This is a genomic window from Natronobiforma cellulositropha (assembly GCF_025629245.1).
In the GTDB taxonomy this organism is placed as follows: Archaea; Halobacteriota; Halobacteria; order Halobacteriales; family Natrialbaceae; genus Natronobiforma; species Natronobiforma cellulositropha.
Genome location: NZ_JANZXN010000019.1, coordinates 1 through 55,611 on the forward strand (window position 1 = coordinate 1; position 55,611 = coordinate 55,611).

Below are 55,611 nucleotides of genomic sequence, written 5' to 3' on the forward strand. Positions count from 1 at the left end.
CCCAGTGAAGCGGGAAATCTTGGACATAGACATCCGCCGTTTCCCGCTTCAACTCCCTAGTTCTGACGGATCAAGTCGGCGCAGTCTGGCGATTCACCAGAGCCACTATTTTATAATATGTGTGATAGTGTTGAGTGTTCTCGCAGTGATGTTCGAGACTGTAGATGGTTTGTACGTTCGATACCGGTTTGAATTTTTGATTGTTGAAATAATATCCGTCTCTCTGTTCACCATTGAGTATCTCTGTCGCCTCTGGAGTGCAGTTGAACACCCCCAGTATCAACGGAAGGTGGTCGGCAGACTCCGATTCGCGAAACGACCATATATGCTCGTTGACCTTCTGGCGATTCTCCCATTTTTCGTCGGACTCTTCGTTGACCTCCGGTTCCTCAGAACGCTGCGGTTAATTCGGTTCCTCCGGTTATTGAAACTGACTCGTTATTCCACGTCACTCCAATTATTCGTCACAGCGATCCGGTTAAAGGTTGAGGAGTTGTCAATTACGTCGATAATTGGAGTTATCCTGCTGTTAGTCGCCTCGAGTGTTATGTACTTCGCCGAGCGAGGGGCTCAGCCAGAAGAGTTCTCGTCGATTCCTGCGACTCTGTGGTGGGGAGCAATCACGCTGACGACGGTTGGATATGGAGACGTCACACCAGAAACCACACTCGGAAAAGCAATCGGAATTTGTATCGCGATCATCGGAATCGGCATTGTCGCTCTTCCGGCCTCCATTCTCGCCTCTGGCTTCATCGAGGCTGCTCGAGACCGAGCCGTGAAGTGCCCTCACTGTAATGAGAAAATCCTGGAAGAGAACCTCAAAGAGATGATCGATCAATAGAGGAGACAAGCATCTCGAAATTACTCGTCGGATATAACAATTCAAAATTGTATTAGGAAACTAGAGGCGTGGTGAATCGCCATACTGCGTCGGGATGGCGTGTCTGGCTGTCTATCTAAGGTCGGTCACTCCGTTCGTCGCTATCGAGGTCCTCGAGTGTGCAGCCACAACAGATCCAGCGTGACGCGCCATCTTGCTCGAGCTCCGCCACACGGTCGAACGGCACCCGTCAGTCGAGCACGCACAGGGAGGAGCTGCCCGGGAAATTCACGTGCGTGCGAGCTGGCCTCGATCCGCACGTCCTCGGGGCAGGTGCGGATGACGGCAGGCTCACGATTCGATGGGACGCCGGTGAGACGGCGGAGACCCATCCGAGTTCTCGATTTACTATCGCGATCGCACCGGATTCGACTGTGGGTGGCACCACGAGCCGAATCCCTACGTCGACGGCTGGGCCTACTACCAGGAGCGTGAAGCCGCTGACGAAGCGTACTCGGACGAGCGCCTCACGTTGGCCGGTGACCATCCCGTGCGGATACTGTGGGAGGTCCTCGAGCGGATGCAGAACCGATTCGAGACGGAGGGGACGAGGCGAGCATCGACCACTGGTCCTCTCGTCGAGAGCATCGTACCACCGGTGGAGGAGTGGACACCACTCTCGAGCACCTGATTTGTCAATACGTGATGCCACTGGTCGTAGCCAGCAGACATCGCATCCGTCAGCCCTATATATTGTGATTCCGCCCGTGTAATATAATGACGGACATGGCTGATGGACGGGGACTCGTCTCGTTCGACCTCGAGTCGGGATCGATCTGCGTCAGCGACGAACTCGAGGGACAGGGACTCGAGATCGGCGTCTCCGGCGACTCGGAGGTGCAGTCGGCGTTGACGGAGTTGTTCGTCTTTCCCGTCGACGACGCGGTGACGATTCAGACGAGCATGCTGCGTATCGAGAGCCACGCGGATACGTGCCTGCGCGACGAGACCGGGACACACATCGCGGAGTTCTCGACGGTCGAGCAGTCGTTCCCGCCGGGAACGTACTTCCTCGAGGTGACGGGACCGCTGAAGGTATACGTCAGAATCGTAGACACGGGGATCCGTGCGCGCTATCCACACCACGAGACGCCGGGCCGGCCGCTCGAGGTGGAGTTCGACGGACAGGCGCAGGTGACGATCGGTGGGCGGTCGTTTCACACCCGGCCCCGGACGACGATGACGGTTCCAGACGAGCCAGCGGCGCTCGCCGAGGCGCTGCCGTATCTCGCCTCCTCGATCAAGGAGTTCTCGTGTGAGCGGTCCTGGCCGTCGTTGCGCGGCCACCCACCACTACTCGAGCGTGGTGAGCGTCTCGAGATTCCGGCCGAACTCGAGCGACCCGAGACGGGCGTCGAACTCGCGGTGCCGACGACGTACGCGGACCTCTACCGGATTGCCCCGCTGGCGTTCTACCTCGGGGCGAGCGTCGTCGACGGCGAAGCGCCCGAACTGCGTCTGGAGAACGGGTATACGGAACCGCTGGGGACGGGGCGAGCGCTCGAAGAGCGCGTCGCCAGACTGCTCGGGCGGTGTCTCGTCCTCGACTCACTCACGCGCGTCGGCGGCTACTACACCTACCGGCGACACGAGTACGAAACGACCGCCAGCCGGCTGCCGTTCTACCCGCCGAACCTCTACGGGCGGTCGCTCTCGGAACAGTTACTCGAGTACCTCGAGGTGCCGTTCGACGAACTCAGACCGTCGCTGCCACGCTGGCCGTCGACGGTCGTCGTCCGGCCGGGAGCCGACGACTGCACGGTGCTGCCGTACGCGCTGAACAGCCTCTCGCGGATCTGCGTCAGCACGGCGGCGACACAGGCCGGTGAGGTCGAGACGCCGCGAGCGTCGCCGTCCGCGTTCGTCGCCTACACGGGAACGCCGCCGGAAGGGGCGAACACCGTCACTCGCGCCTCGTTCGCGAACGGTCTCGAGCGCTGTGCGACGCCGGAGACCGAGGCGCGAGTGAGTTACGTGATGGAGACTGGAGAACGCACAGCGACACTCACTGAGACGCTCGAGCGCCAGGTGCTGACGGCGCGAGAGTACCCCGAGATCACCCGCTGTGAGGCGCCGACGCGGGCGGAGCTACGAGCGGCGTTGCGAGCGGAGACAGTATTGTGCTGGTGTGATCTCGGGACCACCGCACGCGGCATCGTGTGTCGAGACGGCGTCCTCGAGTTGGAGGCGCTCGACGACGTCGGGGCGGCGATGGTACACCTCCGGGCGGGTGAGGACCTCGACGTGGCGCGTGCGGTCGTCGACGGGGGCGCGCTCGCCTGCGTCGTGACCGAGCGACAGGTTCCAGTCGAGCACGCGGCGTTTCTCGGCGGGTACGTCTCGAGCGGGCGCTCGCTCGTCGACAGCGTCGAGTTGGCCGACCTGTCGGCGGCGACACCGCTGCGCTTCGTCGGCGACGCCACGCAGGTCGCCGTCCGGTGCGATGGCGGCATCAACCCGGTCTGGATGGAAGTCGACTCGGTCGGTCCCGACAGTCACCGCCTGACCGTCAGGTCGCAGTTGACCGACATCCACCGCCTCGGCAGCACCTCGAAAGTGTTCGACGAGAACGTCGACGGGGCGTTTCAGCTGACCGGCGTGACCGCCGACCAGCCACTCGAGTGTTCGACCGAGACCGTCGTCGAGTACCTCGAAGACGACCACTTCGTGGTGCGGTTGAACGGGGAGACCTACCACGGGGGGCGCGAGGCGACACCGTCGTTCGTCCGGGAGTCGGCCCGTCGGGCGCGAGAGCGCCTCCAGTGAGCGACGACGGATAGCTTTTTGCGTGCGCGTAGACCAACCGCCATTGTGAACGAACAAGTAGACTTTCACTGCGGGCGAGTGCAGACGGACGGTCTCACGCGGACGGAGGGGCACGCGTCGTGAGCGAGCGAGGGGACACCGGCGTCGACGACCCGGCACGCTTCGCGAGCGCACGCCCGGAACCCGAGTTCGAGGGCGAGGCGGTCACGCTCGTCGGAGTGGGACCCGGCAACATCGAGTTTCTCACGCCGCGCGGCGAACGTCACCTCCGTGAGGCAGACGTCGTCGTCGGTTTCGAGACCGTCGTCTCGCTCGTCGAACCGGTGCTCGAGTCGGAGACGGCCGTCCTCACCTGTGGCTACCGCGACGAGACCGAGACGCTCGAGCGCTTCGCAGAGCGGGTCGAGGCGGGCGAACACGGCGTCGCCGTCGCGATGGGCGACCCGAACCACTCCGGCTACCAGTTCGTCGGAAAGGTCGAGGCGGCGCTGGCGGCGGCGGGCGTCGGGCGGCCGGTTCGAATCGTCCCCGGCATCTCCTCGCTGCAGGTCGCGGCGAGTCGCGCCCGGACCCCGATGGAGGAGACGACGTTCGTCACGCTCCACAAACGCGGTCCGATCGACGGCGACCTCGAGCGCCTGGCCCGTGACGCCGGTGAGCGCCACCTGCTCGTCCTGCCGCGGCCGTTCGACTGGATGCCCGAATCGATCGCAGCCTTCCTCCGTGAGCGCGGGACCGATCCGGATCTCGAGGCGCTCGTCCTCGAGCGCCTGACGCACGAAGACGAGGCGGTTCACCGCTTCTCGCTGGAGGAACTCGCCGGACTCGAGCGCGAAGGGACGAGCCGAGAGGACACGCCGTTCTCGGATCTGTCGGTGCTCGCAGTTCGGACGACGGAAGCGAGTGACGAACCCAGATCCGGGGGCGAGCGATGAAGGGGTTCGTCCTCGGCGGCGTCAGCTCCGGCGTCGGCAAGACGGTGGCGACGCTCGCAATCGCGCACGCACTCGGCGAGGCGGGCTATACGGTCCAGCCAGCGAAGGCCGGACCGGACTTCATCGACCCCAGCCACCACGAAGCCGTCACCGGCCGTCCCTCGAGAACGCTCGACTGCTGGCTGTGTGGCGAGGCGGGCGTCCGGCGGAACTACTACCGCGGTGAGGGCGACATCTGCGTCGTCGAGGGCGTGATGGGGCTGTACGACGGCGACGGGTCGAGTACGGCGATGGTCGCCGACGCGCTCTCGGTGCCGGTCGTGCTGGTGGTCGACGCGAGCGCGGGCATGGAGAGCGTCGCCGCGACGGCGCTCGGCTTCCGGGAGTACGCGAGTCGGATCGGCCGCGACGTCGAGGTGGCAGGCATCGTCGCCCAGCGGGCCCACGGCGGGCGTCACGAGGCAGGTATTCGAGACGCGCTCCCCGACGAGCTGACCTACTTCGGGCGCATCCCGCCGCTTCCCGACCTCGAGATTCCGTCTCGACACCTCGGTCTCCACCTCGGCGAGGAGGCACCGCTCTCGAGTGAGGCGCTCGCAGCGGCGAGCGAACACCTCGACGCCGAGCGTCTCGCCGCGGTTGCCAGCGCGCCACCCGCCCCACCTGCGGAGCCGAGTGTCTCGCGGGCGACTCCGGCGACACCCCGGGTCGCCGTCGCGAGCGACGCCGCCTTCTGTTTCGTCTATCCGGCCACGCTCGAGCGACTGCGCGACGGGGGCAGACTCGAGACGTTCTCGCCGCTCGCGGGCGACCCCGTCCCCGACTGTGGCGGCGTCTACCTCCCCGGCGGCTACCCGGAGCTACACGCCGAGACGCTGGCTGCGAGCGGAACGCTCGACGAACTCGAGCGACGCGCGAGCGAGGGACTCCCGGTGCTCGGCGAGTGTGGCGGCCTGATGGCGATGGCCGAATCGCTGACGACCGCCGACGGCGAGACCCACGCGATGGCTGGGATTCTCCCCGCAACGGTCGAGATGTGCGAGCGCTACCAGGCACTGAACCACGTCGAACTCGAGGCGCGCAGCGACGGGCCGACCGCCACCGCCGGGAGCCGTCTGCGCGGCCACGAGTTCCACTACTCGACGGCGACGCTCACCGCCGGGGCGGACGCGCGCTTCGCCTTCGAGACAGTCCGCGGTGAGGGTATCGACGGCGGACACGACGGTCTCTGCGAGTACGACTCGCTCGCGACCTACGCGCACGTCCACGCCGAGAGCGGCGCGTTCGACCGGTTCCTCGAGTGGCTCGCGTGACCGGTGTGAGTCGCCCTACAGGTCGGGCAGCGGCGCGACGACGACGGGGATCGGTGTGCGAGCGAGGATGGCGCTCGCCGTCGAGCCAACCTCGGCCGTCGCGTCCGGGTGGCCGCTTCGCACACAGATGACGAGTTCGTCTGCCTCGCGTTCTGCGGCGGCGTCGAGAACCGCGTCGGCTGGGTCACCCTCGAGTACGGCCGTCTCGAGCGTGTCGACGCCGGCGAGGCGCACCGGGGCGACGTTGAGCGCGTCCTGGCAGTCCCGGCGTGCGTCGGGGTCGGGATCGTCGGCGACGGCGACCACGGTGACGGTGTCGTCGCTCGTCAGCCGGCCGTCGAGGTAGTCACAGAGCGCTGCCGTGGTGTGGACGGAGTCCGTGGGGGCGAGGTAGTGCACGCTCGAGTGGAGGGTGTGCGGTGAGAAAGAAGGTGCGGTGGTCGCCCGTCCGTGCGGTCGGCGCGACGGAAGTGGTCTCAGTACTCGAGCGACGCTCGCTCGCGAACGTCTCGGGAGGAACGCCCCACGAGGACCTCGAACGCGCCATCTTCGACGACCCACTCACCATCGTCTTCGTCGAAGAAGGCGAAGGCCCGTTCCGTGAGCGACAGCGAGAGGGTTCGCGACTCGCCAGCCTCGAGCGAGAGCGCCTCGAACGCGGCGAGTTCCTTCGGCGGCCGGGGGACGCTCGACTCGACGTCGCGCAGGTAGACCTGGACGACCTCCCGGCCGGGGCGCTCGCCGACGTTCTCGACGGTCACCTCGACGGTGGCGAGCGCAGTGGGTTCGTCGCCGTCGCTCGAGTCGCCCGTCTCCTCGAGTGAGACCGAGAGGTCGCGGTAGGCGAACTCGGTGTAGCTGAGACCGTGGCCGAAGGGGAACAGCGGTTCGATCTCCGCCTCGTCGAAGTGGCGGTAGCCGACGAAGACGCCCTCAGAGTACTCGGCGCGCCCGCCGATGCCCGGGTACTGTGCCTCGCTCGAGGCAGGGTAGTCCGCGGCGCGAGCGCCCACCGTCACCGGCAGCCGTCCCGACGGGTCGGCGTCGCCGAAGAGGACCGAGGCGAGCGCGTGGCCGTCCTCCTGGCCGGGGTACCAGGTCTCGAGGACGGCGTCGACGGACTCGAACCAGGGCATCTCGACGGCACCCGCGGTGTTGAGCACGACGACGGTGCGCTCGGCGACGGCGGAAACGGCGGCGATCAGTTCGTCCTGTGCGCCCGGCAGGGCGAGGTCGCGGTCGTCGCCTTCGGTCGCGAGGTCGCGGACGACGACCACGGCGACGTCGGCGTCTCGAGCGGCCGCCATCGCCTCTTCGATCCGTGGCTCCTCGACCCAGGGAGTGGGAATCTCGGGGAGGAGCGAATCGTGCATCGAGGCGTCGCCGACCGGCGGGAGACCGTGGGCGAGCGTGATCGATCCCCCGGCGTCGAGGCGGTCGCTGAGACCGTCGAACGGCGAGGTCGCGCGCGTCGGGTCGACCTCGGAACTGCCGCCACCGCCGACTTTGGGTTCGTCGGCGTGGGGTCCGATGAGAGCGATTCGTTCGTCGCCCGCGAGCGGCAGCGTCTCGTTCTCGTTTCGCAGGAGGACCGTCCCACGCTCGGCGATTCGGCGGGCGAGGTCGTGGTGGGCGGGCGTGTCGAGTTCGCCCGCTGGCTGATCGCCGTCGAACAGGCCGAAGCGCGCCATCTCGCGGAGCAGCCGACGGATCTTCTCCTCGAGCAGCGACTCCTCGAGTCGCCCCTCGTCGATCGCCTCACGGAGTGGCTCGCCGAAGAAACTGTCTTTCAGGACGTTCGGGTTCGGGTTCGGTGGCTGCCACGGCCGGGTGACGACCTCGGCGAGTTCGCGTTTCGGCATCCACGGCGCGTCCGGGAGGGCGTCGATGGCGTCGAAGAGGGCGCTGCCGTGTTCTTGCCACTCGTAGAGGGGCATGCCGGGCATGTCGAGGTCGAGTCCGGCTTCGGCGGGACCCGCACACTCGTTGGTCGCCCACCAGTCGGAGACGACGAAGCCCTCGAAGCCCCACTCCTCGCGGAGGACCTCGGTGAGCAGCCAGCGGTGGGCGGTGGCGTAGGTGCCGTTGATGCGGTTGTAGGAGGCCATCACGGAACTCACCTCGGTCTCGCGAACGGCGGCCTCGAACGCGGGGAGGTAGATCTCGCGCAGCGCCCGTTCGCTCACTTCGGCGCTGACGTGGTGGCGGTCCGCCTCCTGGTTGTTCGCCAGGTAGTGTTTCGCCGTCGCCATGACGCCGCCTGCCTGGATGCCCTCGACGGCGGCGACCGCCAGCCGACTCGTCAGGTATGGGTCCTCGCTGTAGTACTCGAAGGCGCGTCCACACTGGGGTACGCGGACGATGTTGAACCCCGGCGCGAGCAGCGCGTCCTGGTCGGCCGCGCGCGCTTCGGCGGCGATGGTCTCGCCGAACTCGGCTGCGAGGTCGGTGTCCCAGCTCGCCGCGAGCGAGATCGACGCCGGAAACGCCGTCGACGGCACGGCCCGAATCCCCATCGGACCGTCGACCAGCGAGAGCGAGGGAATGTCGAGGCGCTCGACCGGCGGCACGTAGCCGGTCGCGTTTCCGGCCGGGTCGTACGCCCCGCGGACGAGCGAGAGTTTCTCCTCGAGCGTGAGTTCCTCGAGCAGCGTCTCGATGCGGGCGGGAGTCGAGCCCTCGTCGTGCGAGTCGTCGGCGACGTCAGTATCGTCGGTATCGTCGGGTGTGGATGTGGGAGTCATCGGTGGAGTCGCCACCCGCGTTCGAACGGCGACGCGGGTGCGTAATCGTCTGGACGGTCGACGCCCCCGGTAAGGACTCTTGCGCTCTCGGTCGATGCTCCGGCGGACGGATCGCCGAACCTTTACAGTGCAGGTCGTCGCAGGACTCTACATGACAGTCCTCGTGCCGTTCGACGGCTCGCCGCTTTCGAGTGCCGCCCTCGAGAAGGCCCGTTCGTTCGCCTCGCTGACCGACGCTGCGCTCGTCGCGATCACCGTCATCCCCGACGACGACGAGTACGCCCGCGAACGCGGCTGGATCACGAGAGGTGAGCCGTTCGACACGGAAGCCATCGACGCGGGAATGCGCGAGCGCGTCGACGCCATCGCCCCCGAGGCGGAGTTTTACTCGCAGGTGGTCGACTCCGACGAGCCGACGGCGACGGCGACGACGAACGTCGTCCGGACGATCCGACAGGCCGCGAGCGACGTCGACGCGAGCGTGATCGTCGTCGGCACCGAGAACGCAGGCTCCGTGACGACGCCGCTCTCGAGCGTCGGCGGCCCGCTCTCGAGCGACCAGCACTACGACGTCTACCTGGTTCGCCACGCCGAGGGTGGTGGGTTCGAGACGAACTGACTCAGGAGAGACGGAGGAAGCGCCGGTCGTCGACGCGTTCCTCGCCTGCGGGGTAGACGATCACGAAGTTCCCCGCGGTCAGCCTCGAGACGTGCTTCGGCAGTCTCTGTAGCTCGGGGTGCCAGCCGGGGTCGTCCCGGCGGGCGCTCGTACAGACGACGAAGTCGCCCGTCCGTACCGTGCGTCGCAGCTTCGAACGGAGCGCGTCCCAGTCGGGGACCGACTCGAACGAACTCGGTACTTCGGGTTCGACCAGGTCGAACGAGCGGTCGAACGCCTCCGGGTCGCCACCCACGACGACGCCGTGGATGGACGCACCGGTCTGCTCGGAGAGGTGTTTGACGGTGTGGACGGTCTCGTAGATTCCCGGATTGTGCTCGATCCCCGGCGGGAGTATGAGAACGATCCGCGTCGTCGTGTTGATCGGTTCGCGGACGCGCCCGACGAGCGTCAGCTGCGAGGTGCGGTTGAGTACCTGGTCGATGGTGTGGCCGAAGACGTGCTGGGCGCGCGAGCGCGCGCCGTCCCAGCCGATGACGATGGTCGAGATGCGGTTCTCGACGCTCGAGCGGACGATTCCCGAGGCGACGTTGTGGTTGACGCGGGTGTGACCGACGATGGGGACCTCCGCGCCCGCGGCGTAGGTTTCCATCTCCTCGAGCAGCGCCTCGGCGTCGGCGACGTCGGCCTCGGTCTGGATGCCGCCTCTCGGTCTGACGACTGAGAGGGCGTGAATCGGCTCGCTCGAGCGCTCGTCGCGGACCGCGAGCGCGAGGTCGAGCAGCGACTCGCGGTAGCGTGACTCGCGTGAGGTCGGAACCAGGATACGCTGGGGGGAGTCGCTCGGGTCGTAGGTCTCGTGGGCACGGGCGCGAACGATCGCACTACCAGCGCGTTCGACGACGGCAGGACTGAGGAGGCTGACGACGAGGATCATCAGGACGACGCCGTTGATCATGTGCTGGTTGCCGGCGAAGCCGGGGAGGGACGATTCGAAGGCGATGAGGACGATGGCGAGCGCGGCGGCAGCCTGGCCGACCGAGAGACCGAACATGCCGAGCACCTCGTCGCTCGAGTAGTCGTAGAGCCAGCCGGTGACCCAGGCGGCGGCGAGTTTGGTCACGATCACGAGGACGATCAGTGTGAGCGCGACGACGAGCGTCTCGGTGCCGTCGGCGAGCACCCAGACGTCGACGAGCATGCCGACCGAGAGCAGGAAAAAGGGGATGAACAGCGCGTTGCCGACGAACTGGATGCGGTTCATCAGCGGGCCGCTCTCGGGGATCAGACGGTTGAGTGCGAGACCGGCGAGGAACGCACCGATGATGTGTTCGACGCCGGCCATCTCGGCGGCGAAGGCGGCGATGAAGAGGATGGCCATCACGAACAGGAACTCGAAGTAGCTCTCCTCGCTGTGAACGCGGAAGAACCACCGGCCCAGACGTGGGACGACGAGCCAGACGCCGACGAAGAAGACGGCGAGACCGAGACTCAGCTGGAACCAGAACGCGCCGTCTAAGTCGCCCTCCGTCGAGGCGATGACGACCGCGAGGACGAGCAGTGCGAGCGTATCCGTGAGGATCGTGCCGCCGATGGTCGTCGTCATCGCCTCGTTCTTCGCGATGCCGAGACGGCTCACCACCGGGTAGGCCAGCAGGGTGTGGGAGGCGAAGATGGAGGCGAACAGCAGTGCCGCCGGGAACGTCAGCCCGAGGACGGCCACGCCGACGGCCGTCCCGACCGCTTGCGGGATGAGAAACGTGAGGAGACCGAAGACGATGCTCCGGTTCCGGTACTCGACGAACTGGTTGAGATTGATCTCGAGCCCGGCGATGAACAGCAGGTAGATCAGGCCGACCTCGCCGAGTAGCTGGATGGTCTCGCCACGCTCGAGCAGGCCGAGACCGTTCGGACCGACCGCCGCCCCGACGAGGATGATGCCGACGATGCCCGGCAGCCGGTAGCGCTGTAAGACGAGCGGGGCGACGAGGAAGACAACCATCGCGAGTCCGAAGATCAGCACCGGGTCGTCGAACGGCGGCGTGAGCGAGGGACGGGTCGCGAGCGGTGGGCCGTGGCCACCGACACCGAACACGAGTACCTCGAGCGGGTCGAGCGTCTCGAGCGCGGCGTTGGTGCTCGCGTCTAGCGGTCGTAGCGAAATCATCGGAATCGGCGACGGTGTCTGCAGTTCGACGCTGGGTCCGGCCCTGTTCGCGTCTACTGGTTGTATCACCGGACGGAAGCAAATAGCCACCGGAGTCACACGCACGGTACGACCAGGACCGGACGAAACACATATACGCGGTCCAGCAGGTGTGGGCGCATGGTCGTCGTCGTCCTCGGACACCGCCTGGTCGGGGAGACGATTCACCCACACCTCGAGCGACGCGTCGAGCGGGGACTGTCGGTGCTCGAGGAGCGTCCGGAGCGAGGCCCGCTCGTCTTCACGGGTGGGGCGGCGAGTCCCGGCGTCTCGAGCCGGGAGTGTGACGTGATGGCTGCCTACGCGCTCGAGCGGGGGATCGACCGGGATCGGATCCGACTCGAGGGGCGCGCGCTCGACACCATCGGCAACGGCTACTTCTCGAGGCGAGTCGTCGACGGTCTCTCAGAGCCCGGCGACCGCGTGGTCGTCGTCACCGCCGACTACCACGCAGCGCGTGCGGCGGTCGTCTTCGAGCGCTGTTTCGGCGACGCTTACGAGGTCGACGCGAGCGCCGTCGTCGAGACGGCGATGGCCGAGCGCCAGCCAGCAGAAGAGCGCCGACTCGCAGCGAGCCGGGAGTTCTTCGAGGGAGTCGCCCCCGGCGACCTCGAGACGGTCGGACGACGGCTGCTCGAGCGCCACGAGCTGTACGACGGGACGGTCCTGGCCGACGTGGCGAGCGACGGTTCGAAGACGGCGTGAGCGCGGTCGGTCGGAGAGTCCGCGTACCGATTCGGAGTGCCGACAGCGAAGTGCCTAAACGCGCGCCAGCCTAACGCGCGAGTATGCAAGCGCTCGTCATCGTCGCACACGGGTCGCACTTGAATCCTGGCGCGTCGGAGCCGACACACGCGCACGCGGACACCATCCGCGACGCGGGTGCGTTCGACGAGGTCCGCGAGGCGTTCTGGAAGGAAGAGCCACACTTCAGAGAGGTGATTCGGACGGTCGAGGCCGACGAGGTGTTCGTCGTCCCGCTGTTCATCAGCGAGGGCTACTTCACCGAGGAGGTGATCCCGCGCGAACTCAGACTCGAGGACTGGGACCCCGAGCGGTGGGACTCCGACGGGACGAGCGCCTCCGAGGCGACGCTCGAGGCGACGGACGTCGGGAAGACGGTCCACTACTGTGGGCCGGTCGGCACCCACGACGCGATGGCGGATGTGATCGTCAGGCGCGCCGAGAGCGTCACCGGCGACCCCGACGTCGGCGAGGGGTTCGCCCTGGCGGTCGTCGGCCACGGGACCGAGCGCAACGAGAACAGCGCGAAGGCCATCGAGTACCACGCCACGAGGATTCGCGAGCGCGGGCGGTTCGACGAGGTCGTCTCGCTGTTCATGGACGAACAGCCGGAGGTCGACGACGTGACCGACCACGTCGAGACCGAGGACGTCGTCGTCGTGCCACTGTTCGTCGCCGACGGCTACCACACCCAGGAGGACATCCCCGAGGACGTGGGGCTGACCGACGACTTCCGGACCGGATGGGACGTTCCCGGCGAGGTCGACGGCAAGCGCATCTGGTACACCGGCGCGGTCGGCACCGAACCCCTGACCGCCGAAGTCGTCTTAGAGCGCGCGGCGGACGCCGGGGCGGACGTCGGCGACGCCATCGAACGGGTGCGCCTCGAGACGGGTCAGCAGACCACCGCGGTGACGAGCGACTGATACCGTGAGCGAAGAGACACCCGCGACGGCAGTCGAGGCGCTCTGCGAGCGAGTCGAGCGCGCCGGCCACGTCGCACTCGACGGACTCAGAGTCGAGAAACGCGCGGACGGCTACGCGCTCGAGACACCGGCGGAGGGCGCCGACGGACTCGACGAGGAGGGACTGTCGGCGGCGCTCGCCGAGGTGCCCGCGTACGTCACCAACTGGCACTACTGGCACCGCGTCGGCGGTGTGGGGACCGCCCGCCGTGCGTTCCTCCGGTGGTGTGAACACGCGCCACTCGAGGGTGACGCGGACAACCCTGGGGAGACGCTCGCGCCCCCGTCACGGTACGAGGCGCTCACTGACGGTCTCGAGCGCGAGTGGGGACAGCTCGCGATCACCAGCCGTCTCGCCGGCGAGACCGGCGAGCGCGTCTACGAGGTCCGCCACGTCGACGACGCCGAGACGGCGGTCGGTGACCTCGAGCGCCTCGACGGCCCTCGAGCGGCGCGCGACCTGACGACCGAGGACGACCGCGGGCGCTACCGGCCGCTGAAGACCGCGCCGACGCTAGTCTCGGGCTGGGTACTCCCTCATCTCTCGGGGTCGGACCTGCTCGAGACGGTCGAGTTCGTCTACCCGGCGACGGTCGCCAACTGGCACCGCGAGCGCGGGGGCGACCTCGACGTCGACCACTGGCTCGAGACGGCCCACCGCCAGAGCGGCATCTACGACGTGGTCGACGAGTTGCCCCGCGAGGCCGTCGAGTGGATGGCCGACGCCTGCTGTGTCGACTCGCAGTGTCTGCGCCGACGCGAGTGGCACTACGAGGAAGACGACCACCTCTCGGTCCCCGGCGGCGACGGCGTCTTCCCCTGTCGTGAGCCGTGTTCGCTCGTGATCGCCGCCGCGCGCAAGTGGGCCATCCTCGAGAGCGAGCGCGAACAGACCTGGACGGTCGAGCTCACCCTGAGTGAGAAGAACCAGCTCGAGGCGCTGCTCGAGGCGGTCGCCGACGGCCGGGTCGACGAGATCAGGGAGGCCGACCTCAACGACGGGGCGAACCGCTACCGGGCGCGCTACCTGCGGGCGAAGCGCGCGGCCGAGGGCTCGCTGTTCGACGAGACGGGCGACGAAGACGGAGCGTGAGGTTCACTCGAGGAGCAGCCAGAGCGCGACGAGCACGCCAGCGCCGACGATGAGGACGCCGAGGACGGCGACCTCGCTGCCGACGACGGCGGCCGTCGAGACGGCGACGGCGACCGCGAGGAGACCGAGTCCGAGGACGGCGAGCGTCGCGGGGTCGAGACCGACCGAGGCGGCGACCGACTCGAGCGCGGATGGCTCCGGCTCTCGGGTCCGGGGTGTGGCGAGCGTCTCGTCGACGGCGGTCTGTGAACCGGTGGTGGCGGCGACGCCGATGGTGACCGCGTTCGCTCCGTAGCCGGTCGAGACCTCGAGCGTTCCCCCGAGTTCGTGGCCGACGTCCGGGACGTGCACGGGGACGACGACGGTCTCGTCGGCGTCGACGTAGTGATTTCCTACCTCGAGCGAGGCGACCCTCGCGATGTCGCCCGCCAGGTGACAGTGGACGTGGATCGGCGTGCCGTGGTTCTCGAGGACGAGGTCGAAGGAGCCGCCGCCGCGCGTCTCGAGAAGCGATGCGGTCGCTTCGAGCGTCTGTGGGCCGTCACGACCGACGTGGACCGTCACCTCTTGGGACACGGCGGATCAGGCGGGTGTGCCCTCACGCATGTCCGGCGGCAGGAGGTTCGGGATGCCGTCTTCGATCGGGTAGCGCTCGCCACACTCGGTGCAGACGAGCGTTCCGGAGACGATCTCGTCGCCGTCGTACTCGGCGTCCTCGAGTGTCAGCTCAGCTTTGTCCAGCGGGCAACGGAGAATCTCGAGCAACGACTCGTTCATACTACTGCCAGCGCCCGCATCTGGCAAAAGGTTTCGGGAACGCGTCTCTTCAGGGGATCGTTCGGTCGACGATCGGGACGTCGTCGAAGTCGGTATCGTAGGAGACGATCGTCGGCTCCTCGAGTTTCAGTGCAGCCTGTACTGCGAGTGCATCGTCGAAATCGAGTGCGTCGTAGCGCTCGAAGAGACGACACGCCATCGCCTTCTCGACGACAGACTGGGTGACGACAGAGAGTCCGTCGTATCCGAGGAGCGAAAGCAAAAACGTCTCGACCGCGCCATCGTCGCCTCGTCGCTCGAGGATGTATGCGACTGCATCGACGTGAAAATGTGTCACGGTCGCGTCGATGTCGCCAGCTGCGACCCGTTCGAGGAATCGGCTGGACGCTGCACCACGGTGCTGGTCGAGTTGGACTTCCAGAAAGACGTTCGCGTCGATCAACACGCTCCGTCACGCTCGTCTCCGTCGCTGTCGCGGCCGTCGACGTACGCGTCGGCCAGCTGTGAGCCGATCGATTCCTGGAGTTCGACACTGCTCTCTTGGACGTGTTCGAGCTGCCCGCTGATCGCGGCGACTGGTGAATCGGGGACCGAGAGCGCGCCCATCGACTCTTGCATTTCGGCCCACTCGCGCAGGGCTTGCGCACCCGCTTTCGTGAGACTGCCGCGCTCGTAACCGAATCGCTCCATCGCCGCCCGTCGAAAGTCTTCCTCGATATCGTCGGGAACGTCGAACTTTATTTGTCCCATCGTACGTTCGTGAGTACGTACGTTTGTGACCTAAAGCTTGTGCCGAGGGCCGCCCACTGTGCCAGTGCTACGAGACCAGTGAGAGTTCCCACTCGTGAGTCGAGACAGCCGTCAAAATACGTCGCTGAACGGCCGATCCGAGAAGCGGTTCCTCGAGCGCGCCCTACGCGTCGAACGGGTTCTCGAGGACGATGGTCTCCTCGCGGGCGGGACCGACGCCGATGGCGTAGATCGGGGTATCGAGTTCGTCGGCGATGTACTCGAGGTAAGTTTGGGCGTTGTCGGGGATGGCGTCGTAGCCCTCCTCGGCGACGGCGCGCCAGTCGACCTCGTCCCAGCCCTCGAACGTCCGGTAGATCGCCTCACAGCGGCCCCACTTCTCGGTCGTCGGCGGGACGGTGAAGATCTCTTCGCCGTCGAACTCGTAGGCGTGGCCGACCTCGACCTCCTCGAGTCCGGCGAGGACGTCGATGTGGTTGATCGCGAGACCGGTGAAGCCGCTGGCTCGCGCGGCGTGGCGCAGCATCGGCATGTCGAGCCAGCCGACGCGGCGCGGGCGGCCGGTGACGGTGCCGTACTCGCCGCCCTCGTTGCGGATGTAGGTCGCGAGTTCCTCTTCGGGCGAGTCGTCGCCGCCCTCGTAGGCCGGTGTCTGGCCCTCGACGCCGCCGAGTTCGGTTGGGAGCGGGCCGGTGCCGACGCGCGAGAGGTAGGCTTTCACGATACCGATGACGTCGCCGCTGCCGACGACTGTCGGCCCGAGACCGGTGCCCACACAGGCCCCGCCGGCGGTCGGGTTCGAGGAGGTGACGTAGGGGTAGACGCCGTGGTCGATGTCGATCGAGGTTCCCTGTGCGCCCTCGAGCATGACGTTCTCGCCCGCGTCGATCCGCTCCTGGAGGAAGGTGCCCGCGTCGACGGTCATCTCCTCCTCGGCGAGACGCTCGCCGTACTCGAGACAGGTGTCGTAGAGGTACTCGACGTCGAACTCCTCGCCGGTCTCGATACCGAAGACCTCCTCGGCGAGCGCCTGCTTCTGGGGGACGACGTACTCGAGTCGCGTCCGGAGCGTCTCGGGGTCTAAGAGGTCGCCGATGCGAACGCCGCGCCGTCCAGCCTTGTCCTCGTAGGTCGGGCCGATGCCGCGTTTGGTCGTTCCGGCAGCGAGACCGTCTTTGGCGTCCTCCTCGATGCCGTCGAGTACGCAGTGGTAGGGGAGAATCGCGTGAGCGCGCTCGGCGACGCGAACGTCCGGCTCGAGACCGCGCTCGCGGAGACCATCGATCTCGGAGAAGAGTGTCTCGGGGTTGACGACGCAGCCGTTTCCTAACACCCCAACCTTCCCACGAACGGCACCACTGGGAACGAGCGATAACTTGTACTTCTCGCCGTCGTAGACGACGGTGTGTCCGGCGTTGTCGCCGCCCTGATACCGGGCGACGACGTCGGCAGCGTCGCCATAGAGATCGACGACGCCACCCTTGCCTTCGTCGCCGAGTTGAGACCCGACGATTGTGACGGTCATAACAGCGGCGGATTCTTGCCGGGCCGATAAACAGATTACGGTCTGCCCGCCACGATCACCTCGTCTTGTGCACGTTCGTGCGCATGGACGACGAACGTGCCCACCGGCGGTGCGCGTTCAATCCATCAATAATTATCAGGATCGAAATAGAATCAGAAGCGTTAACTACTGCCACGGCTAACCGGCCAGTTGGAAGCGAATCTATACGTTCTCGAGGGTAACCTTTAAAGGGTGGAAAGACAAGTTAACAAATGCCATGATAGACCGACTGGAGAAGGAAGTCGATATGCTGGAACGGCATCTGCAGGTACTGAAGATGGTCATCGAGAACGAGCCGATCGGGATCGTCAAGATGTCGAACGAGACCGGCTACCCCCACCACAAGGTACGCTACTCGCTTCGCGTCCTCGAGGAGGAGAACCTGATCGAGCCCTCGAGCCAGGGAGCGATCAAGACGGAGCACACCGCTGACTTCGTCGACGACCTCGACGGCAAGATCGACGAAATCATCGAGAAACTCAACGGAATGAAGATCGAAGACGTCGCCGAAATTCAGGGCTAATCTCTCACAATTCTGGCACCGTCACGTGGAACCCGCCGCCTCGCGCCTCCACGAGGCACAGGTGGTATCCCTGTTTTCTCGAGAGGTTGACGTAGCTCAACTTCGAGCCACGGCTGAGAAAGCCCCCACCGGTGGCTTCCTCGGCGACCTCGAGCGCACCGGGGTCGAAGAAACTCGCGGTGACGACCATCGCCGCACCGAGGTCGGGGTAGTTCGCGTTGACCGCCGAGGCGGTCTCCTCGAGGTCGATGAGCATCTCGCGGGTCGCCGGTTCGCGCGAGTCGTTGAAGTTCGCGACGAGCAGCGGCGTCCCCCGCTTGTCGAAGGCGACGACGTCGAAGGTGACTGCGTCGGGAACGTCTTCGGTGTCGTCGTCAGCCAGTGAGATGGCAGCACCGAGTTCCGCCCGGTCGATCCGCGGGATCACGTCGTAGAGGTCGGCGAGTGCGTTCGCGTGACCCGTATCCCTGACCTCGTAGAGGAGCGTCCTGGTGAGCCAGTCGACGAACTGGTACTCGATCGTGTCGGTGAGAAACGCCTCGTAGGGCTGGCCGTCGACGGTGGCGTCGGCGGCGGAGAACTGCGTGTGGTGTTCGAGCAAGAGGTTCGAGTCGACGGCGGTCGCGTCGGCCTCACCAGCGTGGGCCGTCTCGAGCGTCGGCTGACTCTTCGAACCGTAGCGAACGAAGAGGTTCGTCCCGGAGAGCGCCTGGCGCGGGGAGAGCTGTTGGCCGCCGGTCCCAGCGTCGCTGGCCGGCGTCGCGACCGCCTCCTGGCCGGGCGAACTCGCCGCCTCGAGGCGGGTCTCGAGGTCGGCGATCCGTCTCTCGAGTTGCTCGATCGTCTCGGTGAGGTCGCGGTTGGTCGACGCGAGCGCTGCACGCTCGCGTTCGAGGTCGTCACGCTGGCTCTGGAGGTCGTCGACGCGCTGGGTGAGCTGATCGATCTTGTCCTCGCGCTCGAACATGTCGAACTCGAGAGCGTCGTCCGAGCCGTCCGTCGGCTCCGTATCTGCCTGTGCGTGATCTTCGTCACCGACTGCGTCGGTTGGCGCTTGCCGTTCGGGCGCACCGGAAGCGGTACTCTCGGCACTGGCGGGAGATCGCTGACGGGGCGAGAACGGCTGCTGAGAGCGCGTGTGTCGCCCGTCAGGCCCGGCCGATGGGCGCGACTCCGCCTGTCCACCCGAGGACGCCTCGGGGCTCGAGTTCTCCGGATCGATCGACGGAATACGCCGGGTCTCACGCCAGCGTGCCTCCTCTTCGAAGCGCTCCTCGAGCGAGTCCTCGGTGGGCGTACTCGCCTCGGCCTGGGGTGGGGAGTCCGCATCGTCGGTCGCGTCGGCGGCTTCGTCGTCCCACGGCAGGCCGCTCCCGTCGAGTTCGTCGACGGCCTGCTCCAGGTCGTCCGGCTCGGGCGCGGGTGTCGTCACCTGCGAGGTGGTCTCCTCGCTCGCCGTTCGATCGGCCACCTCGGTCGCCGTCCCGTCGGCCGTCTCGGTCTCGGCCGTCGGTCCACCGTCGCCGTCGGCCGTCTCCCCGTCCGTGTCGGTTCCCGCTCCCTCGTCGTCGGATTCCGCCTCGTCGACGACGGGATCGGTGATGCCGTCGGTGATCCCCGCCGTGGCGGGTTCGTGCTCGTAGGTGTCCTCGGTGGTGATGCCCGCCGGTTCCGGGTCGACGTCGACGTCCGCGATCAGCGTCGAGGTGTCGCTCGACTCGGGCGTGGGACTCGAGGCGGCGTCTCCGGCGGTATCGTCGGCCGGGCCATCCCCACTGCCGAGGGCGATGGCGTCGGTGTCGGGTTCGTCACTCGTGTCGGGTTCGGCCGGCTCCTCGGCTGGCGGTGCAGTGACGGTGCCGGCGGCACCCGGCACGTCGGTCACCTCGACAGTCACCTCGGTGACCTCGTAGATGCCGACCTCGTCGGCGGCGCGCTGGAACGCCTCCTCGTCGGTGAGCAGGCGCTCGGCGTTGCCGATGTAGGCGGCGGCCATCCGGCGGCCGCCGTAGTAGACGACGTAGTAGTCGCCGCTGAGGACGCCCTCGCTGAGTTCGACGTAGCCGGTGAACGACTTCTCGGTGAGCGTCCGGTCGACCTCGGTGAGCGGCGTCTCGTTGGTGTAGTACTTCGCTTTCGTCTCGCCGCCGGTCTCGAGCATCGAGGAGAGCAAGGGCAGTGCGGGGTCCGGTGCGACGTACGTCGTCCCGGAAGCGTCTTCGAACGTGGCCATCGACCCGTCGACGATGCCGACGACGCGGCCGTTGAGCATGAACAGCCACGTCCCGCCGGTGGTCACGGCTCCCGAAAAGCCCCGGTCGGCGAGATCAGAGAGCCCGTCGTAACCGCCTGCGAACGGGCGAGAGTCCCAGCGTTCGACGCGCTCTTGCGTGCGCGGATCCATAATCCAACAAGCGGGAACCAAGCCAAATACGTTTCGCCTAGTAGCGTCCGTAGCCTGACTGAGGAGTCGAAGCAGTTGACAGGTATCGGTCCGACACTGCAGCCGACGCGTGGCGGCGTACTAGATCTTCGATTCGGCGTCGTCGGCGAGTTCCTCCATGCGCTTGCCGATCCGGCCGGCGCTCGAGAACTCGTCGTCGCTCATCGCGTTCGCCAGCGCGTTCCCGAGGACGAAGACGGCGTGTTTGTGCTCGCTCTTCGATTTGTGGACGTGAGACGGGTCGACGTCGAGCCCGTGGTACGGGTCGAACAGCGTCTCGTCGACGCTGTCGCGCTCTGAAAAGTACTCCATGATGATCACGAGCTGTTCGTGGAGTTCTAGAAGCTCGTCTTTGTGCATACCGCTCGTATGGACGGTTTCGAGTTAAGAGTTGTGGGGTTGCATCCAGCGAAAGTTACCGGCTCAACGATCGATCGTGAGCGTTCCCGGACGGCGGTTCGCGAAGGAAGCGGACGGCGGCGAGCATCGTCCACCCGCCGAAGAGGACGGCGGCGACCATCTCGGGGACGGCGAACCACGCCATCGGTCGCGAGGCGAGTGTCGCGAGGGAGGCGAGCCAGAGTCCCCACGTGAGCACGTGCGCGATTCCCGCAGACACCGTCACCAGCCCCCAGCGGCGGTCGCCGGCCCGAATCGCTCCGACACCGAGCACCCAGTTCGCCACCGGTACCGTTCCGAAAAAGGCCAGCGCCACCGGCGCGTGGAGATCCGTCTCGAGGTACCAGGTCGTGTGTTCGAGGAAGAACACCCCCACGAGCGCCATGGCGACGAGCGCGACGGCGTAACAGCCGGTGCCGACGCGCTCGAGCGTGTTGCGCGCGCCGATCCAGAGCCGCCAGACGAACGGGAGTCCGAACAGTCCACCCAGGACGAGTCCGCCGTTGAACAGGGTGAACGTCGGTGCGCCGGCACGCCCGAGGTCGGAGAGCGCCCGCTCCGACCAGGTGAACGTCTCGGGCGGAGCGAGGACGGTGGCGAGGACGATCGCGCCGAGCGTGAACACCGGAACGGCGAGCCCGCAACCGGCGGCGATCCGTCTGCGAGAGGCGAACACGGACGAGGAAGGTGACTCGAGCGCCATGGGTGTCGCGAAACGCGGCTCAGTCCTCGCGGTGGTCGGCGGGGAACCAGGCGAGTTCGTGGTCGGCGGTGACGCGGACGGCGACGCGTTCGTCGAGGTCGATCGTATCCGAGTGGTTGTGCATACACTCGATCGTCTCGCCGTTGTCGAGGTCGACGCGGTAGAGGATGGTCGGCCCGAGATACCGGCGGTAGACGACCTGGCCGTCGGTCTCCACGTCGGTCGCCGGAAACGCCGTCACGTCGTCGGGACGGACCATGACGTCGATGGTGCTGCCGTCGTACTGTTCGGCGAGACCGTGGACGTCGTCGCGCAGGACGCGTCCGAGGGCGGTCCGGACGTGGTCGCCGTGGACGTCACCGGAGAGAAAGCTCGCGTGGCCGAGAAAGCCCGCGACGAAGCGCGAGGTCGGCTGCTGGAACACCGCTTCGGGTTCGTCGATCTGTTCGATCGCGCCGCCGTTCATCACCGCGACGCGGTCGGAAATTGAGAGCGCCTCCTCCTGGTCGTGAGTGACGGAGACGGCCGTCACCCCCGCTTCCTTGACGATCCGTCGCACCTCCTCGCGCATCTCGACGCGGAGGTCGACGTCGAGGTTCGAGAACGGTTCGTCGAGCAGCAGAATCTCCGGTTCGGGCGCGAGCGAGCGCGCCAGCGCGATCCGCTGTTGCTGGCCGCCGGAGAGTTCCTCCGGGTAGCTCTCGGCCTGCGCCTCGAGGCCGACGAGCGACAACAACTCCTCGACGCGGGCGGTTCGCTCGGCCTTCGGCCACCCGTTGAGACCGAAGGCGACGTTCTCCCGGGCGGTGAGGTGTGGAAAGAGGGCGAACTCCTGGAAGACGATGCCGATGCCCCGGCGCTCCGGCGGGACGAACGTGCCCTCGCCGGCGACGCGTTCGCCCTCTAAGCGAATTGCGCCGCCGGTTGGGCGCTCGAGTCCGGCGATCAGCCGGAGCGTCGTCGTCTTCCCACAGCCGGACGGTCCCAGGAGCGTGAGAAACTCGCCCTCGTGGACCGACAGCGAGAGGTCGGGGACGACACACTCGTCGCCGTAGTGTTTCGTGACCCCGTCGAGTTCGAGGACGACGGGCGTCGTCGTCTCGAGTGGACGCGGAGACGGGTCGTCGGTCGTCGTGGTGCGGAGTTCGCTGTTCGACATCGAGTTCCCCCTGGCGTGTGCCGGGCGTTATCTGCTTTAGGCCAGCCTAAAACCATATAGTTACCGGTTCCGGTACGTCGGGACCGCCCCGCTCAGAGTTCGACGCCGCTGGGGATCAGGCTGTGCTGGCGCAACAGACTGCCCTCGTCGTCGTAGACGAGAAACGTGCGTTTCTCGTAGCTGACGAACGGCTCACCGTCGAGAGTGATCGTCACGTCGTACCGCCCCTCCTCGTCGCTCGTCGCCTCGCCGTAGCCTCGAGCGGCCCTGACGAAGCGGAGGACGTCGTCTGCGTCCTCGTTGAGTTCGAGGATGAAGTCGCCGGTGATCCGGTTCGTGACGCTGACGACGCCGGTCGCCTCCTCCCCCAGCGGTGCCTGGAGCCTGAGCGACGCGTCGGTCTCGTGTGCCTCGAGGAGGTCGCCGTCGGGTCCGGTGAGGCGCTCACGAAGCAGCGTGGCTGGACCGGTGAAGTCGATCGATACGGCGGGACGCCGTGGCTGCTCGCCGGTCTCGACCCAGTCGATGTTGCTGACAGATAGCGTGAAATGGTCGCGCCTCATCGCGTGGCCGTACGTTGGTACTCACGCGGTATCAACGTACCGCCCGACCCCGGTCTGTGCAATCGCCCGCCAGCCGAAACGGCCAGCCGATTTATACCACGCGAGTGCCACGGGAGGGACGAACACGGGACCACCCGCGAACGCACCGATGACCGGAGACGACGAGCAACCCGCCGACGGCCGAGCGACCACCGAACGAGCGGCGACGACGGACCCGAGCGCGAGCGCCCGGTCGCTCGACGGCCGTGGCGCTCGGGCGGTACTCGAGCGGCTCCGTCGCTCGACGGCACGGACGGTGGACGTTCTGCGCGGTTCGACGCTCGAGATCGGTCCGTACGAGCCGACGGCCCACGGGCCGCTCGTGGCGTTCGAACCGGACGACGACTACGAGGAAGTCGCGCGCTACTGGGTCGACGCGCCGTTCTCGTTCGTCAGAATCGCGTTCGACCACGACCGCCACCGCCACGCCTACCAGACCGTCGAGCCGAGTCTCAGCGAACGCGAACGGACCCTCCTCGACGCACTGTTCGCGGACGTACGCGAGCCGCTGCTGTACGCAGACCACGACGAGGACGACGCCGAACGCCGCCTGTTCGAGACGGTCCGGGAGTACCTCGAGCGCTACGCCGTCGAGGTCGACGCGGCGACGTTCTACCGGCTGTTCTACTACGTCAATCGTGATTTCCGCGCGTACGGACGACTGACGCCGATACTCAACGACCCCCACGTCGAGGACATCTCCTGTGACGGCTACGGCGTCCCCATCTTCGTCTACCACGACGAGTACGCGGACGTGAGGACGAACGTCTCGTTCGAGAAAGCGGCCCTCGACCGGTTCGTCGTCCGCCTCGCCCAGCACGCAGGCCGGCACATCTCGATCGGAGACCCGCTCGTCGAGGCGACGCTGCCGGACGGCTCACGCGCCGAGTTGGCCCTCGGCGAAGAGGTGACGCCGCGCGGCTCTGCGTTCACCGTTCGCAAGTACGCCGACGAACCGCTCACGCCGGTCGACCTGATCGAGTACGGCACGTTCAGCGTCGAGCAGATGGCCTACCTCTGGCTCGCGATCGAACACAACAAGAGCCTCGTCTTCGCCGGCGGCACCGCCAGCGGCAAGACGACGAGTATGAACGCCATCTCGATGTTCATCCCGCCGCGCTCGAAAGTGCTGACCATCGAGGACACCCGCGAACTCAGACTCCACCACGAGAACTGGCTCTCCGCGGTGACACGCGAACACCGCTACGACGGTACGAACGTCACGATGTACGACCTGCTCCGGTCGGCGCTCCGCCACCGCCCCGAGTACATCGTCGTCGGCGAGGTCCGCGGCGAAGAGGCGATGACGCTCTTCCAGGCGATGAACACCGGCCACACCACCTACTCGACGATGCACGCCGACTCCGTCCAGACCGTCATCAACCGCCTCGAGAACGACCCGATCAACGTTCCGCGCGCGATGGTCCAGAGCCTCGACATCCTCTCCGTGCAGACGCTGACCAGACTCGGGGACGAACGGGTCAGGCGGACGAACGTCATCGCAGAGATCGACGGCGTCGACCCGCGAACCGGCGAACTCGACTACTCGACCGCCTACACGTGGGACGCGACGGCCGACAGCTTCGAGGGCGAGAGCACCCACGTCCTCGCGGCCATCCGCGAGGAACGCGGCTGGAGCGAGCGCGAACTGCGAACCGAACTCGGGCACAGAGAACGGTTTCTCGCGTACGCCCGCGAACACGGCGTCGACGACTACCGCCGGTTCACCGCGCTGGTCGGCGAGTACTACGCCGATAGCGAGAGCGTCCGCGAGCGGATCGAGCGCGAGACCTCGCTCGAGTCGACGCCGTGAGCCACAGCCACCATGACACCCGTACACCTCGCCTCGCTGGTACTCGTCGCGCTCGTACTCGCGCCGGTCGTTCTCGCTCGCTCTCACCGGGGCGTCGACGACGCACTGGCGCGCATCTCGATCGCCGCCTTCGGTGACTCGGTCGCGGAGTTTCGGGCCGAGCACCCGAACCGACGGGCCGCACTCGAGAGCGCCCACGTCGCCGCGACCTACCGCGAGTACGGCTCGAAGACCTACCTCTACGCGGGCGTCGCGGCGATCACCGCGAGCGTCCTCGGCGTCTACGCGATCTGGGGGCTGCTCGCGCTCCTGCCCGTCGACACCGCGACGCTCGAGGCGCGTCTCCCGGGCACGCTCGAGTTTCTCGCCTCTCTCGCGCGGGTGCCGGCGCTGAGCGCGCTCGAGGTGACCGCCCTGTTCGCCAGTTCGACGCTCACCCTCGGCGTGGTGGCCGCCTTCGGCACCTACTGGCTGCGCTGGTGGTATCCCGCGTACGTCGCGAACGAACGGGCGCGGCGGATCGACGCCACGCTGCCGGAGACGGTCGCGCTGCTCTACGCGCTCTCGAAGAGTGGCATGGAGTTCTCGAAGATCGTTCGCATCGCCGCGGAGAACGCGGACACCTACGGGGCGGCCGCAGACGAGTTCGCCGTCGCCGTCAGGAACGTCGACACCTTCGGCATGGACGTCGTCACCGCCGTCGAAGAGACCGGCCGACGAACCGCGAGCGACGGCTTTCGTGAGTTCACCGAGAACCTCGTGAGCGTCCTCCAGAGCGGGCACAGCCTCTCTGCGTTCCTCGAAGACGAGTACCGGGACTACCGGGAGGAAGCCCAGTCACGACAGGAGAGTACGGTCGAGATACTCGCGACACTCGCCGAGGCGTACGTGACCGTCCTCGTCGCCGGGCCGCTGTTTCTGATCACGATCCTCGTCGTCATCGGCTTCTCGATCGGTGAGACCCTCGGCCCACTGCAGGTGCTCGTCTACGTCATCCTCCCGTTCGGCAACCTCGCGTTCGTCGTCTACCTGAGCACGGTCACCGACTCGCTCGACCCCGGCCGGACCGTCACGGTCGCGGGCGGCCGGGCGGACGACGTGACGGTCGACGCGACACCGCCGACGCGAGCAGACGGCGCCGGCGACGACACGGACGGAACCGTCACCCGCCTGCGCACCTACCGGCGGTTTCGCGCCGTCCGCGCACGCCTCGCGAACCCGCTCGAGTCGGTCGTCGCCCGGCCCCGGCGGGTGCTCGCACTCACGCTCCCGCTCGCCGCAGCCGTCGTCGTCGCCGACCTGCTCCGAACGGCAGGGATCAGTGGGGCGCTCGAGTCGCCGCTCTCCGCTGTGGCCGCAATCGACACCACCGTCGCGCTCGCGACGCTGTTCGTCTTCGTCACCTTCGCCACCCCCTACGAACTCCATCGGCGGCGCGTCCGTGCGATCGAAGCCGCGATTCCCGACCTGCTCGACCGACTCGCGAGCGTCAACCGGGCGGGGATGCCCATCGTCACCGCGTTCGGCCACGTCCGTGGCTCGGACCTCGGCGCACTCGGCGACGAACTCGACCGCCTCTGGGCCGACCTCGAGTGGGGCGGCGACCTCGCGAGCGCGCTCTGGCGCCTCGAGGCCCGGGTCAGGACACACACGACCGCCCGGGTCGTCACCCTGCTCACCGAGGCGATGAATGCCAGCGGCCAGCTCGCGACCGTCCTGCGCATCGCCGCCCGCCAGGCCGCCGCCGACCGCCGACTCGAGCGCGAGCGCGCGAGCGCCATGCTCGAGTACACGGTCGTCGTCTACGTCTCGTTTCTCGTCTTCCTGTTCATCATCGTGATCCTGGCCGCCTACCTCCTGCCGAACCTGCCGACGGAGTCGGTCGAGGTCGACGGCGTCGGCAGCGCGGTCGACTCGAGCGGCCTGGGTGGGATCGACGCAGCCACCGCCGAGGCGTACACGCGGCTGTTCTACCACGCGGCGCTCGTCCAGGGCGTGCTCTCGGGACTCATCGCCGGACAGCTGAGCACCGGTGCCGTCGAGTCCGGCGTGAAACACGCGGCGTTCATGCTCACCGTCGCGTTGCTGTTGTTCGCCGTCCTCGTCTGAGATGCCGTCACGAGTCGTCGGCCGCCGGAAGCGTAAACGAGACCGTCGTCCCCTCACCGGGTATCGACTCGAGCCAGATCGTCCCCCCGTGGCGTTCGACGACGCGTTTACACAGGGCGAGACCGATGCCCGTCCCCGGCTGTTCCTCCTGCGTGTGCAGGCGTTCGAACACGCCGAAGACGCGCTCGTGGGCCTCCGGATCGATGCCGACGCCCGCGTCACTGACCGAAACCGTCCACATCGAGTCCTCCGGTTCGGCGGAGACACGCACCCGCGGTGGAGCGTCACCGCTGTAGGAGATCGCGTTCGAGAGCAGGTTCTGAAACACCTGCCGTAACTGACGGGCGTCGCCGTAGACGTGCGGTAAGTCGTCGACGGTGAGCGCGGCCTCACTCGCATGAATCGACAGTTCGAGGTCCTTCCGTACGTCCGCGAGGAGCGTCTCGAGGTCGACCGGTTCGAACGCGTTCCCACGCGTCTCGACGCGCGAGTACTCGAGGAGCGCGTCGACCATCTCACGCATCCGTTCGGCCCCATCGACGGCGAACGCGACGTACTCGAGGGCGGTCTCGTCGAGGTCGTCCCCGTACTGGCGCTCGAGCAAGCCGAGGTAGCTCGAGACCATCCGCAACGGCTCCTGGAGGTCGTGGCTGGCGGCGTAGGCGAACTGCTCGAGACGCTCGTTCGACGCCTCGAGTTCCGAGACGGCCGTCTCGAGGTCCGCCCGCGCCGCCTCGAGTTCGGCGTTCCTGCGCTCGAGTTCGCGCTCGCGAGTCTTCGCGCGGGCGTTCTGCGTCCCGACGCCGAACCCGGCGACGGTACTCAGCGCCGTGAGGATGAGCACCGTCTGGAACGACCCGGCGAGCGTCGCATCCGGCTGGACGTGATACAGCCCGAGGAGACCACACATGAGAGCGAACGCGAGGAGACACCACCGGGCGACGTCCACGGAGAAGGCATCGTGGACGCCGAGCGCCGGCAGTCGACGGCCACCGTAGACGAGACTCACCCCCGGCCCGCCGATGAGCGCGAAGACGATAGCCGCACTCACCGGGGAGACGCCGGCGGCTAGCTGTCCGCTGACCCACCAGACGGCGATGGCCACGTACACCACCCCGAGCGCGACGACGACGCGTTGCCCGCCGAGGCGCTCGAGCGGGCGAGACCCGGTTTCCATCCGTACAACGAACGCGCTCGAGACACAATCGTGTTGCGCTCGCGCGCGTTCAGCAATCCTTTTTCGGCGTGCGCACACAGAGAGCCACCAATGGACGACCGGCCCGACGGAGACCCGTCGCGAACCGCCAGGACGGCCGCGGTGAAAGCGACCTACGAGCGCATCGCCACCCACTTCGCTGCCACGCGCGAGTACGCCTGGCCGGAGGTCAAGTCGTTCGTCGCCGACTGCCCGCCGGGCCGGGTCGGTCTCGACCTCGGCTGTGGAAACTGCCGCCACGCCGAACTCCTCGCGACCCGCACCGACCGCGTCGTCGGTCTCGACCTCAGCCGCGGCCTCTTAGCGACCGGCCGCACCCGCGCACGCGAACGCGGCTTCGACGACCAGCTCGACCTCCTCGAGGGCGACGCCGCTACACTGCCGCTCGCGAGCGACACCATCGACCTCGCCGTCTACGTCGCCACACTCCACCACCTGCCCACCCGAGAGACCCGCATCGCCAGCCTCGCCGCCCTCGAGCGCGTCCTCGCCCCCGGCGGCCGCGCACTCGTCAGCGCCTGGAGCACCGCCCACCCGACCTTCGACGGCCACGACGAGGGTTTCGACACCACCGTCGACTGGACCCTCCCCGGCGGCGACCCCGTCGCACGCTTCTACCACATCTACGACCCCGACGAGTTCGACGCCGACCTCGAGCAGAGCGGTCTCTCGGTACGGGAGTGTACGGTCTCGAGCGGGAACTGTTACGCCGTCGTCGAGAGCCGGTGAGGTGTGTGCGTGCGTACACTCGAGTTTCTGTATCCGTGACGAGGTCGTGCAGTTCGTCACTACGACCACGGGATTTGAACCCGACTGCGAGACGGTCCTGCTCACCTCGCTCCGCTCGGTTGCGTGGGCTGCGACTCGCGTAATTCAAATCCCGGGCCATGAGCCTGGAAGGCAGCAGGACGCTCTGACGCAGATTTCGTGTCTCAGATGCCTTCACAGCGCAATTTGGCGTGGTTCCGTGGTTCCCGCCTCAGTAATCGCTAATCGCGGGGAAAATAGCGACACTACCCGTGTCGGTGTGGTTGTTTTCCCAACAAGAATTACAGATCTCGTCGGAGGCGTTCGCGCCGTTCTTCGAACTCTTCGTCCGATAGATCGCCGCGGGCGTAGGCGGTCCGAAGTTCCGCAAGAGCAGGGTCTGTCTGGCGTTCGCTCGACCGGCGAAGTGCTTGATACAACAGGTACCCGATCCCAAGAACCACGAGTGACGGTGCAATAGACATGATCAGCCACATCCACGTTGTTCCCGTTCCGTTCCACATGTGACCCCACCCCCAGACACCCATCAGCGGTATCATGAGCGCCATCATGAGGAATGGGAAGAGGAGAATCACAGCGATCACGATTAGAAGCGTTCGGACTAAGGAGTCGTCAGCGGCCATAATACGAAACACCACGTTTCGAGTCTTGAACACTGGGGTAATTCCCGCTGTTGAAATCTGGGCTTGCCAAACTGTGTGGATTTGTTATCTGATTGCTTCAAACGCTGAGATCGGCACGGCGTAGCAGCTGTGCATTGATCGCGACGATTACCGTACTTACAGACATGAGAACAGCACCGACTGCTGGCGAGAGTAAGATTCCAATTGGTGCGAGAACGCCCGCTGCGAGTGGGAGTGCAAACACGTTGTAACCAGCTGCCCACACGAGATTCTCCTGCATCTTTCGGTAGCTCTTCCGGCTCAATCGGACGAGATGGGCAACGTCTCGCGGATCGTTCTCGACGAGGACGACATCGGCGGACTCCACGGCGACGTCGGTTCCCGAGCCAATAGCAATCCCGACGTCAGACCGTGTTAGTGCAGGTGCATCGTTCACTCCGTCGCCGACCATTGCTACCAGTTTGCCCTGTTCTTGTAGTTCGATGATTTTCTTGTCCTTGTCTTCTGGAAGGACTTCAGCGAAGTACGTATCAATAGTGAGTTCTTCGGAGACGGCACGAGCGACATCCTCGGAGTCCCCGGTGAGCATCGCAACTTCGACATTCATCCCGTGGAGAGCGTCGATCGCCTCAAAGCTCTCGTCGCGAATCACGTCTGCGAGTGCAACTGCCCCTACCACATCGCCGTTTCGAATCAAATACACGACGCCCTGTCCGCGAGAACCAGCCTCATCGGCGAACGCTTCGAGATCAGCAGTAGGTTCAACGTTGAGGTGGCGGAGAAGGTTTGGACCGCCGACGTGGACCGTTTCACTATCTCGATCCTGATCACCGTCCACACCAGAGGTGGCAGCAGCATCTACTTCAACAGTTGCACGAACTCCGCGGCCTCCAAGCGCCTCGAATTCGCGTACACTCGGAACGGTGAGTCCACGGTCATCTGCTTCTTCGCGGATCGCCTCCGCGATCATGTGTTCGGAATCGCCTTCGGCAGCGGCCATCACTGCCAACAGCTCGTTTTCGTTCCAGCCATCCGTCGTGGTGACATCGACGACTCCCTGTTCACCTTTCGTGAGAGTGCCAGTCTTATCGAAGACGATCGTATCGAGATTGCGGGCTTCCTCCATAGCGATCCGGTCGCGGATGAGCATCCCGTTTCGCGCCGCCATCGTCGTATTGATGGCGACAACTAAGGGAACAGCGAGCCCCAGTGCGTGTGGGCAGGCAATCACCAAGACCGTAACGACCCGCTCAACGACCCCCAACCCAAAACCGATGGCGACTGTCCATGCGATAGCGGTGATAGCTGCCACACCAATCGCGGCATAGAACAACCAACCCGCCGCTCGGTCGGCGAGAACCTGGGTTCGAGATCGACTCTGTTGTGCCTCTTCGACCAAACGCATGATCCCCGAGAGGGTCGTCTCCTCACCCGTCGCAGTAACGCGAACACGGAGACTGCCATCACGGTTTGTTGTCCCACCGATTACCTCGTCACCGGGTTCCTTCTTGACGGGTTGTGATTCGCCCGTGATCATCGCCTCGTTGACGTTCGATTCCCCCTCTTCAACGATACCGTCGGCGGGAACGTTCGCTCCAGGTCGAACGAGGACGAGGTCGTCTCCCGCGAGATCGTCAACACGAACCTCTTCGACATCTCCGCGGTCGGTAATCCGCTCGGCAGTATCCGGCATCAACTCGGCGAGTTCATCTAACGCTCCGGAGGCGCGCCGGACACTGCGCATTTCAATCCAGTGCCCGAGCAGAAAAATGACGATCAACGTGACGAGTTCCCAGAACAGTGGCTCCCCGATGCCGAAGCCGACCGCGGCGATGCTGTAAACGAAGGCAACGGTGATCGCCAGCGAGATCAACAACATCATTCCCGGCTCGCGGTTGCGCGCCTCGACAGCACCCATCCGCAGGAACGGGACGCCACCATAGATGAACACGACGGCTCCGAGGATTGGCGCGATGAACTCGCTACCGGGGAACGCTACTGCTGTATAGCCAAACCACTCCTGAAGCATCTCGCTGTAGTAAAGAACTGGAAGTGAGAGGACGAAGCAGACGACAAAACGCTGCTTGAACATCTCCTCGTGACCCGCGTGGTCAACGTGAGCCTCGTGATCGTGACTTGCGTGACCATCATGCGCATGGTCGGAAGGTTCGTGGTGTTCTTCCACCTGCCGATCGTGATCTCGGTCCCGATGGTCGTGGTGGTCTGACAGTTCGTCAACTTCCTCGGCCCTCTCGGCAGTCAACCCGCATACTCGACAGCACGGACAATCGCGATCAGTTGGTTTCCTGTCTCGTGTTTGCTCGTCGTGGATGTGATCCGAATCGGGCGTGTCCGCCGAGTTATATTGTGACATGAGTATGCACCTTTGTCGCACCCACGTTCGTGATCCATCCAGTTCATCAGTGAGAGACGATCACAGGAATCAATCGAGTGCGCTAGTGTCTGTCTTTGTTGTTCTCTATACAAACACCTAATAATTAGGGGACTTTGGCTTTGGCGAATCGACATACTGCGTCGGGATGTGGTATTTGGCCGTCTTCCTGATATCAGTCAATCCGTTCGTCACTTCCGGGTCCTCGAGCGTGCAGTAACGATCGTTCAAGCGTGACGCCTCGAGCGACGTGACTCTCAGCGGCGAGTCGATGCCATATCGGTACCACAGCGGTATACTTCAAATCCCTCTGTTCGATATTTCACGCTCGCGAAGTTGCTCGCGTGAAAATATGCGCGGACCGGGATTTGAACCCGACTGCGAGACGGTCCTGCTCACCTCGCTGCGCTCGGTTGTGCGGGCTGCGACTCGCGTAATTCAAATCCCTTTTGAGATTTCTGCTGCTCGCGGTGTTGCTCGCAGCAGAAATGCGCGGACCGGGATTTGAACCCGGGCCATGAGCTTGGAAGGCTCAGGTCCTGCCACTAGACCATCCACGCGCAACCATCGGTTTGGTGTCCAGGTTTAAGGCGCTTGCTCTTTCCGCCGGTACTTAGGGGCGACGCCCTCGAGCGATCTCGAGCGTCACCCACCCGACCTCGCCGAGCGCGCCACGAAGCCCTACTCACTCATCCGCCTCGAGTAATCCCATCCGGAGACGACCGCTGGCTCGATGGTGATCGACACCTCCGAACGCGACGGGTCGAGTAAGCGCTCGGCCAGCGGCGCGTCGGTCGTCCCGAGGTAACGCTCGAGGAGGTCACGGAGGAGGGCCTTCTCCGGGTCGGGGGCGAGCGTCGCCGTCCCGTTGCCCCGGACGCCCCGGTAGGGCGGATCGTTGGTCGACACCTCGAAGCCGACGTGGGGATCCGACTCGAGGAAGGTCACGAGGTCCGACTCGGCCGCGGTCGCACACTGGAGGCTGCCATCGGTGTAGCGAAACCAGAGCGAGACGATCCAGGCGGTGTCCGCGGGCGTTCGACAGGCGAGTCTGAGCGGGACGGCCGTCGACTCGAGGAAGCGCTCGACGCGCTCGGCCGGGAGTGAGCCAGCGACGCGCATCTCACTCCTCGAGCGGGTCGTCAGTCTGGCGGGCGGTCAGGTCGGCGACGGTCCCGAAGACGAGACCGAGGACGATGCCGAAGACGGCGTGGCCCGCGAGCGTCTCGACGGCGGCACCGGGGAACTCTGCGGCCTCGCCGCCGACGGCGCCCGCCCAGGCGGGGAGCAACAGCAGCGGGAGGATCGCCCAGACGGCGAGACCGTAGGCGAAGCCCGCCCCGGCGAGGCGGAGGGTGAGCGAGGCACCGGCGATCGGGTCGGTCTCGACGGGCGAGCGCAGCGCGCCGAGGACGACCGACCGCGTGACGATGAAGCCGAAGATGACGCCGAGGACCGCCCCGTGGGCGGTGTGGATCGCCCAGCCGATGGAGCCACCTTCGTCGAAGCCGTAGATCGAGGGGATCACCACCTCGACGACCTCGGGGTCGACGAACCAGACGAGGAGACCGAAGGCGAGCGCGCCGAGGGCCCCGCCGATGGCCCCGCCGAGTACCCAGCCAGCGACGCCCCCGACACCGAACTCCGTCGACACCTCTGACTCGCCACTCATAGCCCCTCCCTACCACGGAGCGCGCCAAAAGCCTTGGTCACACCTGCGGCGCGTGCGAGAGACACCGCTGTCGGGTCCTGCGCGGAATCCGGACGGCTTTGGGCGTCGAAACCCAACCGTCCCACGTGAGCGCACCAGACCCCGAGAAACTCGAGTTCGTCGTACTCGGCTGGCCACCCGACGGGCCGAAGCTCAGACTCGACTACGAACGCTTCAGCTACGCCGGGAAGTTCGTCATGACGAGTACGGGGAAGGCCGTCGCTCGAGTCGCGAGCGCCGAGGCGTCGGCCGAGCGCACCACCGGGGGAGCGGAACGTGCCCGGTCCACCCACGGCGACTCGAGTGGCCACTCCGCCGAGGGCTCGCGTACCCCACTTCTCGAGGACGACTCGATCGTCGCGGCGGTCGCGTTCAACGAGGACCGGACGGACGAGCGGACGCTCTGGCTGCGCTACATTACCGTCAGGCGCGACCTGCGTGGGGAGGGAATCGGTCCCCGATTGGTGAGTCTCGTACGCGAGCGCGCACTCGAGCGCGACTACGAGCGCGTCCGGATCGCGGTCAACAACCCGTTCGCCTACGAGGCACTCGCCCGGGCGGGCTTCGGCTACACCGGCGAAGAGACGGGACTCTCGGAGTTGGTCCTCGAGTACCCGCCCACGGCTGAGCGGGCCGACGCCTACTGGCGCGGGCTCGAGCGGTTTCGCGAGCGAGAGCTGACCGACGCGGAGCGTGAATTTCTCGCGGCGCGTCTCGAGCGAGGGCCGCCAGCCCGTCTCGGAGAGGCCCCAAAAAACGAGCCGAGAACTGTAGACGACGGCCGCGAGTAGCCCGCTTCTCACGGCCGCGGGCGTCGAATACCAACTATCAAATCCACCGCGGCCATACGGAGGGTGATGGGAAACGCAGCACTGCGAGAGATCGCCGTCATCGAGGAGGTGCCGTTCGAGGACCTCGGCGGATCGGTGGTCGCAGTCGACGCACACAACTGGCTCTACCGCTACCTGACGACGACTGTCAAGTGGACGGCGAGCGAGACCTACACCACCGCCGACGGTACCGAGGTCGCGAACCTGATCGGCATCGTCTCGGGGCTGGCGAAGTTCTTCGAACACGACCTGACGCCGGTCATGGTCTTCGACGGCGGTCCCTCCGAACTCAAAGCCGACGAGATCGAATCCCGGCGTGAGCAGCGCGCCACCTACGAGGAACAGCTCGAGACCGCGCGCGAGGAGGGCGACGCCGTCGCCATCGCCCAGCTCGAGTCGCGCACCCAGCGGCTGACGGAGACGATTCAGACGACGAGCCGCGAGCTGTTGGCGCTGCTCGACGTTCCCGTGGTCGAAGCGCCGGCCGAGGGCGAGGCGCAGGCGGCGCACATGGCCCGACGCGGTGACGCGGACTACGTCGGCTCCGAGGACTACGACGCGTTGCTCTTCGGCGCGCCGGAGACGCTCCGACAGCTGACGAGCAGCGGGAACCCCGAGCGGATGTCGCTCGAGGCGACCCTCGAGAAACACGGCCTGACGCTCGAGGGGCTGATCGACGCGGCGATCATGATCGGGACGGACTTCAACCCCGGTATCTCCGGTGTGGGTCCGAAGACGGCGCTGAAAGCGATCGCCGAACACGGCGACCTCTGGAGTGCGCTCGAGGCGCGCGGTGAGCACGTCGAACACGGCGACCGGGTGCGCGAACTGTTCAGGAACCCGACCGTCACCGACGAGTACGAGGTCGACACCCTGATCGACCCCGACATCGCGGCGGCGCGCGCCTACGTGGTCGACGAGTGGGGCGTCGACGAGGGCGAGGTGGCACGCGGGTTCGAGCGGATCGAAGCCAGCGTGGTCCAGACGGGGCTCGACCGCTGGTCCTGACTGTGCAACCGACGGTGGGCACAGTTTCTGAAAGCCGTTCAGCGCCGCCTGCGACCGGCGCGTTCGCGCACCGACCGGGAGGCGATGGTGGCCTCGCTCGAGACCAGATCGAGGGCGTTGCTAATCGCGCCAACCGAGGAGAGGTAGCCGACGCCGACGGTCGCTTTCAACGCGGTGGCGGCCGCGCCGGTGACGACAGAGGGACCGACCTGGGCGACGGCGTCGTCGCCGACGCTGACGAGCCACCCCGGGGTGTCGAAGGTGAACTGCTCGAGGCGCGGTTCGAAGACGGCATCGCCGGCGAGGTCGTGGCTGACGAGTCGCGAGACGTTCTCGGCTGTGGTTCGGGCCTCGCGGACGGCCGACTGGGCGCTCGCCGGGACGGCCTGGCCGTCGCCGTCGACGACGCGGGCGGCGTCACCGAGGGCGAACGTCCGCGCGGTGAGTCGGAGGTCGCTCCTGACGACCGGACGTTCGCCCGCGAGCGCGCTCCGACCACGGATGCCGCCCGTCCAGACGAACGCGTCGTACGCCAGGTCGGGTTCGCCCTCGAGTTCGACGTGGCGCTCGTCGGCTCCGACGATCACCGCGTCGGTTCGCACGTCGACACCGCGGCCCTCGAGCGCGGCGGCGACGGCACGCTGGAAGGCGGGCGGGAAGTTCGGCGCGACCTGTGAGAAGCGTTCTGCGAGGACGACCGCCGCGTCGAGTTCCTCCTCGTCGACGAGTTCGGCGAGTTCGCCCGCGACCTGGACGCCGGAGAGACCCGCCCCGCCGACGACGATCCGCGCGCGCCCCTCGCTCGAGGTGACCCGCTCGAGGACGGTGCGACGAACCTCGAGTGCGTCGTCGAGCGACTTCAGCGGAATCGCGTGTTCGCGAACGCCCTCGAGTCCGTAGAAGGCCGTCTGTGCGCCGAGACAGACCGCGCCGACGTCGTACTCGAGGGTGCCGTCGTCGAGGTGGACGACACGTTCGTCGGTGTCGACCGACTCGACGCGGGCGACGCGGACGGTCGCGCGCTCGAGAACCTCCTCGAGCGGGATCGAAATCTCGGCTGCGAGGGCGGGCCGACGGATCACCCGGTGGAGTTCGTGCTGGACGAGGTGTGCGGGCGATTCGTCGACGAGGGTGAGATCGGCCGAGGAGGGCACCTCCCGCTCGAGCAGCCGCGTGAGGACCAGGCCGGCGTAGCCCGCACCGAGGACGACGACGTGCATACTCGAGCTACGGACGGTGAGGTGAAAAGGCGTGTCCCGGCTAAAGGGGTGTCAGAACAGGTGGTCGTCTTCGTCCTCGAGTAAGCGGGCGGGACCGCCGACGCCCCAGGTGGTCGTCGAGACGCCGCAGTCGGCGACCTGTTCTTCGACGTACTCGGCGTGTTCCTCGAGCGTGTTGACGTAGACGCTCGCGCCGGTGTCGGTCGAGAAGTAGACGGGAATACCCTCTTCCTCGCGGAGTTCGCGCACGCGGTTGAAGACGGCGAGGGTCGCAGGCTGCCAGTAGACCCAGCCTGCGGGACCGGTCATCGTCGTCGCGGCGAGCGAGAGCGAGTCGTGTTCGGCGAGTTCGAACGCGCGCTCGAAGTCGTCGTCGCGCAGCGCGTCGCGCATCTCGGCGATCTGTCCGTGGATGTGTGCGTTTCGCGCCTGGAACATGTGGCTGTCGGCGGCCTCTCTGTGTGCGGACTCGGTCTCTTTGTGGTAGGGGACGAGCGCGACGACCGTCTTGACGTCCTCGTGGAGGTTCGTCGGGATGCGGCGAGAACGGCAGTCCTCGTCGTTGAGTCCGGTGTAGAGCTGTGAGAATGCGCCGGTCACCGACCGCGCGGCGGAGGCGGAGCCGACGCGCGCGATGGTCGATATCTCGGCGAGCGAGGCGTCGAGTTCGGCGGCCTCCGCGAGCGCCATTGCCGCGGCGGCGAAGCCCGACGACGACGAGCCGAGACCGACGTTCGAGGGAAAGCTGTTCTCGCTCTCGATGCGGACCGGATACACCGTGTGGGCGGCGTCGGACAGGCCACGCGCCTTGTCGACGACGGTCTCGAGTCGGTCGAACGCCCGGCCCTCGAGTTCCTCGCCGTCGACGACGTAGACGTCGTCGTCACAGTCCATCGAGAACTCGACGGTGGTGCGCGTGTGGCTGGGGGCCGTACAGACGCTGATGCTGTCGTGGTAGGGGAGGCGTTCGATGTCGTCACGCATTCCGTGATACTTGACGAGTCCCTGGATGGGGTGGGCCATGGCCGTTGCTTTCATATACCCACAGGTGAGTGACGACCGCTTAAAGGTCACGGCTCGGAGAGAATACACAACCGACCGCGGGTCGTCGAACTCCTCACTCGAACGTCGCGCGAATCGACTCGCGCCACTGGCCGTACTCCTCGAGACGGCCCTCGAGTTCGTCGAGGTCGGTTCGAATCTCGCCGGTCGCCCGCTCGACGTCCTCGTCGACGGTCGCCTCGAGCGTGTCCAGACGGGCGTGCAGGCTGTCGATTTCGGACTCGAGGTCGGTCGTCTCGGTGGTGAGCCGGTCGCTGAGGACTTTGATCTGTTCGGTCAGGTTGTCGAGACCACTCGAGAGGTTCTCGACGGACGACTCGAGGTCGTCGCGCGTCGCCGCGTAGTCCTGGCGGAGCGTGCGCGTGCTCTCTTCGATCAGCGAACACCGGTCGGCGAACGAGTCGAGCGTCCGCTCGACGTCCGCGAGACGCTCGTCGAGCGAGTCGTCGGTCTGCTCGAGCGCGGCGACGGTTTCGGAGAGGTCGTCGAACTCCTCGCTGAGGTCGCCGAGGTCACTGAAGACGTCGTCAGCAGTCCCGTTCTCGTCGATGAACGCCTCGAGTGCGTCGGTGTAGGCGTCGAGGGCGTCGACTCTCGACTGGAGGTGGTCGAGACGGACCCCGGAACTGGTCGTCTCTTCGACGCCGAGTGCACGCCGCAGGGCCGTCTTCCGTGCACCTCCCTGGTCGTCTTTGAGTTCGTCGAGCAGTGCGTCGAGCAGGTCGCCATTCGCCGGCGACTGCGTCGTATCGAATTCGAGCGTGTCGTTCTGAGTCATCGTAGTACCCCGTGTGCGCGTGCGCCAGCGTTCAGCGCGGGTCGCCCACCCCATCTCTTAAATTAATATACGTTCTGGATAATAATTGTATCCCTCTCCGTCGGGTCGTTCCGCTTACGTATCGAGACCTGGAAAATCCGAACCCTCAACACGGCGCTCGCGAAACAGGCGGGTGATGGGAACGCCGCTCGAGACACACGAGGCACAGGCCGCAGAGATCGTCGACCGACTCGAGGAGACCTACCCCGACTCGACGATCTCACTGCGCTATTCGAATCGGCTCGAACTGTTGATCGCGGTCGTGCTCTCGGCGCAGTGTACCGACGAGCGGGTCAACAGCGTGACTGCGGACCTCTTCGAGACCTACGGCGGGGCGGAGGCGTACGCCAACGCACCCCAGGAGGAACTCGCCGAGGCGCTGAGTTCGATCACCTACTACAACAACAAGGCGAGCTACATCCGGGAGGCGTGTACGAAGATCCTCGAGGAACACGACGGCGAGGTGCCCGATACGATGGCTGAACTCACCGACTTGCCGGGTGTCGGGCGGAAGACGGCGAACGTCGTCCTCCAGCACGGCCACGACATCGTCGAGGGAATCGTCGTCGACACGCACGTGATGCGCCTCTCGAGACGGCTGGGGCTGACGACGGAGTCGACGCCGGAGCGGATCGAAGAGGCACTGATGGCGCTCGTCGACGAGGACGACTGGCAGCAGTTCACCCACCTCTGTATCGACCACGGGCGCGCGGTGTGTGACGCGCGCAACCCCGACTGCGACGTGTGTACGCTCGCGGACATCTGTCCGTCCGAGCGCGGCGACAGCGAGGTCGACCTCGCCTCGGGCGACCCCTGGTGAGGAGCGTCTATCGCAAGCCCAACGCCTTTTCGTTCCTACCCGGTAGCCCCGACCGAGACCATGACCGACGACAACGACCGCGAACACGGGCGCGACGTCGACCTCGAGACGGAAGCCGACGAGGAACCCGAGGAAGACGACGAACTCACCGACGCCCAGCGGGAAGCACGCGAGCGAGCGCGAGAGGAAGCGCGCCGCCAGGACATCGAACACGACTCGCTCGAGCGAGAGACCGACGCGCTCGAGAACGAGAATCCGGACCACCACCGGGACGAAGAGCCGTACAACAGTTGAGGCGGGTGGACGGCCGGAGGTGGCTCAGATCCAGAGCACCTGATAGCGGAGGATGTAGCGGACGATCCCCAGGATGTACGCCAGGAGCCAGAAGAAGACGTAGCCGAAGACGCCGACGCGGAGGCGGCGACGCCACGCCCGCATGTTCTCGTGGAGGTCGTCGAGGTCGACTTCCTGGCCCGGGTCGCTGTAGAGGTCGTGGGTGATCTTGACCTGGAGGATGCGGACGATGCCGGTGAGCGCAACGAGTAACATCGCGTACGCCTGCAATCCGAAGAAGGCGTGAACGGCGAGTAATCCGCCGGTCTGGTCGAGCGTACGCGGGATCATCCAGCCGACCACCGGGACGGTAGTGAGCGCCAACCCGACACCGATGACCGAGAGGTGGCGGGTGAGCACCGACCAGGTGACGACGTCGGCGTCGATGATGATCCACGCACCGTAGAGGTAGAACGGAAAGCTGGCCGTGACGACGAGGGCAATGGCCGTCGCGACCGCCAGCTCCGAGTTCATGTAAAACGCTTCGACGGGCGACGAATAAAGGAACCGAAAGCGGCGGTGACGGGCGAGGACGGACGAGCGATGCGTGTCGAAAAGGGTTTTCTGGGGCGCTCACCAACGTTCGGTAATGGGCGACCCTCGAGAACGGTCCGGCGGCGCCGACAGCGCGGACGACGCCGGGCGAGGAGCGAGCGAGGAGTGGGGGGACGACGGGAGCGATGACTCCGACTCGAGTGGGGAGGCGAACACCGGGATGGCTCGAGCGGAGGCAGAAGAGGCGGTCACGGTGGAAGACGAGGAGGCGACGCTTCGCAGACAGATCGAAGAGAAGTACGACTTCGAGAACTTCGGGCCGCGGGATATGGCGGAGATGACGCCCGAGGAGTGGGAGGTCGCGTTCGATCCCGATACCTGGATCACCGGGGAGGAACTACTCGTGCGCGTCGAGGACGAACTCAAGAGTCGCGTCGCGACGCGGGACGTCTTCGCGGTCGTCGAGCGAGCGCACGTCGACGGTGCGGACGTCGTGGTCGCCTACTCCGATACGGACTACGCACTCGTCTACCCGGACGGGAGCGTCGAGGGGCGTGGAACGGTGGTTCGCGACGTCAAACCGACGGTCGCGCTGTGTTCGATGGACGACTACGAGGTGGAGACGCCGCCGGAGAACTGGCAACTACCCGCCCCCGAAGAGATTCCCGACTCGGGGAGCGAACTCGGCAACTGGATGATCCAACTGCTGGCGGGGACGCAGCTGCTCGTCGGTATCGGTGCGCTCGTCGCCTGGGTACTCGTCGGGATGCGAGAGAACATCGTCCTGCTGGCGGCGGGTCTCGGGTTCGTCTTCATCGGTCTCGTCCTGTTCACGATGGTGGCGAACGCCCGCCTCTCACAGCGGTTTCGCGTCGAGGAATACCGTAGCCGGCTCCGGTCGGTCGGGACGGCCTCAGAGGAGCGGCCAGCGTTCCTCCCGCTCGAGGACGACGCCTTCGAGCGCGCTCGGACGTCGGAGTCCGACGACGGATTATAACTGATCGATAATGACCGACGGAGGTGAGAAATCGCCTTCCGGCGGCATCGGTGGGTTTAAGCAAACACGTTCCTGAGACCAGCATGTATGAACAGGCGGGACTTTATGATGGCGGCCAGCGGCGTTGCCGGGGCCGGTGCCGTCGCATCTGCTGCGACGCCTGTCGTGGCCCAGGAGGAGGAAACCGACGGCGACCCCGAGACCAACGGAGCCGAGGGGGAAAACGGCGCCGGTGACGACGCCGGGACGAACGGCGACGCCGACGAAGCCAATGGGAACGGCAACGGTGCCGGAAACGGCAACGGCGAGGAAGAGACCGGTGGCCCGACCCAGACGGTCGTCCTCGGTGACAACTACTTCGAGCCGGACTCGCTGACGATCGAACCCGGAACGACCGTCGAGTGGGTCTGGGAGGGCGAGGCGCAACACGACGTAACTCCGGATGAAGGTGCACAGCCCGACGGCGCAGACTGGGAAGGCCACCCTGAACTCGCCGGACAGGGCAACACCTACGAACACACCTTCGAGGTCGAAGGAACCTACCCGTACATCTGTACGCCCCACCCCGAGATGACGGCCGAAATTATCGTCGACGCGGATGCTGATCCGGCCGCTGCAGGCGGTGAGGTCGACGTCCACGACGTCGGCGTCCCAATCTTGAAACACTACGTCGGTGTGGCGACGTTCCTCGCCATCTTCGTCTCGCTCGTCTTCACCTTCTACATGCTGAAGTACGGCGAATCGGCACACTCGAGCAGCCCAGGGAGGAAGTAAGATGTCATCGTCAGGAAGTACCTACGGAGAGATTCACCGATACGAACCGCCTCGAGAGAGTACGGCGGCCGCGATCGCGATCGTCCTGTTGACGTTCGTCCAGATCGTGTTCGTCGCCCTGTTCGTCTACGGACTGGCCGAGCGGTGGGCGGTCGCCGCACAGGATACGGGTGTCGGGAACATGGTTCTCGGCTTTCTGCTGGCGGCGATCTTCCTCAACCTCGGGTTCATCCTCCTGCTGTACAGAAAGGAGTTCTTGCCCGACGTGATGATCGTCAAGAAGCGTCGTCGCAAGTGGGAGGACCTCTACGTGCGCGAAGAGGATGCCGAGGGAACGAAACTCGTTGACCAAACCGGTGCGTGGGACACCGTCAAACGTGCAGTTTACCCATACTACAAACGATAATCATGGCAAACGACGACAACTATCCGGTCGAATCCGACCGCCGGCGTTTCGTCAAAGGGGTCGTCGGGGGCGCGGCGCTCTCGGGGGTTCTCACGACGGGTGCCGTGTCGGTGACGTCGCTGACGACGCCGTCCGGCGGCGGTGGTGGGACGATGAACTACCGCGGTGCGAACAGAGACCTGGGGCCGGCCCCACGAAGTATCCCGCAGATCCCGATCGAACTCGACGACGACGGGAACATCATGGGACTGTGGCCCGAACCCGAGACGAGAGAGGAAGGTGGGGTCGAATTCCTGGTCTCCGAACGGGAGTTCGAAGTCGACGGCGAGACCGTCACCTACTCCACCGAGTGGTTCCAGTACTGTGGTCTCCAGACGTTCCAGGGCATCGAACCGGACGCCGACCAGGACGCCTACTTCCGCTACGACGATGCCCCACCGACGAACGACTACCCGTGGATGGAGAACATCATCGGCGGGTCACAGATGAACGTCGACGACTTCGACCAGTACGAAGACTGGGGCAACGATATCGGTGACGCGGGAATCGGCCAGCCTGCGACGGGTACCTGGCGCTCTGAGGACCTGCCGCCGGAACAGACGATTCCCATCTTCGTCATGCGAAGTGCGCTGATCGAGGAACTCGCCGAAGAGGACGAGTGGATCGCCCAGACCTGTCCCGAAGGACTCATCGCGTTCGTCGGGAAGTGTACGCACTTCTGCTGTGTGCCGAACTACAAACAGCTGGGTGAGTCGGCCAACTTCGGTGCCGAGAACAAGATCTACTGTCAGTGTCACCAGTCGGTGTACGACCCGCTCAACATCGTCGAAGAGCAGTTCGTCTCGCTGCCACGGCCGGAGGACGGCTAATGAGTCTCGAACCCGCAGACGAGTACGACCACAACGCCTGGCTCGCAGAGCGTGACCTCTCGCTCATCGAGAAGACGTACCTGATGACGCTCATCTGGTTCGACCGGCGCTTCAGACTCGTCGACTACATGGAACTGCTGGAGGACATGTACTACAAGGTCAACCTCCAGATGCCGAAGAGCCACACCGAGCAGTACAACCTCGACAACAAGTTCTGGTACTGGTATCCGCTGTACGCACTCGGCTCGTTCTCCGTCATCGCGTACCTCGTCGCCGCGGTGAGCGGTGCCTTACTCGGCTTCTACTACGCACCCTCTGCGGCGAGCGTCAACGGCGACCCCGAGGCGTACGTCCAGATCGTCGCCATCATGATGGATCAGAACTTCGGGTTCATGCTCCGGAGCATCCACCGCTGGTCCGCCCAGGTCATGACCGCCGCCGTCTTCCTGCACATGCTCCGTGTCTACTTCACGGGCGCGTACAAGGAACCGCGCGAGGTCAACTGGCTCATCGGCGTCGTGCTCCTCGCCCTCACGATGGGCTTCGGATACACCGGCTACCTGCTGCCGTGGAACCAGCTCGCCTTCTGGGCCGGACAGATCGGCGTCGAGATGGCACTTGCCGTCCCCATCGTCGGTGAGTGGACCGCCCAGCTCATCTTCGGTGGCTTCAGCCTCGGCCAGCCCACTCTCCAGCGCATGTACATCCTGCACGTGTTCGTCCTCCCGTTCGTGGTGACGGCGCTGATCGTCCTCCACATCGGAATCGTCTGGATGCAGGGTATCGCGGAACCACACTGATCAACAATGAGCGACAACGACGACATCAAGACGGACGGCAGCGGTCCCGGAATCGTCGCGCCAGACGACGAAGTCCCGACCTGGCGCGAGCGCAAGGAGCGAACCACTGGTCTCTCGAGGCTCACCTACGAGTACTTCGAACGTGCTCGACGCGAGGACCAGGACCTCAGACAGGAGTCGAGTTACATCGAACGCGACGTACTTGGCTTCCCCGCCTGGCCACACGAGACGGTCAGGAACCTCGCCATCGGCAGCGTCTTCGTCGGCATGCTGTTGTTCCTCTCGGCGACGATGCCACCCCACCTCGGTGACCCGGCGAACCCGGCGGTGACCCCCGAGATTATTCTGCCCGACTGGTATCTCTACTGGTCGTTCGGCCTGTTACAGCTCGGGCCGATCAACCCCGACCTGGCGATCCTCGGCGGCGAGAAGATCATGTCCGACGAACTCTACGGCGTCCTCGCGAACGTCGTCGTCGTCGGCGCCATCGCCATCGTCCCGTTCCTGAACAAAGGCGGCGCACGCAGGCCCGTCGAACAGCCGTTCTGGGCGGCCGTCGGCGTCGGTGGCGTGATGTTCGCGTTCACCACGAGCGTGCTGGCGATCGACAACCTGCTGCCGATCGACCCGAACATCACCTTCGACCTGACGTTCCTCCTGCCGCTGGTCGCCGCAGCCATCGCCTACGCCGTCTTGAAGACGATGCGTGAAGGCTACATGTACGACCTGAACCGCCGGTACTACCGACTCAGGCCGCCGCGATAGTGGTCGACATGTCTCGAGCGGGTGAGAACCGTGATTCGGATGACGATGCCCCCGAGAGTGAACACGCACCCGAAGCGCACACAGACGGCCCACAGGTAGGGGCGTCGGGGCGACGCGAGGTGGTCGTCCCACTACGGCTGTACAAGACGATCACCGTCTTCTCGACGCTGTTCGCGGTGGTGGGCATTCTCGCGGGGTTTATCCTCTTAGACGTCGCCACCGACCGGGCGCAGGCAGACCTCGCCGAGGTCAACATCGTCGTCTCGCTGCTCGGTATCGGCCTGATCGTCCTCGGCTCTGCGACCTACGCGTTCTCGACGCGCTTTCGCACCGAAGGAATGGGAAACGCTAAAGACGACACCGACGAAGGTTCGGATAATGGCTGACGAATTCATCAAAGGGTTCGCAATCCTCACGCTCGGCCTGCTCGTGTGGATGATGTTCGCGAGCTGGTACAACACCCCGAGTTTCTACGAGACACAGCTCATCGCACCCGACCCCGAAAACCCCGGCACCTACGACGCCATCGCCTTCATCGTCAGGGACGCGATGTTGACCTTCGCCATCCTCGGCGCGCTCACCTTCTGGGTCGTCATCCCGGCGGGCCGACGCGCTCGAGAGTACTACGCGGCTAACTGAAACACCCTCTCCTCTGCGGTATCGACGGTTCCTCGAGTGGTGACACTCGCTCACCGACGGACGCTACGAGTCAGTCTCGAGTGTGCCGACAGTCGTGTGGCCCAGCAGACACGGGCTGACGCACGCGTCTACAACCCCACGCAGGCCAGACCAGCCACCCAGGGGCGTAGAAAAGCGCTACGTGAGCAGCGTCAGAACCAGCTCGAATCGTTTCGTACGCACTCGAGCAAACGAGGGTCCCTGCGTGCGCACAGCAGTCGTGGGAGAGGAGAAAGGGTCGACTCGGGCGGTGAAAACGAGGAGAGAACAACGGCCACCGTGTCGGAGACAGGTGTGGGCGAAGTGGGCTAGCCGCCGTTCGGGAAAACGGCCTGGCCGTCGGGGGGAACGCTGGGAGCAGCGTCAGACGACGAGTTCCCAGAACGGCTGGACCAGGAAGAACAGTGACTGGTAGGCGATGTAGATGAACACCAGCGTCGAGGCGAACAGCGCACCTTTCGGTCGCTCGAGCGGAACTTCGGTTCGCGCCTCGACGAGGCGGGCTTCGAACTCGAAGAAGTCGGCGACGAGTAAGCCGATGACGAGGAACGTGAAGACGACACCGCCGTGGACGTGGACGGTGATGTAGTAGAACGCTCCGAGGATCATGAGAAGGTTCGTCACGTCGAGTGCGAGGCTACGCGAAATCGCATCGACGCCGCCGTTGCGCGCGGCGATGACGAGGTTACGGTGGGCGACCCATCGGATCGCCAGGTTGACGATCACCAGGCCGAGTAAGATGAATTCGATAATCGTGACGCCGCTGACCACCTCTTCGGCGAGGACGTCGATCGGTCCGAGTAGCGCAGGCGTGATCATACATAGAGCACGGTGGTTCGACCATTAGAGTGTTTCCAATATCGGCGAGCAGTTCCGGCCTCGTCGCGGGTATCGGAACCGGAGTGAACCGGGCAGGGTCACTCGAGTGTCGGCGTGAGAAGTGAGCACGTCTCAGCAGCGCGAACTGTGACCGGTGTCGAGACCGGGATCGGTTCGAGCACCCGTTCGTCGGTCTCGACGACGACGGTACTTTCGTCGCGTTCGACGGTGAGTTCGAGGTAGTCGTCCGGGAGGATCCACTCGCGGGTGTGGGTGACGAACGGAGCGACCGGAACGACGGCGACGGCGTCGAGGTCGGCCGAGACGAGTGGGCCACCGGCCGCGCTGGCGTAGCCGTGACTGCCCTGTGGTGTCGCGACGACGACGCCGTCGGCACGAAACTGCGCGACGTGCTCGCCGTCGCTCACGACGCTGTACTCGGAGATTCGCGCTGGCTCGTCAGTGAGCAGGGCGACATCGAAGACGGCTCGAGCGGGAGCGGCGAGTGCGTCGCTCTCGACCGAGAGCACGGGGACGCTGTGTGTGTGGACGTCACCCCGGAGCGTCGCCTCGAGTGCGTCAGCGAGCGCGGCGGCTGTGACCGACGGCAGCCCATCACCGGCATCGACCGCCAGAATCGGGACAGCCTCGCCGTCGTCTCTGGCGACGGCGCTCACGGCGTCGGCACCGACACAGACGACGAACGCCGGTGAGCGCTCGAGGACGGTGTCGACGTCACCGGAGACGACCTGTGCGTCGACTCCACCGAGCGCTCGCGCTGGCTGCTCGAGTGATCCGGCCTGGTCGACGACGCCGATGACGACGTCTGCGTCACCGCTCGCCCACTCCGCACGTCTCATGAGGGCAGTTCTTGCGCCCTCACCAAAAGGGTGCGGTATTCGATTCGTTCGTCGGAGGTAGTACGTTGGATGAACGCACGGCAGGACAGAAACCAGCCAAAAAGCATTGGGGGTAGCTATTTATCCCAACTTCACCTCGTCTAGGCCGACCGTGATGTTCGGTCAGGAATACAGGATGCACGTCCCCTCGAAACGGTCTATTTCGCCGTTCTGAGGGCGTGTGTCGAAGATACGTACCGAGTAGCGACAGCTTCGGGTCTCCTCACGAAGGACGTCTTACAGTTCCCCTTCGGCCTTCAGGCCCTCGATGACGTCGTCGACGAGCGAACCGACGTCGTCGTAGGGAAACTCCTGATAGCCCGAGAGCTTCGAGGCCAGTTCCATCGCCGTGAAGCTGGTTTCGCCCGCCTCGAACGTCGTCGTGGGACCGTTCGGGAGGGCAGGAACGAGCGCCATCTGGTTGGAAACGGGATAGTCTGCGTTCTCGAACGCCGCGGTGAGGCTCGCTCTGAGTGCTGCTTCTGTGTCCGACGTGACGTCAGTGTCGTCCGTCATAGGCGACCATCCGTACACCGGACGTATAAACGTTCTCGAAAGTCGACAGCAGGGGGACAGCTTCGGGCGCATAACTGAATCTTTTTTACGTCGCTCTGTGACCGGAGGTGTATGCGGGATACGCTTGCCGAGTGGCGGCCGGCCATCGACGAGACGATCGCTGCGCTCGTGCCACGAGACGTCGACGCCGAGTACCTCGAGTCGTTCTTCGGCGAGCCGACCTACGAGTACGACCCGGACGGGATCCAGTGTGCGCTCTCGGATCCGCTCTGGGACCTGTTAGACCGCGGGGGGAAACGCTGGCGGGCCGTTCTCTTTCTGGTGTTCGTCGAGGCCTTCGGCGAAGATCCGGAGGCGTACCTGCCCTACGCGTGCATCCCTGAGATCCTCCACAACGGGACGATCATCGTCGACGACGTCGAGGACGAAGCCGCCATGCGGCGGGGCGATCCGGCCCTCCACCACATCTACGGCGAGGACGTCGCGCTCAACGCGGGCAACGCGATGTACTTCCTGCCGCTGAAGATTCTCACCCACAATCCCGGTGACCTCCCACCGGAGACGCGTCTCGAGACCTACGAGATGTTGATGCACGAACTCAACCGGACACACCTCGGCCAGGGGATGGACATCTGCTGGCACAACGAACGCGAGGTGCGCATCACCCCCGAGGAGTACCTCGAGATGTGCGCCTGCAAGACCGGCTGTCTGGGGCGGATCGTTGCCCGACTCGCCGCGATCATCACCGAACAACCCCCGGAGGTCGAAGCTCACGCAGCGGCCTACGCGGAGACGACCGCCGTTGCCTTCCAGATCGGCGACGACATCCTCGACGTGGAGAACTCACTCGGGCGCGCCGGCGACTTCGGCAAGGAGTTCGGCAACGATATCCGCGAGGGAAAGAAGACGCTGCTGGTCATCCACGCGCTCGAAGAGAGTGCACCCGAGGACGCAGCGCGTCTCGAGGACCTGCTCTGGGCCGACGAGAACACCGACGAGGAGGTCCGCGAGGCACTCTCGATCATCGAAGCCAGCGGCGGCATCGAGTACGCACGCGAACGCGCGCTCGAACTGGCCGCAGAGGCGTGTGAACACGTCGACGCGATGGACGTCGGTCCGGCAGTCGCCGAACAGTTATGCGAATTCACACGCTTCGTCATCGACCGCGACGCCTGAGACCATGGTTCGACCGCTCTTGGCACTGGAGAACCGCACCGTCGCACTCGCACTCTGTGTCGTCGCACTCGCGGGCGTGGCAGGAGCCATCGCTGGCTTCGTCCTCCCGGATATCATCGGTACGACCGAACCCACGGTCGCAGCGATCACGTTCGAACTCTCACCGCTCATGGGTGCGCTCTACGGTATCGTCGCCACGGCGACGTTCCTCGTGACGCTCGCGGCCGTCCTCGTCGCGGTGTCGGCGCTCGAGGACGAGACGCTCGAGCCGTGAGACTCGGGAGAATCCCGCCTCTCGAAAAAACGGTCTCGTCGGCTACTCGTCCGTCTGCTCGACGCTCGCGGCGATGTCCTCGACGACTTCCGGGTTCCTGAGCGTCGAGGTGTCGCCGAGTTCCTCGCCGCTGGCGATGTCCTCGAGGAGTCGGCGCATGATCTTCCCCGAGCGCGTCTTCGGCAGTTCCGGCGTGAAGACGACCTCCTCGGGTCTGGCGATGGGACCGATGGCGTCCTCGACGCTCTCGACGATGCGCTCGCGCATGGTCTCGTCGCCCTCCTGGCCGTCCTCGACGATGACGTAGGCGTAGACGGCCTCGCCTTTGACCTCGTGGTCGCCGCCGACGACGGCCGCCTCGGCGACGCCTGCGGTGCCGACGATGGCGCTCTCGATCTCCATCGTTCCGAGGCGGTGGCCGGAGACGTTGAGCACGTCGTCGACCCGCCCGAGGATGGTGATGTAGCCGTCGTCGTCGATCTTCGCGCCGTCTTCGGGGAAGTAGACCCACTCGTCGCCGTCCTCGTCGGAGTACTCCCGCCAGTACTCCTCGAGAAAGCGCTCGTCGTTCTGATAGAGGGTGCGGAGCATCCCAGGCCAGGGCCTGTTGACGGTGAGATAACCCGCGTTGCCACCCTCGACTTCCTCACCCGAAACGTCGACGACACGGGCGTCGATACCCGGCAGCGGCGGCCCCGCAGAGCCGGGTTTCATCGTGCCGAGCGCTGGCAGCGTCGTGACCATCATGCCGCCGGTCTCGGTCTGCCACCAGGTATCGACGATCGGGCACGACTCGTCGCCGATGTGTGTGTAGTACCACTTCCAGGCGCGGGGGTTGATCGGTTCGCCGACGGTGCCGAGTAAGCGCAGACTCGAGAGGTCGTGGCGTTCGGGGTACTCGGTCCCCCACTTCATGAACGCACGAACCGCGGTGGGGGCGGTGTAGAAGATGTCGACGCCGTTCTTCTCGACGAGTTTCCAGAGGCGGTCGCGGTCCGGATAGTCGGGCGTCCCCTCGTACATCATCGTCGTCGTCCCGAGTGCGAGCGGCCCGTAGACGATGTAGGAGTGGCCGGTGATCCAGCCGATGTCGGCGGCACACCAGTAGGTGTCCTCTGGCTCGACGTCGAGGACGGCGTGGGTGGTCCAGGCGGCGTAGGAGAGGTAGCCGCCAGTGGTGTGTTTGACGCCTTTGGGCTGGCCGGTCGTCCCCGAGGTGTACATGAGAAAGAGCATGTCCTCGGCGTCTCGAGCGACCGGGGCGACCGATTCGCCCTCGTGTTCGGCGACGAGGTCGGCGTAGTCGTGGGCGCTGGCACCGAGGAAGTGTCTGAGTTCGTCGCCGAGACGGTCGACGACGACGGTCGTCACGTCGTGGTCGACACCGCGAAGCCCCTTGTCGGCCTTCTGCTTGTGGTTGAGCGCGTCACCGCGGCGGTAGTAGCCGTCACAGGTGACGAGATACTCGCTCTCGGCGGCGTTCATCCGCGTCGCGAGCGCGTCGGCGGAGAAACCCGCGAAGACGACGCTGTGCGGTGCGCCGATGCGCGCACAGGCGAGCATCGCGATGGGCAACTCCGGAATCATCGGCAGGTAGAGCGTCACGATGTCGTCTTCCTCGACGCCGAGGGCGCGCAGCGACGCGGCGAACGCCTCGACCTCGTTCAGCAGGTCGCCGTAGGTGTAGGTGCGCGTCTCGCCGAGTTCGCCCTCCCACTTGATCGCCGCACGGTTTCGCGCCCCGTTCTCGACGTGGCGGTCCAGACAGTTCGCCGAGGCGTTGAGTTTCCCCCCGGTGAACCACCGGTAGAAGGGTGCATCCTCGTCTTCGAGGACCGTCTCGTACTCCTCGTCCCACGAGAGCAACGCGGCGGCACGCTCCCAGCACTCGGGCCACTCCTCCTCGAACGCCTCGTAGATGCCCTCGTCGGTGACGTTCGCCTGCTCCACGAACGACTCGGGCGGATCGAAGCTGTCCTGCTCGGCGAGTCGCGCCTCGAGTTCTCCGTCGGCGTCTCCGGATTGCTCCGTCATAGTCATCGAATCGATCATGAGCGAAATAAGCGTTCCCCTCACCAGCGTCACGTGTACCGGTTTTCGGCGGAGTCGCTCGCCACTCGAGTCACTCGAGCGTGAGAGCGAGAACGGGTGAGCAGTGAGCGAGCGTGGCAGGTGAGCGACTGAGCCTACAGGTCGGTGTCGACCGCTACGCGCTCGCCCGTCCGAACCGCTTCGTAGGCGGTTTCGGTCAGCGCCGTGGTGTAGAAGGCGTCTCGAGCGGTCGCGGGCGGTTCGGTACCGTTGCGGACCGCCCGGACGAAGGCGTCGACCTTGTCGTACGAGGAGAGATCACCTGCGACCGAGGCGAGTTCGGCGTCGGCGGCGTCGAGAACGGTCGCACTCCGGCGGTCCCAGCCGGAGCCCTCGATAACCGCTCGGCCACCGCCGCGGACGGCGATGCGCTCGTAGACGTCGGGGGCATCGCCGGAGACGGTGATACTCGCGACGGCGCCGCTCTCGAACCGGACGGCGAGTACCGCCTGGACGTCGATCCGCTCGTCCTCGTCGGCGAAGACCATCTCCGCGGTGACGTGTGTCGGGCGTGAGCCGAGGAGCCAGCAGATGGCGTCGACGAGGTGGCTCCCACTGTCGTACAGCTGGCCGCCGCCGCTGAGCCGCGGGTCGACCCGCCAGGTTCCGTCGACCTTCTCGAACCACCCCTGGGTCAGCTCGGCCGTCACGAGTTTCGGCTCGATCACGCCGCCTTCGATAGCGCGTTTGACCTCGAGGTACGCCGGGTGGACGTGGCGCTGGTAGCCGACCATGACGGTCCGGTCGGTGTCGGCTGCCTCCTCGACGAGTCGGCGCGCCGAGTCGACGCCGATCGTCAGCGGTTTCTCACAGAAGACGTGGAGACCGTCCTCGAGCGCGTGGTGGATCTGTGCGGCGTGGAAGGTGTGCGGAGAGGAGACCTGGAGCGCGTCGAGCGACTCGCTCTCGAGCATGTCTTCGAACTCCTCGTACTGGTGAGTGGCGTCGACCGTGAGGGTCTCCCCCGCGCGCTCGCGGCTTCGCTCCGAGACGTCCGCGAGGGCGACGACCGTCGCGTCCGGATGCTCGTGGAACTGTGCGGCGATGTGGGTCCCCCAGGCACCGGTGCCAACGATGCCCGTCCTGAGTGGCGCTTCGGTCATGGGACCTGCCCTACCACGCCCAGACGTTAGTGTGTATGGCTCGAGTGAGGGCGCTCAGGCCAGACCGATCTGTTCGGTGTAGCTGCCGTGGACGTCCTCGAAGACGGCCATGATCTCACCCATCGTCGCGTACACTGCCACGGCGTCGACGATGGCGGGCATGGCGTTCTCGCCGCGCTCGGCCGTCGCTCGCAGCGCCTCGAGTGCGTCTTCGACGGCCGTCTCGTCGCGCTCGGCCTTCACGCGTGCCAGGCGCTCGCGCTGGCGCTCGCCGACGGCATCGTCGACCCGGAGGACCTCTGGACTGGTGTCTTCGGCGATCGTGTAGGCGTTGACGCCGACGACGACCTCCTCGCCCGCTTCGACGCGCTGTTGGTACTCGTAGGAGGCGGTCTGTATCTCCCGGAGGAAGAAGCCCTCGTCGATGCCTCGGAGGACGCCGTCGCGGACGGAGCCCCCGCCCAGTTCGCGAATCTGCTCGAGGTACTCCATCGCGCGGGCTTCGGTCTCGGCAGTGAGCGCTTCGACGGCGTAGGAACCGCCGAGCGGGTCGACGGTGTCGGCGACGCCGGACTCTTCGGCGATGATCTGCTGGGTTCTGAGGGCGACGCGGACGGCCTCTTCGCCCGGGAGCGCGAGTGCCTCGTCGAAGCTGTTGGTGTGGAGGCTCTGGGTGCCGCCGAAGACGCCCGCGAGCGCCTGAATCGTCACCCGGACGACGTTGTTCAGCGGCTGCTGGGCAGTCAGCGACTGGCCCGCCGTCTGGGTGTGGAACTTGAGGCGCTTCGACTCGGGGCGCTCGGCGCCGTACCACTCGTCCATCAGTCGCGCGTAGATGCGCCGGGCGGCACGGAACTTCGCGACCTCCTCGAGCAGCGTGTTGTGACAGTTGAAGAAAAACGAGAGGCGCGGGGCGAACGCGTCGACGGCGAGCCCGCGCGCCACCGCGTCCTCGACGTAGGCGAAGCCGTTGGCGAGGGTGAACGCGAGTTCCTGGACGGCCGTCGACCCGGCCTCGCGGATGTGGTAGCCAGAGATGGAGATGGGGTGAAAGCGTGGCGTCTGGTCGGTGGCGAACTCGAGAACGTCCGTGACGAGCGAGAGCGACGGCTCCGGAGGAATCACCCACTCCTTCTGGGCGATGAACTCCTTGCACATGTCGTTCTGGAGGGTGCCACGGAGTGACTCGCGTGGGACACCGCGCTCGTCGGCGAGGGCGACGTACATCGCGTAGATCACCGGCGCGGAGGGGTTGATCGTGAACGAGGTCGAGACCGACTCGAGGTCGATGCCATCGAACAGAACCTCCACGTCGGCGAGCGTGTCGACGGCGACACCTTCCTTGCCGACTTCGCCGTCGCTCATCGGGTCGTCGGAGTCGAGTCCCATCAGCGTCGGCATATCGAAGGCGACCGAGAGGCCCGTCTGGCCCTCCTCGAGCAGGTAGTGAAAGCGCTCGTTGGTCTCGGCGGCGCTTCCGAACCCGGCGAACTGGCGCATCGTCCACGGCCGCCCGCGGTACATCGTCGGGTACGGCCCGCGCGTGTAGGGTTCCTCGCCCGGAAAGCCGAGGTCGCGTCCGTACTCGAGGTCGGCGACGTCGGCGGGGGTGTAGAGACGCTCGACCTCGAGGTTCGAGACCGTCGCGAACCGGTCGGCGCGCTCGCCGTACTCGGTGAGCACAGGCTCGAGCGTCTCCTCCTGCCAGCGTTCGCGGGCGTCACGGATGGTCTCGAGGTCGTCGGGGTCGAACATAGCGTATCCGTAATATTTGCCGGAAGGTAGGTTATAGGTTCCGGGGGTCAGACGACGTCGAAGGTCGCCGACGCCTGCTGGCCGGTGTCCTGGCGGGTAAACGTGACGGTGAACGGGCCAGCGGGACCACCCGTTTCGAAACTCCCGATCGAGACCGAGATCGTGTCTCCAGCGCTGTCCCCGCCGCCGATCATGTAGATGAGTCGCGCGCCGTCGGGGTACCAGACACTACCTGTCCCGCTCTCGATGACGAGATCGCTCTGCCAGAAGCCCTGGTTGTAGTTGACGCCGCTGTTCTGTGGGTCACTCAGCCCGATCTCGACGTGGCTGAACGCCTGGATCGGTGCCTCGAGTGCGAACGAGAACGTCTGGCGTTGCCCGCTCGGGGAGGTGTTCGCCGAGACGTCGCTGGCGGCGACGAGGGAGAATCCGTCCATCGGGCCCGGGCCCGGAGACGCCGAGCAGTCGCGCTGGACGTCGATAGAGTGGGAGACGTCGACGATAGCGGTCGACGTTCCCACCGCCTCCTCGATCAAGATGCTGACGGTCGTCGTCCCCGCACCGGTTTCGGGTTCACACGACACCGAGAGCGTCGTCGACGCCGACGGGGCGAGTTGCTCGTCGAACGGATCCTCCTCGACGAGACCGAACCCCAGGAAAACGTCGAGGTCGAGGGTGAGCGGTTCGCTCGCGTTGTTCGTGATGCGCGCGAGTTCGACGACACCGTCTTCCTCCGTCACGCTCGTCGTGAGCGTCTCGACGCCGAGATAGGCAGTCGAGACGCCCGTCACCGCTACGTCACCGTCTCGAGTGGCGAGAACCGAGCGGACGGCGTTCGTCGACGCCGCGAACACGAAGGCCGCCGCGGCGAAACAGCACGCGGCGAGCGCGCGGAGTGTGGTCGTGACCATGCGAGCGGATCACTCGAGTGGCGAGTGAGTCGGGCGACGCGAGCGACGGTTCAGGGCGTGGCGGCGGGTGTCGACGACGTGAACGAGCGCCGAGACGGTGAACATCGCCGTGATGATGCCGGCGAGTGCCAGGGGAGAGAGTGAGGCGAACACCGGCGCGCCGACGCCGACGGCCAAGACCAGACCCGCGCTCACGCCGGCGAGACCCAGGTAGCAGTGACACCACGGCAGATCGTCGTCGGGAACGTACTCGAGGTAGAGCGAGGCTTCGTCGGCGACGGCACCGAGTTCGACGTCCCCGCGCGAGCGGTCGTACCTGACGACCCCGTGTTCTGCCATCTTCGGGAGGTGAAGCTGACGGAGCGCCGTGTAGACC

The 55,611-nt window shown here is 65.8% G+C and carries 56 protein-coding genes and 1 tRNA gene (1 of these 57 only partly in view); 26 read left to right on the forward strand and 31 right to left on the reverse strand.

Annotation, left to right across the window (positions count from 1 at the left end; all coding sequences use genetic code 11):
• The 4 genes from N0B15_RS09605 to N0B15_RS09620 all read left to right on the forward strand — a co-directional run.
• Positions 1-841, forward strand: an 841-nt coding sequence (locus N0B15_RS09605) for an ion transporter (protein WP_263019483.1), incomplete at its 5' end; no start/stop codon positions are given.
• 765 nt (positions 842-1,606) lie between these two features.
• Positions 1,607-3,646: a hypothetical protein gene (locus N0B15_RS09610; RefSeq protein WP_263019484.1), complete on the forward strand. Its 2,040-nt coding sequence runs from the start codon at positions 1,607-1,609 to the stop codon at positions 3,644-3,646.
• Between the two features lie 119 nt (positions 3,647-3,765).
• Positions 3,766-4,581 carry a cobalt-precorrin-7 (C(5))-methyltransferase gene (locus tag N0B15_RS09615; RefSeq protein WP_263019485.1) on the forward strand — a complete coding sequence of 272 codons (816 nt, stop codon included), beginning with the start codon at positions 3,766-3,768 and terminating at the stop codon, positions 4,579-4,581.
• On the forward strand, positions 4,578-5,894 hold the full coding sequence (locus N0B15_RS09620) for a cobyrinic acid a,c-diamide synthase (RefSeq protein WP_263019486.1): 1,317 nt from the start codon (positions 4,578-4,580) through the stop codon (positions 5,892-5,894). The genes N0B15_RS09615 and N0B15_RS09620 overlap by 4 nt, the downstream gene beginning before the upstream one ends.
• Before the next feature lie 15 nt (positions 5,895-5,909).
• Here the strand turns inward: N0B15_RS09620 and N0B15_RS09625 are convergent, their stop codons facing one another.
• Positions 5,910-6,293, reverse strand: a complete 384-nt coding sequence (locus N0B15_RS09625; RefSeq protein ID WP_263019487.1) for a universal stress protein — start codon at positions 6,291-6,293, stop codon at positions 5,910-5,912.
• Positions 6,294-6,370: 77 nt separating this feature from the next.
• Complete coding sequence (locus tag N0B15_RS09630; protein ID WP_263019488.1) at positions 6,371-8,638, reverse strand: beta-glucosidase; 2,268 nt, start codon at positions 8,636-8,638, stop codon at positions 6,371-6,373.
• 151 nt (positions 8,639-8,789) lie between these two features.
• On the opposite strand from N0B15_RS09630, the gene N0B15_RS09635 reads away from it, so the two are divergent.
• Entirely contained in the window at positions 8,790-9,257 is a 468-nt protein-coding gene (locus N0B15_RS09635) for a universal stress protein (protein WP_263019489.1), read from the forward strand.
• 1 nt (position 9,258) lies between these two features.
• On the opposite strand, the gene N0B15_RS09640 is transcribed toward N0B15_RS09635, so the two are convergent.
• The gene (locus tag N0B15_RS09640) at positions 9,259-11,259 is read right to left on the reverse strand and encodes a cation:proton antiporter (protein ID WP_263019638.1); all 2,001 of its coding nucleotides are present in this window, start codon (positions 11,257-11,259) and stop codon (positions 9,259-9,261) included.
• Positions 11,260-11,583: 324 nt separating this feature from the next.
• Between N0B15_RS09640 and N0B15_RS09645 the strand changes: the two genes are divergently transcribed.
• From N0B15_RS09645 to N0B15_RS09655, 3 genes are all read left to right on the forward strand, one after another.
• Entirely contained in the window at positions 11,584-12,168 is a 585-nt protein-coding gene (locus N0B15_RS09645) for a YdcF family protein (RefSeq protein WP_263019490.1), read from the forward strand.
• An 83-nt stretch (positions 12,169-12,251) separates the two neighbouring features.
• Complete coding sequence (locus N0B15_RS09650) at positions 12,252-13,133, forward strand: CbiX/SirB N-terminal domain-containing protein (RefSeq protein WP_263019491.1); 882 nt, start codon at positions 12,252-12,254, stop codon at positions 13,131-13,133.
• A 4-nt stretch (positions 13,134-13,137) separates the two neighbouring features.
• The gene (locus N0B15_RS09655; RefSeq protein ID WP_263019492.1) at positions 13,138-14,265 is read left to right on the forward strand and encodes a DR2241 family protein; all 1,128 of its coding nucleotides are present in this window, start codon (positions 13,138-13,140) and stop codon (positions 14,263-14,265) included.
• Between the two features lie 3 nt (positions 14,266-14,268).
• On the opposite strand, the gene N0B15_RS09660 is transcribed toward N0B15_RS09655, so the two are convergent.
• From N0B15_RS09660 to N0B15_RS09680, 5 genes are all read right to left on the reverse strand, one after another.
• Complete coding sequence (locus N0B15_RS09660) at positions 14,269-14,841, reverse strand: DUF7524 family protein (RefSeq protein ID WP_263019493.1); 573 nt, start codon at positions 14,839-14,841, stop codon at positions 14,269-14,271.
• A 6-nt stretch (positions 14,842-14,847) separates the two neighbouring features.
• Positions 14,848-15,042 carry a methytransferase partner Trm112 gene (locus tag N0B15_RS09665; protein WP_263019494.1) on the reverse strand — a complete coding sequence of 65 codons (195 nt, stop codon included), beginning with the start codon at positions 15,040-15,042 and terminating at the stop codon, positions 14,848-14,850.
• Positions 15,043-15,091: 49 nt separating this feature from the next.
• Positions 15,092-15,487, reverse strand: a complete 396-nt coding sequence (locus N0B15_RS09670) for a type II toxin-antitoxin system VapC family toxin (RefSeq protein WP_263019495.1) — start codon at positions 15,485-15,487, stop codon at positions 15,092-15,094.
• The gene (locus tag N0B15_RS09675; RefSeq protein WP_263019496.1) at positions 15,481-15,792 is read right to left on the reverse strand and encodes a hypothetical protein; all 312 of its coding nucleotides are present in this window, start codon (positions 15,790-15,792) and stop codon (positions 15,481-15,483) included. Before N0B15_RS09675 ends, N0B15_RS09670 begins: the two co-directional genes overlap by 7 nt.
• A gap of 163 nt (positions 15,793-15,955) precedes the next feature.
• On the reverse strand, positions 15,956-17,317 hold the full coding sequence (locus N0B15_RS09680; RefSeq protein WP_263019497.1) for an adenylosuccinate synthase: 1,362 nt from the start codon (positions 17,315-17,317) through the stop codon (positions 15,956-15,958).
• Between the two features lie 256 nt (positions 17,318-17,573).
• On the opposite strand from N0B15_RS09680, the gene N0B15_RS09685 reads away from it, so the two are divergent.
• On the forward strand, positions 17,574-17,879 hold the full coding sequence (locus tag N0B15_RS09685; protein WP_263019498.1) for a hypothetical protein: 306 nt from the start codon (positions 17,574-17,576) through the stop codon (positions 17,877-17,879).
• A gap of 4 nt (positions 17,880-17,883) precedes the next feature.
• Here the strand turns inward: N0B15_RS09685 and N0B15_RS09690 are convergent, their stop codons facing one another.
• The 5 genes from N0B15_RS09690 to N0B15_RS09710 all read right to left on the reverse strand — a co-directional run bounded on the left by N0B15_RS09690 (position 17,884) and on the right by N0B15_RS09710 (position 23,146).
• Positions 17,884-20,283 carry a DUF7527 domain-containing protein gene (locus N0B15_RS09690; protein ID WP_263019499.1) on the reverse strand — a complete coding sequence of 800 codons (2,400 nt, stop codon included), beginning with the start codon at positions 20,281-20,283 and terminating at the stop codon, positions 17,884-17,886.
• 120 nt (positions 20,284-20,403) lie between these two features.
• Positions 20,404-20,682, reverse strand: a complete 279-nt coding sequence (locus tag N0B15_RS09695) for a UPF0058 family protein (RefSeq protein ID WP_263019500.1) — start codon at positions 20,680-20,682, stop codon at positions 20,404-20,406.
• Positions 20,683-20,737: 55 nt separating this feature from the next.
• A complete protein-coding gene (locus tag N0B15_RS09700; RefSeq protein ID WP_263019501.1) occupies positions 20,738-21,424 on the reverse strand; it encodes a DUF998 domain-containing protein in 687 nt (228 codons plus the stop codon).
• A 19-nt stretch (positions 21,425-21,443) separates the two neighbouring features.
• Entirely contained in the window at positions 21,444-22,583 is a 1,140-nt protein-coding gene (locus N0B15_RS09705) for an ABC transporter ATP-binding protein (protein WP_263019502.1), read from the reverse strand.
• Positions 22,584-22,675: 92 nt separating this feature from the next.
• The gene (locus tag N0B15_RS09710; RefSeq protein WP_263019503.1) at positions 22,676-23,146 is read right to left on the reverse strand and encodes a DUF5793 family protein; all 471 of its coding nucleotides are present in this window, start codon (positions 23,144-23,146) and stop codon (positions 22,676-22,678) included.
• Between the two features lie 148 nt (positions 23,147-23,294).
• On the opposite strand from N0B15_RS09710, the gene N0B15_RS09715 reads away from it, so the two are divergent.
• Entirely contained in the window at positions 23,295-24,998 is a 1,704-nt protein-coding gene (locus N0B15_RS09715; protein ID WP_263019504.1) for a type II/IV secretion system ATPase subunit, read from the forward strand.
• Between the two features lie 12 nt (positions 24,999-25,010).
• Positions 25,011-27,107, forward strand: a complete 2,097-nt coding sequence (locus N0B15_RS09720) for a type II secretion system F family protein (RefSeq protein WP_263019505.1) — start codon at positions 25,011-25,013, stop codon at positions 27,105-27,107.
• Between the two features lie 7 nt (positions 27,108-27,114).
• Here N0B15_RS09720 and N0B15_RS09725 read toward each other — a convergent pair whose 3' ends face one another.
• Positions 27,115-28,284 (reverse strand): sensor histidine kinase, encoded by a 1,170-nt coding sequence (locus N0B15_RS09725; protein ID WP_263019506.1) that lies wholly within the window; start codon positions 28,282-28,284, stop codon positions 27,115-27,117.
• A 90-nt stretch (positions 28,285-28,374) separates the two neighbouring features.
• Between N0B15_RS09725 and N0B15_RS09730 the strand changes: the two genes are divergently transcribed.
• Positions 28,375-29,052, forward strand: coding sequence for a class I SAM-dependent methyltransferase (locus N0B15_RS09730; protein WP_263019507.1), 678 nt, complete (start codon positions 28,375-28,377; stop codon positions 29,050-29,052).
• Between the two features lie 320 nt (positions 29,053-29,372).
• Here N0B15_RS09730 and N0B15_RS09735 read toward each other — a convergent pair whose 3' ends face one another.
• From N0B15_RS09735 to N0B15_RS09755, 5 genes are all read right to left on the reverse strand, one after another.
• Positions 29,373-29,714, reverse strand: coding sequence for an SHOCT domain-containing protein (locus tag N0B15_RS09735; protein WP_263019508.1), 342 nt, complete (start codon positions 29,712-29,714; stop codon positions 29,373-29,375).
• A gap of 97 nt (positions 29,715-29,811) precedes the next feature.
• A complete protein-coding gene (locus tag N0B15_RS09740) occupies positions 29,812-32,088 on the reverse strand; it encodes a heavy metal translocating P-type ATPase (RefSeq protein WP_263019509.1) in 2,277 nt (758 codons plus the stop codon).
• A 507-nt stretch (positions 32,089-32,595) separates the two neighbouring features.
• Positions 32,596-32,666, reverse strand: a tRNA-Gly gene (locus tag N0B15_RS09745).
• Between the two features lie 121 nt (positions 32,667-32,787).
• Entirely contained in the window at positions 32,788-33,228 is a 441-nt protein-coding gene (locus N0B15_RS09750) for a pyridoxamine 5'-phosphate oxidase family protein (protein WP_263019510.1), read from the reverse strand.
• A gap of 1 nt (position 33,229) precedes the next feature.
• Positions 33,230-33,778 (reverse strand): hypothetical protein, encoded by a 549-nt coding sequence (locus N0B15_RS09755; protein ID WP_263019511.1) that lies wholly within the window; start codon positions 33,776-33,778, stop codon positions 33,230-33,232.
• Positions 33,779-33,903: 125 nt separating this feature from the next.
• Between N0B15_RS09755 and N0B15_RS09760 the strand changes: the two genes are divergently transcribed.
• On the forward strand, positions 33,904-34,608 hold the full coding sequence (locus N0B15_RS09760) for a GNAT family N-acetyltransferase (RefSeq protein WP_263019512.1): 705 nt from the start codon (positions 33,904-33,906) through the stop codon (positions 34,606-34,608).
• Between the two features lie 66 nt (positions 34,609-34,674).
• The gene (gene fen, locus N0B15_RS09765; RefSeq protein WP_263019513.1) at positions 34,675-35,655 is read left to right on the forward strand and encodes a flap endonuclease-1; all 981 of its coding nucleotides are present in this window, start codon (positions 34,675-34,677) and stop codon (positions 35,653-35,655) included.
• Positions 35,656-35,693: 38 nt separating this feature from the next.
• Here fen and N0B15_RS09770 read toward each other — a convergent pair whose 3' ends face one another.
• The 3 genes from N0B15_RS09770 to N0B15_RS09780 form a co-directional block, all read right to left on the reverse strand.
• On the reverse strand, positions 35,694-36,875 hold the full coding sequence (locus N0B15_RS09770) for an NAD(P)/FAD-dependent oxidoreductase (protein ID WP_263019514.1): 1,182 nt from the start codon (positions 36,873-36,875) through the stop codon (positions 35,694-35,696).
• Between the two features lie 51 nt (positions 36,876-36,926).
• The gene (gene mvaD / locus N0B15_RS09775; RefSeq protein WP_263019515.1) at positions 36,927-37,913 is read right to left on the reverse strand and encodes a phosphomevalonate decarboxylase MvaD; all 987 of its coding nucleotides are present in this window, start codon (positions 37,911-37,913) and stop codon (positions 36,927-36,929) included.
• A 79-nt stretch (positions 37,914-37,992) separates the two neighbouring features.
• Positions 37,993-38,715 carry a hypothetical protein gene (locus N0B15_RS09780; RefSeq protein ID WP_263019516.1) on the reverse strand — a complete coding sequence of 241 codons (723 nt, stop codon included), beginning with the start codon at positions 38,713-38,715 and terminating at the stop codon, positions 37,993-37,995.
• 175 nt (positions 38,716-38,890) lie between these two features.
• On the opposite strand from N0B15_RS09780, the gene nth reads away from it, so the two are divergent.
• Positions 38,891-39,574: an endonuclease III gene (gene nth / locus N0B15_RS09785; protein ID WP_263019517.1), complete on the forward strand. Its 684-nt coding sequence runs from the start codon at positions 38,891-38,893 to the stop codon at positions 39,572-39,574.
• 60 nt (positions 39,575-39,634) lie between these two features.
• The gene (locus tag N0B15_RS09790; RefSeq protein WP_263019518.1) at positions 39,635-39,868 is read left to right on the forward strand and encodes a hypothetical protein; all 234 of its coding nucleotides are present in this window, start codon (positions 39,635-39,637) and stop codon (positions 39,866-39,868) included.
• 24 nt (positions 39,869-39,892) lie between these two features.
• On the opposite strand, the gene N0B15_RS09795 is transcribed toward N0B15_RS09790, so the two are convergent.
• Complete coding sequence (locus tag N0B15_RS09795) at positions 39,893-40,381, reverse strand: DUF7321 family protein (RefSeq protein ID WP_263019519.1); 489 nt, start codon at positions 40,379-40,381, stop codon at positions 39,893-39,895.
• A gap of 115 nt (positions 40,382-40,496) precedes the next feature.
• Here N0B15_RS09795 and N0B15_RS09800 point away from each other — a divergent pair, with 115 nt between their 5' ends.
• The 8 genes from N0B15_RS09800 (at position 40,497) to N0B15_RS09835 (ending at position 45,652) form a co-directional block, all read left to right on the forward strand.
• Complete coding sequence (locus N0B15_RS09800; protein WP_263019520.1) at positions 40,497-41,399, forward strand: DUF7319 domain-containing protein; 903 nt, start codon at positions 40,497-40,499, stop codon at positions 41,397-41,399.
• An 87-nt stretch (positions 41,400-41,486) separates the two neighbouring features.
• Positions 41,487-42,173: a cupredoxin domain-containing protein gene (locus N0B15_RS09805; protein WP_263019521.1), complete on the forward strand. Its 687-nt coding sequence runs from the start codon at positions 41,487-41,489 to the stop codon at positions 42,171-42,173.
• A gap of 1 nt (position 42,174) precedes the next feature.
• Positions 42,175-42,579, forward strand: coding sequence for a DUF7318 family protein (locus N0B15_RS09810; RefSeq protein WP_263019522.1), 405 nt, complete (start codon positions 42,175-42,177; stop codon positions 42,577-42,579).
• A 2-nt stretch (positions 42,580-42,581) separates the two neighbouring features.
• The gene (locus tag N0B15_RS09815; RefSeq protein WP_263019523.1) at positions 42,582-43,448 is read left to right on the forward strand and encodes a QcrA and Rieske domain-containing protein; all 867 of its coding nucleotides are present in this window, start codon (positions 42,582-42,584) and stop codon (positions 43,446-43,448) included.
• Positions 43,448-44,248 (forward strand): cytochrome b, encoded by an 801-nt coding sequence (locus N0B15_RS09820; protein ID WP_263019524.1) that lies wholly within the window; start codon positions 43,448-43,450, stop codon positions 44,246-44,248. The genes N0B15_RS09815 and N0B15_RS09820 overlap by 1 nt, the downstream gene beginning before the upstream one ends.
• Before the next feature lie 6 nt (positions 44,249-44,254).
• Positions 44,255-45,013 (forward strand): cytochrome b family protein, encoded by a 759-nt coding sequence (locus N0B15_RS09825; RefSeq protein WP_263019525.1) that lies wholly within the window; start codon positions 44,255-44,257, stop codon positions 45,011-45,013.
• 8 nt (positions 45,014-45,021) lie between these two features.
• Positions 45,022-45,399: a DUF7315 family membrane protein gene (locus N0B15_RS09830; protein WP_263019526.1), complete on the forward strand. Its 378-nt coding sequence runs from the start codon at positions 45,022-45,024 to the stop codon at positions 45,397-45,399.
• Entirely contained in the window at positions 45,392-45,652 is a 261-nt protein-coding gene (locus N0B15_RS09835; protein ID WP_263019527.1) for a DUF7314 family protein, read from the forward strand. The genes N0B15_RS09830 and N0B15_RS09835 overlap by 8 nt, the downstream gene beginning before the upstream one ends.
• Before the next feature lie 402 nt (positions 45,653-46,054).
• Here the strand turns inward: N0B15_RS09835 and N0B15_RS09840 are convergent, their stop codons facing one another.
• The 3 genes from N0B15_RS09840 to N0B15_RS09850 all read right to left on the reverse strand — a co-directional run bounded on the left by N0B15_RS09840 (position 46,055) and on the right by N0B15_RS09850 (position 47,925).
• The gene (locus tag N0B15_RS09840; RefSeq protein ID WP_263019528.1) at positions 46,055-46,510 is read right to left on the reverse strand and encodes a DUF7313 family protein; all 456 of its coding nucleotides are present in this window, start codon (positions 46,508-46,510) and stop codon (positions 46,055-46,057) included.
• Positions 46,511-46,608: 98 nt separating this feature from the next.
• A complete protein-coding gene (locus N0B15_RS09845) occupies positions 46,609-47,370 on the reverse strand; it encodes a diacylglycerol kinase catalytic domain-containing protein (RefSeq protein WP_263019529.1) in 762 nt (253 codons plus the stop codon).
• A gap of 276 nt (positions 47,371-47,646) precedes the next feature.
• Positions 47,647-47,925 carry an MTH865 family protein gene (locus tag N0B15_RS09850; protein WP_263019530.1) on the reverse strand — a complete coding sequence of 93 codons (279 nt, stop codon included), beginning with the start codon at positions 47,923-47,925 and terminating at the stop codon, positions 47,647-47,649.
• Between the two features lie 111 nt (positions 47,926-48,036).
• Here N0B15_RS09850 and N0B15_RS09855 point away from each other — a divergent pair, with 111 nt between their 5' ends.
• Positions 48,037-49,101: a polyprenyl synthetase family protein gene (locus tag N0B15_RS09855; RefSeq protein WP_263019531.1), complete on the forward strand. Its 1,065-nt coding sequence runs from the start codon at positions 48,037-48,039 to the stop codon at positions 49,099-49,101.
• A 4-nt stretch (positions 49,102-49,105) separates the two neighbouring features.
• Positions 49,106-49,375: a hypothetical protein gene (locus tag N0B15_RS09860; protein ID WP_263019532.1), complete on the forward strand. Its 270-nt coding sequence runs from the start codon at positions 49,106-49,108 to the stop codon at positions 49,373-49,375.
• Between the two features lie 42 nt (positions 49,376-49,417).
• On the opposite strand, the gene acs is transcribed toward N0B15_RS09860, so the two are convergent.
• The 5 genes from acs to N0B15_RS09885 all read right to left on the reverse strand — a co-directional run.
• Entirely contained in the window at positions 49,418-51,409 is a 1,992-nt protein-coding gene (acs, locus tag N0B15_RS09865) for an acetate--CoA ligase (RefSeq protein ID WP_263019533.1), read from the reverse strand.
• A gap of 152 nt (positions 51,410-51,561) precedes the next feature.
• Positions 51,562-52,569, reverse strand: a complete 1,008-nt coding sequence (locus tag N0B15_RS09870) for a Gfo/Idh/MocA family protein (protein WP_263019534.1) — start codon at positions 52,567-52,569, stop codon at positions 51,562-51,564.
• 54 nt (positions 52,570-52,623) lie between these two features.
• On the reverse strand, positions 52,624-54,324 hold the full coding sequence (locus tag N0B15_RS09875; RefSeq protein ID WP_263019535.1) for an acyl-CoA mutase large subunit family protein: 1,701 nt from the start codon (positions 54,322-54,324) through the stop codon (positions 52,624-52,626).
• 47 nt (positions 54,325-54,371) lie between these two features.
• Positions 54,372-55,235, reverse strand: a complete 864-nt coding sequence (locus N0B15_RS09880) for a hypothetical protein (RefSeq protein ID WP_263019536.1) — start codon at positions 55,233-55,235, stop codon at positions 54,372-54,374.
• A gap of 9 nt (positions 55,236-55,244) precedes the next feature.
• A protein-coding gene (locus N0B15_RS09885) for a DUF7344 domain-containing protein (protein ID WP_263019537.1) crosses the window boundary here: on the reverse strand, positions 55,245-55,611 show its 3' portion. 224 nt of this gene lie beyond the right edge of the window; only the last 367 of its 591 coding nucleotides appear in the window; its start codon lies off the right edge, out of view — the gene reads right to left on this strand; the stop codon is at positions 55,245-55,247.

Excerpts from the sequence above, each read along its gene's own strand:
- N0B15_RS09710 (WP_263019503.1), bottom strand. The coding sequence starts at position 23,146 with ATGAGGCGCGACCATTTCACGCTATCTGTCAGCAACATCGACTGGGTC.
- N0B15_RS09720 (WP_263019505.1), top strand. The coding sequence starts at position 25,011 with ATGACACCCGTACACCTCGCCTCGCTGGTACTCGTCGCGCTCGTACTC.
- N0B15_RS09685 (WP_263019498.1), top strand. The coding sequence starts at position 17,574 with ATGATAGACCGACTGGAGAAGGAAGTCGATATGCTGGAACGGCATCTG.
- N0B15_RS09875 (WP_263019535.1), bottom strand. The coding sequence starts at position 54,324 with ATGTTCGACCCCGACGACCTCGAGACCATCCGTGACGCCCGCGAACGC.
- N0B15_RS09730 (WP_263019507.1), top strand. The coding sequence starts at position 28,375 with ATGGACGACCGGCCCGACGGAGACCCGTCGCGAACCGCCAGGACGGCC.
- N0B15_RS09780 (WP_263019516.1), bottom strand. The coding sequence starts at position 38,715 with ATGACTCAGAACGACACGCTCGAATTCGATACGACGCAGTCGCCGGCG.
- N0B15_RS09810 (WP_263019522.1), top strand. The coding sequence starts at position 42,175 with ATGTCATCGTCAGGAAGTACCTACGGAGAGATTCACCGATACGAACCG.
- N0B15_RS09855 (WP_263019531.1), top strand. The coding sequence starts at position 48,037 with ATGCGGGATACGCTTGCCGAGTGGCGGCCGGCCATCGACGAGACGATC.
- acs (WP_263019533.1), bottom strand. The coding sequence starts at position 51,409 with ATGACGGAGCAATCCGGAGACGCCGACGGAGAACTCGAGGCGCGACTC.
- N0B15_RS09705 (WP_263019502.1), bottom strand. The coding sequence starts at position 22,583 with ATGTCGAACAGCGAACTCCGCACCACGACGACCGACGACCCGTCTCCG.
- N0B15_RS09820 (WP_263019524.1), top strand. The coding sequence starts at position 43,448 with ATGAGTCTCGAACCCGCAGACGAGTACGACCACAACGCCTGGCTCGCA.
- N0B15_RS09735 (WP_263019508.1), bottom strand. The coding sequence starts at position 29,714 with ATGGCCGCTGACGACTCCTTAGTCCGAACGCTTCTAATCGTGATCGCT.
- N0B15_RS09800 (WP_263019520.1), top strand. The coding sequence starts at position 40,497 with ATGGGCGACCCTCGAGAACGGTCCGGCGGCGCCGACAGCGCGGACGAC.
- nth (WP_263019517.1), top strand. The coding sequence starts at position 38,891 with ATGGGAACGCCGCTCGAGACACACGAGGCACAGGCCGCAGAGATCGTC.
- N0B15_RS09700 (WP_263019501.1), bottom strand. The coding sequence starts at position 21,424 with ATGGCGCTCGAGTCACCTTCCTCGTCCGTGTTCGCCTCTCGCAGACGG.
- fen (WP_263019513.1), top strand. The coding sequence starts at position 34,675 with ATGGGAAACGCAGCACTGCGAGAGATCGCCGTCATCGAGGAGGTGCCG.
- N0B15_RS09815 (WP_263019523.1), top strand. The coding sequence starts at position 42,582 with ATGGCAAACGACGACAACTATCCGGTCGAATCCGACCGCCGGCGTTTC.
- N0B15_RS09690 (WP_263019499.1), bottom strand. The coding sequence starts at position 20,283 with ATGGATCCGCGCACGCAAGAGCGCGTCGAACGCTGGGACTCTCGCCCG.
- N0B15_RS09725 (WP_263019506.1), bottom strand. The coding sequence starts at position 28,284 with ATGGAAACCGGGTCTCGCCCGCTCGAGCGCCTCGGCGGGCAACGCGTC.
- N0B15_RS09620 (WP_263019486.1), top strand. The coding sequence starts at position 4,578 with ATGAAGGGGTTCGTCCTCGGCGGCGTCAGCTCCGGCGTCGGCAAGACG.
- N0B15_RS09770 (WP_263019514.1), bottom strand. The coding sequence starts at position 36,875 with ATGCACGTCGTCGTCCTCGGTGCGGGCTACGCCGGCCTGGTCCTCACG.
- N0B15_RS09665 (WP_263019494.1), bottom strand. The coding sequence starts at position 15,042 with ATGAACGAGTCGTTGCTCGAGATTCTCCGTTGCCCGCTGGACAAAGCT.
- N0B15_RS09750 (WP_263019510.1), bottom strand. The coding sequence starts at position 33,228 with ATGCGCGTCGCTGGCTCACTCCCGGCCGAGCGCGTCGAGCGCTTCCTC.
- N0B15_RS09795 (WP_263019519.1), bottom strand. The coding sequence starts at position 40,381 with ATGAACTCGGAGCTGGCGGTCGCGACGGCCATTGCCCTCGTCGTCACG.
- N0B15_RS09850 (WP_263019530.1), bottom strand. The coding sequence starts at position 47,925 with ATGACGGACGACACTGACGTCACGTCGGACACAGAAGCAGCACTCAGA.
- N0B15_RS09635 (WP_263019489.1), top strand. The coding sequence starts at position 8,790 with ATGACAGTCCTCGTGCCGTTCGACGGCTCGCCGCTTTCGAGTGCCGCC.
- N0B15_RS09645 (WP_263019490.1), top strand. The coding sequence starts at position 11,584 with ATGGTCGTCGTCGTCCTCGGACACCGCCTGGTCGGGGAGACGATTCAC.
- N0B15_RS09715 (WP_263019504.1), top strand. The coding sequence starts at position 23,295 with ATGACCGGAGACGACGAGCAACCCGCCGACGGCCGAGCGACCACCGAA.
- N0B15_RS09675 (WP_263019496.1), bottom strand. The coding sequence starts at position 15,792 with ATGGGACAAATAAAGTTCGACGTTCCCGACGATATCGAGGAAGACTTT.
- N0B15_RS09830 (WP_263019526.1), top strand. The coding sequence starts at position 45,022 with ATGTCTCGAGCGGGTGAGAACCGTGATTCGGATGACGATGCCCCCGAG.
- N0B15_RS09825 (WP_263019525.1), top strand. The coding sequence starts at position 44,255 with ATGAGCGACAACGACGACATCAAGACGGACGGCAGCGGTCCCGGAATC.
- N0B15_RS09640 (WP_263019638.1), bottom strand. The coding sequence starts at position 11,259 with ATGGTTGTCTTCCTCGTCGCCCCGCTCGTCTTACAGCGCTACCGGCTG.
- mvaD (WP_263019515.1), bottom strand. The coding sequence starts at position 37,913 with ATGAAAGCAACGGCCATGGCCCACCCCATCCAGGGACTCGTCAAGTAT.
- N0B15_RS09805 (WP_263019521.1), top strand. The coding sequence starts at position 41,487 with ATGAACAGGCGGGACTTTATGATGGCGGCCAGCGGCGTTGCCGGGGCC.
- N0B15_RS09680 (WP_263019497.1), bottom strand. The coding sequence starts at position 17,317 with ATGACCGTCACAATCGTCGGGTCTCAACTCGGCGACGAAGGCAAGGGT.
- N0B15_RS09880 (WP_263019536.1), bottom strand. The coding sequence starts at position 55,235 with ATGGTCACGACCACACTCCGCGCGCTCGCCGCGTGCTGTTTCGCCGCG.
- N0B15_RS09840 (WP_263019528.1), bottom strand. The coding sequence starts at position 46,510 with ATGATCACGCCTGCGCTACTCGGACCGATCGACGTCCTCGCCGAAGAG.
- N0B15_RS09740 (WP_263019509.1), bottom strand. The coding sequence starts at position 32,088 with ATGTCACAATATAACTCGGCGGACACGCCCGATTCGGATCACATCCAC.
- N0B15_RS09755 (WP_263019511.1), bottom strand. The coding sequence starts at position 33,778 with ATGAGTGGCGAGTCAGAGGTGTCGACGGAGTTCGGTGTCGGGGGCGTC.
- N0B15_RS09695 (WP_263019500.1), bottom strand. The coding sequence starts at position 20,682 with ATGCACAAAGACGAGCTTCTAGAACTCCACGAACAGCTCGTGATCATC.
- N0B15_RS09650 (WP_263019491.1), top strand. The coding sequence starts at position 12,252 with ATGCAAGCGCTCGTCATCGTCGCACACGGGTCGCACTTGAATCCTGGC.
- N0B15_RS09835 (WP_263019527.1), top strand. The coding sequence starts at position 45,392 with ATGGCTGACGAATTCATCAAAGGGTTCGCAATCCTCACGCTCGGCCTG.
- N0B15_RS09610 (WP_263019484.1), top strand. The coding sequence starts at position 1,607 with ATGGCTGATGGACGGGGACTCGTCTCGTTCGACCTCGAGTCGGGATCG.
- N0B15_RS09860 (WP_263019532.1), top strand. The coding sequence starts at position 49,106 with ATGGTTCGACCGCTCTTGGCACTGGAGAACCGCACCGTCGCACTCGCA.
- N0B15_RS09845 (WP_263019529.1), bottom strand. The coding sequence starts at position 47,370 with ATGAGACGTGCGGAGTGGGCGAGCGGTGACGCAGACGTCGTCATCGGC.
- N0B15_RS09870 (WP_263019534.1), bottom strand. The coding sequence starts at position 52,569 with ATGACCGAAGCGCCACTCAGGACGGGCATCGTTGGCACCGGTGCCTGG.
- N0B15_RS09790 (WP_263019518.1), top strand. The coding sequence starts at position 39,635 with ATGACCGACGACAACGACCGCGAACACGGGCGCGACGTCGACCTCGAG.
- N0B15_RS09630 (WP_263019488.1), bottom strand. The coding sequence starts at position 8,638 with ATGACTCCCACATCCACACCCGACGATACCGACGATACTGACGTCGCC.